The following is a 57,671-nucleotide window of genomic DNA, read 5'->3' as shown; positions in this document are numbered from 1 at the left end:
TCGGATAGGGCGCACGCCAGATTTCTGCCGTGCAGGGGCCGAAGCGGGCCTTGTACGCTACCATCTCGCGGCCAGTCGGCGCGTAATCATAATGCGCCTATCCCGATGGCATTCTCAGTCGTCTGGGGGACGAGTGATCACGAGCTTGAAGCGCTTCGGCCATCTTCCGGCGCGAGCGCATTGCACTCTCCTGCCATTTCGACCGTAGCCTAAAAGGGCACCGATGAACTCGGGTGTCGTGCCGGAATTCGCTGCAGGCACAAGCCAGCGGCGGTTGGCTGTCGGAGGGAGCCTGACGCCATCCGGATTTCGCGCTGCCGACCGCCGATGCGGTCGCCCAAAAGTAGCGTCAGAAAGAAATCTCTATCGAGACGAGCGGAGCGTGCCCGATTTCGTCGGGCGCGTTGTCTTCGAAATCTTGCTGGCGCAGATAGATCAGGCCAAGCGAGAGATTGTCGCTGACGTCGTAAGACACGCCGACCTGATTACGCAACCCGGTGATGCCCTCGTCGCTGCCAAGGTTGTTCCCGCGCAAGGTCCAGAACAGTTCTGCATCCGCCTTGACCGACCAGCGACCGGCGGCGTCTAGCGGAACCGATACTCCGAGTCTGGGGCGCAACCTCAATCCCATGCGATCGGCGTTGTCGACGAAACGCTGTTCCAATCTCAGGCGTGTACGAAGAATGCCATGGCTGCCGGACAATTGCTGCATCACGCGCAGTTCGTCGTTTCCGCCATCGTTGATCCGGCGTTCGACGGCCCCGGCAAGCGTGACCTCGTCGGAGATTGCCTGCTTGAGCCACAGGCGCGCGAAATAGGCATCGACCCGACCGTCGTCGCTGCTGCGAAAGCGCTGCGCGGTTTCGAGCTCGATGCCGGTATCCCCGTCGAGATCGGTCGAGATCGAAGGGTTGAGCCAGAACTCGAAGGCCTCGTCCTGGGCAGCCACCGGCGAGGCGATTGCCGAGGCACACGTGAAGAGAGCGATTCCCCAAAGCAGTCTCACGTCCAGCTGTTCCTTCTCGATCAAGAATGGTGGTCGATCCCGCGCATAGCCGGGCAATGTTCAAGAAATAAATCGGCGGCCACGAAGGCAAACGTCGTGGCCGCCGATCCTTGGGTGCACGGATCAGGAAGAAAAGGGCATCGAGCTGTGATGGACGTTAATGCGCAGATCGCCATCCTCGTCGCGAACATAGCCGAAGGTGTATTCGACCTTGGTCACCGAACCGTCGGGACCGGTGAAGTAATAGTTGCCCATGGCCATGGCATTGTCGTCATCGGTAACAATGCCTTCATTCTCGAAGCGCACGTCGGTCCAGCCCTTGATCGCGAAACCGCTGTCTTCTGCACGCATACCGGTGACGAAGTAGCTCAACGCCTCGTCATAGGTACCGCGAAACTGGTCCTCGGCAGCCAGCGTCGGCTTGAAGAGCACCGTGCCATGGTCGTAATTGTAGAGATCGTCGAGATGTTCGCGGGCGCGGGCGGTGTAATCGCCGCCGTCGGCATGCACGCGGCTGATGGCGATGATGCCGTCACCCCATTCCTTCTGTGCCGCCTCGACCTCTTCGGTCGTGATCGGCGCGCCAGCCTCACCGGCCGAGGCGGGTACGGCGAAGGCCACGGTGGCTGCTGCGGCGGCTGCAAGAAGATTCGTTTTCATATTTGCTCTCCTGGATTAGTGCCCGCGCACCTCATGTGGCGGGCCGATAGGCAGAAAGGTCAGAAGCGGAAGGCGAGCCCGGCACTTACGACCCACGGGTCGAGATCGTGTTCGGTCTGCAGCGCCACGGTATTGCCGGCCGAAAACGTCGCGGTCGTTCCGACGAAATAGCGCTTGGCATCGAGCGAGAGCCCAAGCCCCCGGTCGTTGAGCGGGACATCGAAACCGGCCTGGACGACGAAGCCGAGCTCGTCGGAAAGGTCGGTGTCGGTTACGCCGAGCGCCGCCGCGTCGGCACCCACGTCCTCGCTGAAGATCAGGAAATAGGTCGGGCCGGCGCCGACATATGGCTTCAGTCCGCCACCGAGGTCGAAATGATACTTCGCCGTGAGAGACGCAGGCAGGATGATCGCATCGTCGATCAGCTCGGCACCGGCAAGCCCGCCAGTGCCGCGCACGTCATGCGGCGTGACGCAGCAGATCGTCTCGAACGAGAAGTTCGGCGAGACGAAATACTCTATCGCGACCGTCGGGACGTAGGAATCCGTCGCACGGGTCTGCGATCCGGCGGGCAGGCCGATCAGGTCCGTCTCCACTTCCGTGATCTCGCCATCGGGGAGGACGCCGGTGACGAAGCCCTTGATTTGGACCGAACCCGCTTCCTGCGCCGCAGCGGGGGCTGCAATCGGCAAGGCGAGTATGGCGGCGGCGACTAATAAACTGTTCCTAGACATGCTCGGTGTCCCTGAAAGGCCGCCCTTTCGGAGCCGCCCGTTGAATTGATCGCGATGGCTCGTCCATCGACACCGGCCGAGATAGGTCGACGCCTCCCTACCCAAATCCGCCGGATGGCTGGCCTCCCGGCCTAGGCCGGATGGCCTATGCCTTTTGTGTGCGAACCCTTAGAGTGCCGTCGATGCAGCACGACCTCCCTGCCCTCGCCAGCGACGTCGAGACGATCGCGGAACTGCGCGAGCTTTACCGTGCCGCAGAAGCGCGCGCGGCGCGGCTACGCCTGCTGTCGACGAGCGGGCGGGAACTGGTGGAAGCCAAATCCGGCCAACTCGAAACGGCATTGAAAGAATGCGCGACGAGGCTCGCCCTGTTTCTCGGCAGCCGCTCGGGCAGGATCGTCCGCCAAGAAGCGGGCAACGGGTTCCGCATCAGCGCCCCCGGCAAGGAGCATCTCGTCCTGGGCACGGTACTCGTCGAGGGTTTCGACACGCTCGACGACATTGCCGATCAAGAGGACCGGGACGCGTGCAGGATGCTGCTAGACATGATGGGCAATGCGATCGACCGGGTGGAGCGCGAAACAAAGATGGCGCGCCTTCTTGCGGCCCTCAGGGAACGCGAACACCGCCTCGAGCATCTCGTCGGACGCATATTCTCTGCCCAGGAAGAAGAACGTCGGAGGGTGGCCTACGAGCTTCACGATGGTGTCGCGCAGACGGCGACGGCCCTGGTCCGCATGCTGGAGGGCGCCGGCGATGCGTCTGCTAATGGCATCGCCGAAGGGCAGCGGGGCGAGCTCACGCATATTGCCAGAGGGCTGGTAAGGGAGTTGCGCGCAGTCATTTCGGGATTGCGGCCAACCATTCTCGACGATCTCGGCTTCGTTGCGGCGCTCAATGCACTTGCGGATGGCATGGAGCAGGATGGCTATACCGTCGAGCGCAGGATCGATGCCGATGCGGGTCGTCTTCCGGCCCATGTCGAAACCGCATTGTATCGCGTCGCGCAGGAAGCGATTTCGAATATCCGCAAGCACGCCGGAGGCGCTTGCCGGGTTTCCATCTCGGCAAAAGTGGCAAGCGGCATCGCGCGCCCTTCGCTACGCATCGAGGATCGCGGCTGCGGCCCGAAGAACTTCAAAGACGGTTCGCCGATGATCGAGGAGGGTTACCATGTCGGCATCGAGGGTATGAAGGAACGCATGTCGACAATCGGTGGAACGCTCGACTGGAGCGTTGTCGAAACCGGCGGCGTCATTGTCGAAGCAAAGCTGCCACGGGGGCTGTGATCGATGGGCAAGGTTCGTATTCTGATCGTGGATGACCATCAGCTCGCGCGTGAAGGGCTCGCGGCGGTACTGGCCGGCGACGGTATCGAAATTGCCGGGATGGCGTCGACCGGGGAGGAAGCGATCGGGCTGACCCGCTCGCTCTCACCCGATATCGTCTTGATGGATGTCCGGCTGGGCGAAGGTATCGACGGACTGGAGGCGACGCGGCAAATCGCCGCACTGGGCCTGCCGGCCAAGGTCATCATGCTCACCCTCCACGAAATGCCCGCCTATGTCCGCGAAGCGCTTGCCGCAGGGGCTGCAGGCTACGTGCTGAAGGATACCGCCATCGGCGATCTGCGAGCCGCAATAGACCAGGTCATGGCGGGACAGTCTGCGCTGCCGCTCGATCTGGTGGGCGCCGCCATGCGGGAGACCGCGATGCCGCATGGCGCGAGCGACCCCGCCCGTGTCCTGACGCCGCGCGAGCAGGACGTCCTGGCGCATGTTGCGGAGGGCCTCACCAACAAGGAGATCGCGCGCGAGCTCGAGATCAGCCCGGCGACGGTCAAGGTTCACGTCGAACGCATCATTGGCAAGCTCGGTGTGGCGGACCGGACCCAGGCGGCCGTCCTGGCCGTCAAAATGGCCTCTGCGGTGGCCTGACGGCATGCGCGCGGGCACCGCCCCAATCCCCGCCCTGGCCCGGTTCTGGGCCGACCGTCCGCTGGCCGTAAAGGGCCTGGTCGTCATCGTCCTGCCCCTCGCCGTGCTGCTTGGATCGCTGGTGTCGCTTTACCTGGCCAGCAATGCCGAAACGCGCGCTGAGGACGATGTGCGCCGCGCCTTCGCGATCCAACGCGATACATACCAGGTCCACGCGCTGCTCGCCGAAGCGGCGGCTGGCGTGCGCGGGTATGTGTTGACCGGTGAAGACCGGTTCCTCGAACCTTACCGCAAGGCGCAGGAAGATGTGCCGGTGACGATCGCTCGGCTCGATTCCGCTATCGAGGACACCATCGTCCGCAGCCATTTCGAAGACCTGCGCCTGATCGAGCGAGACAAGCGCGAAGGCCTGCGGGAGATCGTCGAGCTGGCCGAGGGCGGCATGGACACCTCGGGCGAGGTCGAACCGGCGCTGACCGACAACAAGCTGGCGCTCGACGAATTGCGGCGCTCGATCGACGACATCCAGCAACGCGAGGCGGTCGTGCTCGACGAGCGCCGCGCGAGGGTGGACGACGTGCGCCGCGGTTTCCTAATCTTAACTGCGGTGAGCGCGCTCGTCGGTCTCCTGGGGAGCTTGTCTGCGGTCTATCTGTTTTCGACCGGCATCGTGCGCCGGGTCCGCAGACTGGAGGGCGACGCGCAAGCGCTGGCGAAAGGCGAACGGCTCACCGAAATGCCCGAAGAAGCCGACGAAGTCGGGCGCCTCGCCCAGCGCCTGGTGCGGGCAAGCGCACTGCTTCGTGCACGCGAGGACGATCTGCGGGCCAGCGAGGAACGCTTCCGCCTCGTTATCGAGAGAGTGCGCGACTACGGCATCTTCGCACTCGATCCAAAGGGTATCGTGACCAGCTGGAATCTGGGTGCGGAACGGATCAAGGGATGGCGAGCGGAGGATATTCTGGGCCGCCATTTCAGCAGTTTTTATCCGCCGGAAACTCGCGAGTACCTGCCCGCGCAAATGCTCGAACGCGCGCGGAAAAGCGGCTCGGCCGAGGACGAGGGCTGGCGGATCCGCAAGGACGGATCGCGCTTCTGGGCCAATGTCGTCATCACCGCCCTGCGCAACGAGGACGGCGAACTGCAGGGCTTCGCCAAGGTCACCCGCGACATGACCGAACGGCGACGCTCGGAGAACGCGCTTCGCACGGCACGCGAGGAAGCCGAGGCGGCAAGCCGCGCGAAGAGCGAATTCCTGTCGCGCACCAGCCATGAATTGCGTACGCCGCTCAATGCCATTCTCGGCTTCGGGCAATTGCTCGAGATCGACGAGGAGAAATTCGGCAAGAGCCATCGCGAGGCCATCGGCCAGATCACCAAAGCGGGTCGCCATCTTCTCGCGCTCATCAACGATTTGCTCGACATCTCCAGCATCGAGGCCGGAGGAACCGACCTCAAGATCGAAGAGATCGACCTCAACGAACTGTTCGACGAGATTCGTGCGCTTGCCTCGCCCATCGTTGCGAGCGCGGGCCTGTCCTTCGAACTTTCCCAGCCGGAACCTTCGGTAGCCGTGCTGGCGGACAGGAGAAGGGTGATGCAGGTCCTGCTCAACCTCGTCGGCAATGCGGCAAAATACAACCGCGAGGGCACGTTCGTACGCCTGGCCTGCCGCCTGCGCGACACCGATGTAGAGGTGCGTGTCGAAGACGATGGCCCGGGAATCCCCGTGGATGTCGCGGAGCGGCTCTTCACCCCCTTCGACCGCCTCGGGCAGCAGGACCGCGCGAGGGTGGAGGGCACGGGCCTTGGCCTTGCGCTATCCAAGAGCCTCGTCGAATCGATGGGCGGGAGGATCGGCTTCGAGCCCCTAGATCAAGGATCGCGGTTCTGGTTCAGCCTCCTGCGTCCCGATCAAGCGCGAGATACGCCCGCCGAAGAGCAACCCTCCGCCTTCGAGGACACGCCATGACGGCGCAATTGATCGACCCGAGCGAAATCACTTCGCGCCGCATCCTGGCAATCGACGATGAGCAGGCCAACGTCCTCCTCCTGCGTAATCTGCTTGAGCGCGAGGGCTATAGCGACATTGAATGCCTGACCGATCCGGGATCCGCTCTCCAGACCTACATAGATTTCGAACCCGACCTGGTGCTGCTCGATCTGATGATGCCGGAAGTCGATGGATTCCAATTGCTCGAGGCCTTCGGGCGCTACGACCGGGCCGAGGAATTCCGGCCCGTCCTTGTGCTTACCGCAGACACCACGCTGCAGGCCCGCCGCCGGGCGCTGGCGCTGGGCGCGAAGGATTTCGTGGCGAAGCCCTTCGACGTCATCGAGGTCGCGTTGCGTATCTCCAATCTGCTGGAAACGCGCATCCTGTACGAACGGCTGCGAAAGGCCTGAGCAGCCAGCGACCGGCTCGATCGTTAGCCCTGGATGACCGCCGCGAACAGGAACAAGCCGTAGCCGGCCACCAGTGTTCCACCCAACAAGCGCCCCACTCCCTTGGCCAGCCAGACGGCACCGAAAACCGCAATGGCCGAGAAAGCCATGATGCCCAGATCGACAGGTAGCAAGGTCCTGGGGATTGCCTCGGGCGCGACCAGCATGGTGACGCCCCCGATACCCAGCAGGTTGTAGATGTTCGAGCCGATGACATTGCCGAATGCAACTTCGGTTTCGCCCTTGCGCGCCGCGACAAGCGAGGTCACGAGTTCCGGCAGAGAGGTGCCGATCGCCACGATGGTCAGGCCGATCAGCGTCTCGCTTAGACCGGCCAGACGCGCAAGATCGATGGCTCCGGTGACGAGGAAGCGCCCTCCGATCACAAGGATGGCCAGCCCGGCAAGCGTAATGCCGACGGGCTTGAACCAGTTTGCCGTTGGTGCATGCAGTCGACTATCGCTCATTTCGAGCGCGGCGGCGCGATCATAGGGCGCATTGTGCAGGATTTCGGGGGCGGCTTGGCGTTCCTCGCGGTAGCAATAGGCGATGTAGCATGCGAGCAGGACCAGCATCGCCAGGCCGAGCCAGGCAGCATGCAGGCCCGCGACGGCGATCGACACGAGCATCACCGTCGCCAGCAACGCCACCCCGGTGTCGCGCAGGGCCGCGCCCTGCCTGATCGCGATGGGAGCCATCAGGGCGACCGCACCGAGGATCAGCAGCGTATTGGCGAGATTCGATCCGACGATATTGCCCCAGGCGATTGCCGGGGACCCGGCCAGAGCCGCTTCCACGCTGGTCACGAGTTCCGGCATAGAGGTCCCGAAACCCACGATTACCAGGCCGATGACGAGCGGAGTAACGCCGGCTCTTTCCGCAAGTCCCACCGCGCCGCGGACGAGCAGTTCTCCGCCGACAAGAAGCGCAATGAGTCCCCCGACGAGGGACGCCAGGATAATCGTCATGCGGGCGATGCTTTCGGGAGTGAGGCGCGTAATAGGAAGTATCCCGCCAGGGCCGCCACTAGCGATCCCGACAGCACACCGAGCTTCACCGCATCGACCTGCGAAGGATCGGCGAAAGCCAGATTGCCGATGAACAGGCTCATAGTGAAGCCGATCGCCGCCAGCAGCGAGACCGCGTGGACCTGCCTCCAGCCGACATTCTCGGGAAGGCTCGCGAGTTTGAGCTTTACCGCGGCATAGGCGAAACCGAATATGCCGATCTGCTTTCCGATAAGGAGCCCCAGCGCGATGCCGAGCGGCAGCGGGGCGAGGAGGTCGGCAGGCTCGAGGCCGGTGAGGCTGACGCCGGCATTGGCAAAGCCGAAGATCGGAATGACGAGGAACGCGACCCATGGATGCAGGGCATGCTCCATGCGTTCGAGCGGATCGGATCCGTCGCGTCCGACCATGGGAATGGTCATGGCCGCCGCCACACCCGCCAGCGTCGCATGCACGCCGGATTTGAGCACGAAGACCCACAGCACCAGCGTCAGGATCACATAGGGTATGCTCGACCCGACACGAAAACGATTGAGGACCACCAGGCCGGCAAGGGCAAGCACGCCGCCGGCAAGCATTCCGGTATCGATCGTACCCGAATAGAACAGGGCGATGATGGTGATGGCGCCAATATCGTCGATGACCGCGATGGCCAGCAGCAGCGCCTTCAGCGCGACCGGCACGCGCGGGCCGAGCAGCGAGAGGATGCCGAGCGCGAAGGCGATATCGGTGGCGGCGGGGATGGCCCAGCCGGCGACATTCTCGGGCGAACCTGCGTTCAATGCAAGGAAGACCAGCGCCGGGGCTGCCATGCCACCGATCGCCGCGAAAAGCGGGAGCGACGCCTTGTTCCAGTTGGACAGTTGTCCCTCGACGACCTCGCGTTTCACTTCGAGCCCAACGAGGAAGAAGAACACGGCCATCAACCCGTCGTTGATCCAAAGGAGCAGCGGCTTGTCGATCGCGAAGCCCCCGACGGACAAGACCACCGGAACCTGCAAACCGTTGAAATAGGCACCTGCCGCGATGCTGTTGGCTGCAACGAGCGCCAATGCGGCCGCTGCAATCAGGACGATACCGCCTGCGCTCTCCTGTTTGAGGAAATCGCGCAGGGCTTCCGCTGCCGAAGTGAACATAGGTCAGGCAACCACGCGGCGCAGTGGGGCTGGATAACGGGTGTGTAGCTTCGGTGTCGAAACGCGGGCCTTCATCTCAAGTCTCCGTAGTCGGCGGCTTCGTCGATCGGACGACCGATAAAAAGCCCGGGCGATGGGGAGAAGACCCCAGTCGAGCGAGGCGGCGGTCCGATGCGGTCCGACATCACAAGCGCTTGCACACGCTTGCCAGAGGGGCCCGGTCCGCATGAAGACAATGTCGGACCGCCCAAAGAGTTTCAAACGAATGGGGATTATTGGACCATGGCCTCCTACTCGTTCCGATATTCGGCCACCGCCGACAGGAATTTGCCGATACCTTTGAAGCCGTACAGTAGGTCCTCCGCGCCATCAGGGCCAGATCATCCATTCGATCGCCAAGCATGTAGCGATACCCACAACGATGTTCATCGGCGCGCCGATTTTGAGGAAGTCGCTGAAGCGGTAATTGCCCGCCGCATAGACGATGGTGTTGGTCTGGTAGCCGACCGGCGTAGCAAAGCTCGCCGAGGCGGCGAACATGACTGCGAACAGCAGCGGTCGCGGGTCGACCCCCAGATCCTTGGCCAGCGCGAGGACGATGGGAGTCATGATGACGGCCACCGCATTGTTCGTCACCGCCTCGGTCAGGATCGAGGTCAGCAGGTAGATCGCCAGCAGCAGCAGCAGCGGCGACAGCGTTGCCAGATAGGGAAGCGCCGCGTCGACGATCAGATCGACCGTTCCGGCGCCTTCCAGCCCGACCCCCACGGCGAGCATGCCGAAGATCAGCACGATGACGTTACCGTCGATACTGCGCCACGCCTCCTCCGGATCGATGCAGCGCGTCAGCAAGACGATGGCCACGCCCGTAATGGCCAGCAGTTCGATGGTCCAAACGCCGATCGACGCGAGCGCGATGATGCCCAGCATCGTGGCGATGGCGACAGGCGCGCGAAACCGTCGAAATGGGCGGCTTTCGGGCTGCGAGATATTGATCAGATTGACGTTATTCTCGATCGCCGCGACGCAGGTTGGGGAGCCTTCGATCAGCAGATGGTCGGCTGCACGCAAGCGAACACTGGACAGGTTCGGGCCGGGCAGGTGCCGAGCCCGCGAAAGGCCGAGTATCCGCGCATTGGTCTTTGCAAGAAAGGGAATTTCCGAGAGTTTCCGACCGAGCGCCGGGTGGCTGGGCGAGATGGATGCTTCCACAATCCGGGTGTCACCCTCCCTCGAATGTCCGCGAAGGGAAAGGCCGATCGTGTCGTCGTTCAGGTCGGCTAGGGAAAGGAGTTCGACCTGATTTGCGGCAAGCAACAGGACGTCGCCGATCTGGACGATCTGGCTATCGAGATCCTTGCGGATGATCCGGCCGGACCGTTCGATCCCTACGAGCCTGACCCCCGACCGCCTGGCGATCCCAATCTCCGCGCCCGATTTTCCGAGGTCCGAGAATGCCTCGGTTACCAGCAGTTCGGTGAGGTAACGCTCCTCGAGCGGGCGACCGCCGGTACCTTCGGTTTCTTCGCGGTCGGGAAGGAGGAAACGTCCGGCGATAAGGAGGAAGACCGTCCCGGTGATCGCGGCGATGATCCCGACCCCGGTCAGTTCGAAAATGCCGAATGCAGGTTCGCCCGCGCGCTGGGCCACGCCGTCTACCAGCAGATTCGTCGAAGTGCCGATGAGTGTTAGCGTGCCCCCCAGAATGGAGAGATAGGACAGCGGGATGAGCAGGCGGCTTGGGGTTGTGCCCGCGATGCTGGCGATCTTCTTCACGACCGGCACAAGAATGATCACGACGGGCGTGTTGTTGACCAGCGAGGAAGAAACGAAGGTGCCGCCGAGCAATTCGGCGATGGACAGGCGGGGCCGACCCGCCGTGCGCCGCGCGGCGATGCTGGCAAGCGCTTCGACGACGCCGGTACGGATCAGCGCGCCGGTCAGGATGAACATGGCCGCAATGGTGATGGGCGCCGGATTGGCGAACACCAGCTCCATCTCGCTGCGCGGAAGATAACCCAGCACGAGCATGACGGCCGCCCCGACCACCGCAATTGTTACCGGTGCAAATCTCTCTGTCGCGAAGAGAACAAACAGCCCGATCAATACTGCAAGGCCCACCCATGCAGACCACGCATCGATCAGTGTAACGACGAATTCAGCCATCGGATTCAAGGCCATCCCAGTTCGGAGTACGCAGTTCTTGTGGCAAAGCGGGCAGGCGATCAATCGAATCCATCGATGGCACCGACATAGCAAGGGACGATACGGGTGCGTGCAGCCGTGCGCCGGTCGACTGGCAAGGTCCGATCGCTCCGCTGCCGGTCCGATCTTGCCCGATTTCTTCCGAGAGCGGGAAATTCGGAACGCGACCCTACAATAGGTTAGTCAGCACGTCCCTGTCGCAGGTTCGAGCCTATCGCAGGTTCGAGGCGCAGCGCATCAAGTCGCTGTCTGACGAAGTGGGCACACACGATTTTCGGAAGGTGGTTCGAGATCAGACGGTCGCGCCCTGGCTTATCGAACGGCGCGAGTCAGATAGCAGTCGGGTCAAGCAAAAACCCTGGCCAGCGGGGAGAACCCGGTGGGGTGCGCCACCCCAAGCGCTGCCGATTCGAAGTGGCGCGCGCGGATCTATCTCGTCCGGGCTTGCGGCCTGCTGAACTTCTGCTAAATGCATCGCTATTGCGAATCAGTTGCATTAGCAAATGTAGGTACTCGGGGGTCGATTGCATGATCGTACGGTTCTTCACCATGGCGTCGTACGGCGCGCTCGGCATTGGGTTGTTGGCTCCGAGCCCGTCCTTCGCCACCGAAGCCGAGCTTGCGGAAGCACAGGGCGATGGTGCCGCCATCGTCGTCACCGCGACCCGAACTCCACTCGAAGTCGAAGCGGCGCCGGCCACCGTGACCGTGATCGATTCCGAGCAGATCGCGGACGAGCTGGTAACCGACATCAAGGACCTGGTTCGTTATGAACCCGGCGTCTCGGTGCGCCGGGCGCCTGCGCGGTTTGGCGCAGCGTTCGGTTCTACTGGCCGCGCCCGCAATGAAGATTTCGTCGTTCGCGGTATCGGCGGAAACCGCGTGCTGATTCAGGTCGATGGTATCCGTAGTCCACAGGGCTTCTCCTTCGGTGCGCAGGACGCGGGACGGGGCGGCTACACCGATGTCTCTCTGGTCAAGTCTGTCGAAATTCTCCGCGGTCCGGCCTCGGCGTTGTACGGTAGCGACGGCCTTGCGGGTGCGATCAGCTTTACGACACGCGATCCAGTCGACCTTATCGATGCGGGCAACAATTTTGGCGGCTTCGTCAGGGCGTCCTATTCCAGCGCCGATGAGGAATTCGCCGAGACCGTCGCCCTGGCGCACCGCTTTGGCGATATTGCGGCGATGGTCTCCTACACGCGTCGCGATTTCCAGGAGCTCGACAACAAGGGCGGCGTCGGCGGTGTCGGCATCGGTCGTACACTTCCAAATCCGCAGGACGGCGAATCCAACGCCGTTCTCGGAAAGCTGGTTTGGGACGATGGCACGCACCGCGTGCGTCTAGCGGGCGAATATGTCGAGACGGAACTGTTTACCGATGTGCTATCGGGGCAGGGGCCGGCCTTTGTCTTCGGACCTTTCCCGAGCTGGATCGTCGACGACCTGACGGCGCTCGATAATACCGAGCGCGGTCGCGCCTCGCTCGACTGGACCTATACGGGGGAAGGCGCGATCGATTACGCGCATGTCAGCGTCTACTATCAAGACGGCGAAGATGTGCAGTTCACAGATGAGGACCGTTCGCCTTTGGGCGCGGCGCCACGTCCCGACCGCGAGCGCCTGAATACCTTCGAAAACGAAGTCTACGGCATTGCCGCCGAGGTGCGAAGCGTGTTCGGCGATGACAGCTTCCGTGCGACTTTGGCATTGGGGGGGGACCTCAGCTTCACGCGGCAAGAAGGCCTGCGCGACGGGACCGAGCCGTCTTTCGGGGAAGTGTTTCCCACGCGCGCATTTCCCGCGACCGATTTCACACTGGGTGGCGTTTTCCTCGCCAGCGAGTTCGCCCTGTTCGGTGGCAGGCTGACGATCTTCCCTGCCCTGCGTTACGACTTCTACGATCTCGACCCGACCGACGATCCCTTGCTGCCGACCTTTGCTGGAGCCGCTCAGAAGGACAGCCGCCTGTCGCCCAAAATCGGCGTTACCGCAAAGATGACCGAAGAGGTCAGTCTGTTCGGCAACTATGCGCAAGGGTTCCGCGCGCCGACACCTTATCAGGTCAACAATTTCTTCGAGAATCTCGCCTTCGGCTATACATCGCTTCCCAATCCGGACCTCGGACCCGAACGAAGCGAGAGTTGGGAAGGCGGTATCCGTTTCTCCTCGGACCGAATCTCGCTCCAGATTGCAGCCTTCAAGGCGGACTATCAGGGCTTCATCAGCCAGCAGGTCGTCGGCGGCTCATTCACCCCCAGGGATCCGGCGCAGTTCCAGTTCGTCAATTTTAATGCGGCCGAAATCGACGGCATCGAAGCGAAAGCAAACTTCCGTTTCGATAGCGGCGTCTTTGCCCGTTTCGCGATCGCCCATGCCGATGGGGATATCTTGACGCCCGGGCAAGCGCCGCGCCCGCTCGACACGATCGATCCGCTCAACCTGGTCGCCGGCATCGGCTACCGCGATCCGGCAAGGCGGTTCGGCGGCGAGCTGATCGTGACGCATCATGCGCGCAAGGAATTGGAAGAAACGACCGGTGCCTGTGCAAGCGATTGCTTCCGCCCGGACGCCTTCATGAAGCTGGATGCGACCGCCTTCTTCGCCATCACCGACGCGCTCAGACTGCGCGCCGGCATCTTCAATATCTCGAACGAGAAATATGCCTACTGGCAGGATGTCAGGGGATTGTCCGCAACGGCTGCGATCATCGATCCGGCCACCGCCAGCGCGCAGGCCGATGCCTACACCCGCCCCGGCCGCAATGCGAGCATATCGCTCAGTTTCCAGTTTTAAGGGAGGACTCTCATGAACATTGCAAAATCACTTCTTCGGTCCGCACTTCTCGCCACTGCGCTTATTGCCACACCGGCCGTTGCCGACGGCCCGATCAAGGATCGTGGCGAAGCAGTCGAGCGCGCGCATTTCGAACGCGATCGCGAGACCATCCTCGGTATGGCGGGCGACTACAAGGTGCGCTTCGACATGCAGGAATCGACGCCATGGTTGGAAGGCTACGAGCCGCTCGATCGCAAGATTTCCGGCGGGTATGAATCGGTCCGCGTGATCGAGGATACCGGCACCAAGATCGTACTCCAGCACCTGCTGGTCGTCGGCGCGGAAGGTGAGGAATTCGTCGTTAAGCACTGGCGGCAGGATTGGGAATACGAGCCCGAGAAGATCCTCGCCTATGCCGGCCCCGATAGGTGGAAATGGATGGAGATGCCCGAGCGCCTGCGCAACGGGCGCTGGTCGCAGACGGTCTATCAGGTCGATGACAGTCCACGTTACGCTGGCTGGGGTGAATGGCAGGACAGCCAGGGAATTCGTCGATGGCGCTCCAATTGGACCTGGCGCCCGCTTGCGCGCCGCGATGCGGTACGCGATCCCGTTTACGATCGCTATGCCGCGATCAATCGCCACCAGCTGACACCCACAGGTTGGATCCACTGGCAGGACAATACCAAGATGATGCCCGATCCCGACGGTGAAGATGACCTCAAGCCGGTAGTTCAGGAATACGTCCTCAACACATACGACAGGTTCGGAGACTACAACGTCGAAGCCGCCGACGAATACTGGGCTGCCACCGAGGGCTACTGGCGCGCCGTTCGCGCCAAGTGGGGCGAGGTGGCGGAATCAAATGGCGGCATCGTGATCGCCGAGGAGGCGCAGACCGGAACCGTCATCAGCGGCCGTCTGCTGACCATCGCCAACGAAATCAAGAGCGGCGATTTGACCGAGGCAGATGGAATCGCCGAAGCGCAAGATCTCATTGCGAAAGCGACCGCCGCGGATCCCGTTGCCGCGGCCGCGAGTACCCGTAGAGGCACCGCGTACTGACAAGCGAATGACATGGGCCCCACTGATCCTGCTCGGCGATGAACCGTGTGGAGCCGGGAGAATATTCAAGTCACGACTCGATGAATTGAAATCGTTCTCGATCCCTCCCCCATCAGTACGTCAGCAATCCCCACAAACGACGGCATCATCGCAACGGCGGGAAGGTGCCGGGGGCGCCCTGCACGCCAGATCGGCGGTTTACCGAAGCTCGAACTGGCCCTCGCCAGCCGAATTACGATCTGCCTGGCGAGGGCTATCGCAGAAGCACACGGAAATCAGGCAACCCACTTTTCCCGAACACGACGCTGCATGAGCATACGCGCTGCTGCCGCCAGGTCCTCCGAACAGTTGACGTTGAAGAACGGATCAGGCGCGTTGCCCCATCTGGCGGTGGCGAAACCCACATGCTCGGCGAAGCCATGCAACGAGCGATCGGACCTTTCGCAAAAGCCGGGGAGCGCTTCGCAAGCGCTTGTATGCCAGAGCGCGCAGACCGGATGGGTCCTCCACCCGCTGGCGGCCAATGCCACAGCCTGGCCATCGAGTGCGTTTGCCAGCTTCACAAGCAGATCTGCGGGAAGGAAGGGCATGTCGCAGGGAATGGTGAGCAGCCATTCACGCTCCCCTCTGCGCGCGAAATCGAGTCCTGTCGCGAGGCCCGCCAAGGGGCCGGCCATGTCGGGCGGGTCCAGGATGACAGGAATATCGCCGAGGTCTAGCGTGTCGCGCATGGCAACTGCCACAAGGTTGGAGAAACTCGCCGCCTGGCGCAGCGCGCGCGCCAGCAGGGTCTTGCCGGCGAACAGCCGGAACGGCTTATTCCCACCCATCCGCCGCCCCTCTCCGCCGGCAATGACCACGCAGGCCGTCGCGCGGTCCGCTTTCGCGAGATCGGGAGGGCGAAGCGTTGCCATTCAAACGGGCCTGATGCGCACGGCAGTGACCTTGTATTCGGGCGCGCCGACCATGCGGTCGCGATGCGGGCCGGTCACCCGATTGATGGCGCGTTCGGTGTCATGAAAGGTCGCAAAGGCGCGGCCCTCGACCACCCGCTCGTCGATCGCGACCGGCAGGATCGCACTACCATAGCGGCTCTCTACCTGCGCGAGTTCGCCATCTGTCAGCGCAAGCCGCGCGGCGTCCGCAGGCGCGAGGTCAAGTGTGTCGGTCGGACGCATGAGCGCATTGGCAGAGCGCCCCGACATGGTCGCGACATTGAACTGGTAGAGATTGCGCCCGGTGCTCATCAGGAACGGATAATCGGCATCGGTGCGCTCGGTCGTGGGATGGTAGTGGATCGGGCGCAACCGCGCACGCGGGCCATGGCCGAACTCGCTTGCATGGAGGACTTCGGTCCCGGGATCGCTCTCGCCGCGGCACGGCCACTGGATACCGCCTGCCTCGAGACGCGAATAGGTGATCCCGCCCGCTGCCGGCCAGACCGCGCGGATTTCGTCCCAGATCGCTTGCGGATCGGGAAAATCGAAGCCGGTTTCGCAGCCCATCCGGCGAGCAAGAGCGCAGAGAATGTCCCAATCGGCACGCGCTGCCCCCGGCGCTTGTGTCGCCTTGCGCACGCGCTGGATGCGTCGCTCGGCATTCATGAAGGTCCCCTCCTTCTCGAAGCTTGAGGCGGCGGGCAGCAGAACATGACCGTACTCATGTGCCGTCCGGGTCATGAACAGGTCGATCACGATCACGCAGTCGAGCTTTGCCAGCGCCTTTGCGGTCTCGTGCTCATCGGCGAGGCTTGCAAGGATGTCGTAACCGATGACGACCAGCGCCTTGAGCTCGCCGGCAGCAGCCGCATCGATCATCTTCATCAGGTGACGCCCGGGCGTTTTCGGCAGCTCGGCGCCCCAGGCGCGCTCGAAATCGCCTCTCGCTTCCTCGAGCGCGACCGCGCCGGTAAGGATACCCGGATCGCAGCCCATATGCGCCGTGCCCTGGACGTTGTTCTGCCCGCGCAGCGGGTTCACGCCCCGGCCCGGCCCGCCGACATTGCCGGTGACGAGCGCGAGGTTGACCAGCGCCATCACCGCCTCGGTTCCCTGGACATGTTCGGTGAGGCCAAGCCCGTGGGCTGCGTAGGCCGGTCCGCCGCCGGCATAGATTTCGGCTGCACGCCGAATATCGGCGGCGTCGAGCTCGCAGATGTCGGCAACGCGATCGGGCGGAAACTGGGCGACATGCGCGGCGAAGGCGTCGAATTCGTCGAGCCTCGCGGCGATGAAATCCTTGTCCGCGAGGTCCGAGGCGATGATGTGGTGGGCCATCGCATTGATCAGCGGGATGTCGGTCCCGGGCTTCAAGGCGAGATGGACACTGGCAATCTCGGAAAGCGCCTGCGCCCGCGGATCGAGCACGATCAGCTTTGCCCCGTTTGCGACCACATGGCGGCGGATCCGCGCGCCCACCACCGGGTGGCACTCGCTCGGGTTGGCACCTGCCACGAGGATGGTCGAGGCGCGCTCGATATCGTCGAAGCTGTTGGTCGCAGCGCCAGCGCCCAGGATCGCCTTCATCGCAGCTGCCGTCGGCGTGTGGCACACGCGCGCGCAGCAATCGATATTGTTGGTCCCGATCGCGAGGCGGGCGAATTTCTGCGCGACGTAGCTGTCCTCATTGGTCGAGCGCGAGGAGGCGAGTACGCCAATTGCATCCGGTCCATGCCTTCCGATGACCTCCGCCAACTGCGCGGCGCAATGATCGAGCGCCTCGTCCCAGCTGGCGGGCTCCCATGCGCGGCCTTTGCGCACAAGCGGCTGGGTCTGGCGGTCGCCGCTATGCGTAAAGCCGAAAGCATAGCGGCCCTTGGAGCAAGCATGCCCCTTGTTCACCGGCGCATCGCGGGCAGGCCTCGCTGCCACGATACGGTCGCCTGCAACACCGATATCGAGCTCACACCCGACCCCGCAATAAGGGCACGTGGTGCGCGTCCAGCTGTCGGCCGGCATGGCTCCGGCATCGGTCAGTGCAGTGGTGGGACAAGTGTCGGTGCACGCGCCACAGGCGACACAGGCGCCTTCGCTCAGCAAGTCGCCATGTTTGGGCACGATCCGGGATTCGTCGCCGCGCCCGACCTCGTGCCAGACCGAGGCGCCCTGGACCTCCTCGCAGATCTGCACGCAGCGCAGGCAATCGATGCATTTGGCCATGTCGACACGGATCTGCGGCATCGAAGCATCGATCGCCTTGGCAGGACTCGCGCATCCAGCCGACTCGATGCCGAAGCGCGCCATCAGGCGGTGGAGCTCCTTGTCGGGATGCGCGATGAGGTCTTCGGCTGATGCGTGTTCGGCATACCAGCCAAGCTCGGTGCGGCGATACGCGTCGAGCTCGGCATTGTGCGTCGTCACCCACATGCCCTCTTTGGCCTCGGTCTGGCAGGCGGTGACGAGCTCGTCATAGCCTTGGATTTCGACCAGGCACAGCCGGCACGAGCCGATCGGTTCGATGCGCGGGTCCCAGCAGATCGTCGGGACCGCAATGCCCGCAGCCCGCGCAGCCTCGAGTATCGAGGTGCCAGTAGGTGCGGTAACGCTCTCGCCATCGATCTTGAGCGTCACCATGGGTGCGTATGGGTCATTTCCCGGCATGATCGACCAGCCACTGCGTTGCCCCGCCGATGGTGACGAATTGCCCGGCATCGGCTTCCGGGATCTCAACATCGAGGCGCTGGTGAAGTGCGACGATGAGGTTGAAGATGTCCATCGAATCGAGGTCGAGCGCCTCGCGCAGGTCCTCCTCGTCGCCGATCGCGACCGGTGCCACGTCGGGCGCAATGGTCTCGATCTCGACGATCACGATCTGGCGCAGCTCTTCGGACGTCATAGCGCCTCCGGCTGCGAGAGGAGCTCCTCGATGCGGCGCAGCAGCAGTGCGCCGCGATGCCCGTCATTGGCGCGATGGTCACCGGCAAGGCTGGCAGTGATGACCGGCCGGACCGCCAGCGCTTCGTGCTCGGCCCAGGGGCGTTGCTGGACGCTGCCGAAGCCGATGATCGCGACTTGCGGCGGGTAGATCACCGGCCACAGACTCTCGACCCCGCGCTCGCCGAGACTCGAGACGGTGACGGTCGGATCGCCGATCTCGGAGCTGCGGAACTGCCCACGCCGGGTGCGTGCGACCAAGTCGCGCAGCCGTTCCATCAGCTCGGGGAGAACCAGGCGGTTTGTGTGGCGGATCGCAGGTGCTGCCAGCCCTCCGCCGCGAATGGAGATCGCATTGCCGACATGGATCGCCTCGATCGGTCGAAAGCCGTCCTCGCCATAGTGCCCGTTGAACTCTGGAAAATCGGTAAGTGCCACCGCGACGGCTTTCACCAGCAAGGCGCCGAGCAGCAGCCGCTCGGGAGGCATGCGCTCGGCATTGTAGTTCTCCAGCCAGGCCAGGGCTGCGCTGAGATCGAAGCTGTGCGAGAGGTAGTAATGCGGGATCTCGCGCTTCGAGCGCGCCATGGCAGCGGCAATCGCTCGACGCATGGCGGCAAGGTCGACCCCTTCCGCGGGCGCGGGCTTGGCGGGCTTTACCGGCTTTGCCGCCTCGACATCGGAGAACTGGATCGCACCACCAGGCCCGCTGCCAGCGATAGTTGCCAAGTCGAACCCGCGCTCGCTTGCCAGCCGGCGTGCTGCGGGCGAGGCGCGCAGCGCACCGTCGACAGCGACGGGACGGCCAGCTGGCGGAGGAACTGCGGGTCTGGGTTCGGGAGGCGCTTCTGTAGGCGCTTCGGCGACCGCGGGTGATGGCGGCGGAGCTCGCGCAGGGGCGGCTTCGGGAGCTTTGGCAGGCTCATCCTCGTCGTCTATTCGCGCCAGCGCCGTGCCGACCGGAACCTTGCTCCCCGCATCGACCAGCAGCTCCTCGATCTCGCCTTCTTCGAACACTTCCACCTCGATCGCGCCCTTGTCGGTCTCGACCACCGCGATGATGTCGCCATGCGCGACGTGGTCACCGGGTCCCTTGAACCATTCGACGAGGACGCCTGCTTCCATGTCTGCTCCGAGCGATGGCATGGCAAAGATGCCCATCGTTCAGTGCCCCATGACCGCACGGCCCGCGGCCACGATCTTCTCGACGCTCGGCAGCGCTGCATCCTCGAGATGCTTGGCGTAGGGGATGGGCACCTCCTCGCTGCATACGCGGGCAAGCGGCGCGTCGAGGTTCCAGAAGCCCTGCTCGACTAGGCGCGCCATGATCTCGGCCGAGATGCTGCCAGAACGCCAGCCTTCGTCCACGATCAGACAGCGCCGCGTCTTGACAACGCTTGCAAGGACCGTGTCTTCGTCGAGCGGGCGCAGAACCCGCAGGTCGATTACCTCGGCCGAAATGCCATGGCCTGCCAGCTCTTCAGCCGCCGCGAGCGACTTGCCGAGCGAGCCGCCATAGGTGACCAGGCTCAGATCGCTGCCTTCACGCCGGATCGCGGCATGATCGATATCGACGGACACCGCTTCGCTCACCTCGCCCGTGTCATTGTAAAGCAGCGCATTTTCGAAGATCAGCACCGGATCGGGGTCTTCAAGTGCCGGTCCAAGCATGCCGGCAGCATCCTCGACCGTTGCAGGCGCCAGCACCCGGATGCCGGGAATATGGGCGTACCATCCCTCAAGGCTGTGCGAGTGCTGGGCTGCCAGTTGCCGCCCGCCGCCGGTCGCCATGCGGATGACCACCGGCACATGGAACTGCCCGCCCGACATGTGCCGGATAGTGGCGGCATTGTTCATGATCTGATCGAGCGACAGCAGCGAGAAATTGCAGGTCATGACCTCCACGATCGGGAGCATCCCGCCCATCGCGGCGCCAATGCCGGCACCTGTAAAGGCGCTTTCGGATAGCGGGGTGTCGCGGATGCGGTCGGGTCCGAACTCCTCGAGCAGCCCCTTGGAGACCGCGTAGCAGCCGCCATAGCTCCCGACGTCCTCGCCCATCAGGAAGACGCGCTCATCCGCCTGCATCGCGTTGCGGATCGCGCCGCGTACGGCTTCGCGATAGGTGAGCTCGGTCATGGGCGGCGCTCCGCCCCTACATCGCGCAGCAGGTCCTCGACCGGTTCCCAGGTGCCCGCTTCGGCGAAGGCGACCGCATCGGCCACTTCGCGCGCTACCTCCTCTTCGATCTCGGCGACGTCGTCTTCGCGTAGCTCGCCTGCTTCGAGCGCCCATTTCTGAAAGCGCAGAATCGGCCCGCGGCCGCGCCACTGCTCGACCTCTTCCTTGGCGCGGTAGAGTTGGGGATCGTACATCGAATGCGCGCGAAACCGGTAGGTGCGGCATTCGAGAAAGAACGGTCCGCCGGTCTCGCGAATGGTCGCAACCGCGCGGCGGGCGGCGACCTCGACGGCAACCACGTCCATCCCATCGACCCATTCGGACGGCATCTTGTAGCAGGCTGCCTTGGCACTGATGTCGGTTTCGGATTCCGAGCGGTCGAGCGCCGTGCCCATCGCGTAAAGGTTGTTCTCGCACACGAAGAGCACCGGCAATTGCCAGAGCGCTGCGAGGTTGAGCGTCTCGTGAAACTCGCCCTCGGCCGCTGCCCCTTCGCCGAAAAAGCACGCCGAGATCCGCTTGCGCCCGGCCATCTTGTCGGCAAGCGCAAGTCCTGCAGCCACCGGTAGGCCGCCGGCGACGATCGCGTTACCACCGTAAAAGCGCGTCGCAGCGTCGAACAGGTGCATCGATCCGCCCCTGCCGCGGCTGCAGCCTTCCTGCTTGCCGAACATCTCCGCCATGATCGCGCCTGGATCGACGCCCTTGAGCAATGCATGGCCGTGCTCGCGATAGGTCGCGACGACGGCGTCTTCGGGCGAAAGCGGCTGCATGACGCCGACGGCCACTGCCTCTTCGCCGATATAGAGGTGCAGAAAGCCGCGGATTTTCTCCTGCGTATAGAGCTCGGCGCATTTCTCCTCGAAACGGCGGATGCGCAACATCTGGTGGAGCAGCGTACGGCAATGCTCGCGATTCAGCCGTACCTTCGTAGCAGTCGCGCTCATGCGCTCGGTTCCAGCGTCGAGGTATCGCCTTCGGGGAGGCCCAGCTCGCGTGCTTTCAGCAGCCTGCGCATGATCTTGCCCGAGCGCGTCCGGGGCAGATCGTCGCTGATCTCGATCTGGCGGGGTGCAATCGCGGCCCCAAGCTTCTTGCGCGCATGGGCGATGAGCTGTTTGCGCAATTCCTCGGACGGCTCGTGCCCGTGATGGAGCGTGACATAGGCCTTCACTACCTCGCCGACGCGCTCATCGGGCATGCCGATGACGGCTGCCTCTGCGACGGCCGGGTGTTCGACGAGTGCGCTTTCGACCTCGAACGGGCCGATCAGGTGGCCGGCCGACTTTATGACATCGTCGGCGCGTCCGACGAACCAGAAATACCCGTCGGCATCGCGCATCGCGAGGTCACCGGTAAGATACCAGCCGTCCTGGAAGGTCTTCTCGTAGCGCTCCTGCTCGCCGAGATAAGTGCGGAACATCGACGGCCAACCGGCGCGCAGTGCAAGGTGGCCGGGCTGCATCACGCCTTCGACAGGGGCGAGGGCGTCCTCGCCCACCTCCATGATCTCGGCCTCGACACCGGGCAGCGGCTTGCCCATGGAGCCGGGCTTCACATCCATCGATGCGTAATTGGCAATCATGATCCCGCCGGTTTCGGTCTGCCACCAATTGTCGTGGAACGGCTTGCCGAAAACACGCGCACTCCACTGGACGGCCTCGGCGTTAAGCGGCTCACCGACGCTGGCAAGGAAGCCCAGTCTGGAAAGGTCGTGTTCCTTTGCAAGTTCGGCGCCAGCGCGCATCAGCAGGCGGATCGCCGTGGGCGCCGTGTACCAGACGGTCACCTGCTCGCGCTCGAGCAGTCCGTACCAGCGCTCGGCATCGAATTCGGCTTCCTCGATCACCATGGTCGCGCCCGCGCACAGCGGCGCGATAATCCCGTAGGAGGTGCCAGTGATCCAGCCGGGATCGGCGGTGCACCAGTAGATATCCTCGGGATGCAGATCGAGCGCAATGCGGCCCGTCGCATTGTGTGCAATCACCGCCTCGTGGACGTGGACCGCGCCCTTGGGCTTACCGGTGGTGCCGCTGGTGAAATGAAGGAGCGCCATGTCCTGCGGATCGGTCGCGACGCATTCGAACTCGGCCGCTGTTTCGCCGAGGGCTTGGGCGAGATCGACCGTGCCTTCGGGCGCCTGATCGGCACATGGGGTCAGCAGCACGAGTTGCAAATGCGGCAGCTTTTTGCGCGCCGGTGCCACCTTCTTGGTATAGGTGCGCGGGCTCACCAGCAGCACCTCGCCTTCGCCGATCTCGAGCCGCGAGCGCACCGGTTCGGGCCCGAAGGCCGAATAGAGCGGGCAGAACACGCCGCCTGCCTTCAGCGTGCCGAGCGCCGCAATGTAAAGCTCCGGTACCCGGCCGAGCAGTGAATAAACCCGCGTACCCTTGCCAAACCCGCGATCGGCCAGCATCCGCGCGAAGCGGTCGGTTTCGCGCTTGAGCTCGGCAAAGGTGAAGCTGCGGCGATCCCCGTTCTTGCTCAGCCAGCGCAAGGCCTCTCGCTCGCCATGGCCGTGGACGACATGCCGATCAACCGCTTCGTAAGCGATGTTGAGACGGCCGCCGGGTAAGTAATCGAGCCATGATCGAAAGGCATCCCAGCCCAATTCCTCGCGCGCGATCGCCAGATCGGGCATATTCGCCGCTTCGCGCTCCGCTTGCGACTTGCGGATGAAATCGTCGGGCAATGGCCTCTCCCCATACAGGTTTGCTGCACCGGTGCGAATGATGTGCGCTCCCAGCTGATGAGTAATTACGGGATGTTCCGGGGCGCCAGGCGCTGGAGGTGGCCGATTGCCCGCCACACCCGGTCATTTGCGTACTGTCGGGCAGGTAGGCGCGTCCTAGAGTTTGACGCTTGAACGATTGGCTTGCGCGAGGATTGTGCCAGCTTTGTCAAAGAGTCGAAGTACCATGGTCGACCAACGGCCGCCCGCCGATGTAGTCGTTTGCAGGGCGCAGGAGCAGAAACGCCCGGACGCATTGTCGCATATCGTCGCACGCGCCGAGATCGCTGGCGGCCTGGCCGCAGCCCACCTTGCAGAAGTGGTCGACTTGCTCGCAAACCCGCAGACCTACGATCCCGGCCTGGCCCAGGTCGAGATCAAGGAAACGCACATGTCGCTGGTCTTCCTCGCCGGGCAAGAGGTCTACAAGCTCAAACGGCCGGTGAAGCTGAGCGGGCTCGATTTCCGGCCGCTCGAGGAGCGTCGGAGGAGTTGCGAGGCGGAACTCAGGATCAACCAGATTCTCGCGCCGGGCGTCTATCTTAGGGTCACCCCGGTCGCGCGCAGCGACAACGGCACGCTCAACCTGGGTGGTCCGGGGACGCCTGTCGATTGGCTTGTAGTGCTGCGACGGCTTGATGAAGATCAGGCGCTCGATCGCCTGATCGCCCGCGATGCGGTGCATCCTTCCGATCTCGAGCCGGTATGCAAGGCCCTTGGCCGCTTCTACCGCGAGCAGCGCCGGCCCGCGATCTCGTGCGACCAGATGATCGACAGGTGGAACCAACGGATCGGGCATGTCGCAGCAAGCTTGACCGACCCGATCTTCGACCTGCCCACGGAGTTGGTCGATCCACCGCTTGCGGCTCTCAAGCGGTTCATGGAATGCGATGAGGGCCTTATCGCATCTCGTGTGGGGGAAGGTCGGATCGTCGATGGTCATGGCGATCTGAAACCCGAACATGTCTATCCCGGGCCTCCGGTACTACTGATAGACCGGCTGGAATTCGACGAGCGGCTGAGGTGGTGCGATCCCTTCGACGAGATTGCCTTTCTCGGGATGGAATGCGCCATGCTGGGTGCGCCGTGGATTGCACCGGCACTCGTGGATCTGCTGTCGTGCGAACTCGATGACCGGCCACCGCAGCGCCTGCTGCGCTTCTACCGTTGCTACCGAGCATCGTTGCGCGCACGGCTTTCGATCGATCACCTGCGCGACGAGGCCCCGCGCACGCCCGAACGCTGGCCGCGCCGGGCGCGCAGCTATCTGCGCATGGCGGCAGCGAATCTGCCCGAGGCCAGCCACGCTTAAATCCGTCAGTCGTAAGGCAGCAATTCGCTCACCGGCTCGCCCGAGTGGAGCCGTTCGATCACGCTGGCCACCAGCGGGGCCGCCTCGAGCACTTCGATCTTGGCTCGCGCTTCGTCGGCAAGCTGGGAGGCGAGCGGGATAGTGTCGGTCACGATCACGGTGTCGGGGCCCTGCTCGTCGGAAAAGAGCGGCGAATCGAGGGTGAACATCCCATGCGCGGCAATCGCCAAGACATCGGCCGCGCCGGCCGCGCGGGCGGCCTTGCAAGCGCGCAGGATCGTGCCGCCGCTGCTGATGAGGTCATCGACGATGATTGCGACCGCTCCGGCAACGTCTCCTGCGAAATAGTGGCCCGAGACAACGCCTTTGCTGCGGTGCTTGTCCATGATCGCCTTCCCGATCGGCCGGCCAAGGGAAGCTTCGAGCTCGTGGCGCAATAATTCGGCTCGCTTGTTGCCGCCAGCATCGGGTGAGACGACGGCCACCGGACCGTCGCCAAGGCGGGTTACGAGATGGCGGGCAAACAGACGCGCGAGAGCAAGATGTTCGGGACGGCAGGTGCGAAAGGCGTTCTCGAAAGCGCTGATATTGTGCGCCTCTATCGTAAGGATGCGATCGGTGCCCAGGCTCTCGAACAATCCTGCGACGTAGCGCGAGCTGACCGGATCGCGCGGTTTGGTCCGGCGATCCTTCCGGCTATAGGCAAGATAGGGCACGATGGCGGTCACTCGGGCTGCGCCTGCATCCTTCAAGGCGCCTATGAAGAACAGTAGTCGGATGAGCTTGTCGTTGGCGCTCGCCCCCGGTTCGCCGTGCAGGCTGTGCACAATATAGACCTCGCGCCCGCCGACCTCGGCGAGGGGCCGCGCCTTGTGCTCGCCGCCCTCGAATTCGCGCTCCTCATGCGCTGCAAGCGGTATCCCAAGGCCCCGAGCGATGCCCTCGCCAAAGGCCTCGCTTGAGTTGAGTGCGAAGAGAATGGGGTCGTCTCGCATGGCTTTTTCATCGTTTGCATAGTGGGATGGGGTAGCTTGGTCCGACAACCGCGACGGCACCATCGGGAATAGTACGCAACCCTGGTCACAGGCTGACCGGCAGGCGGAGCGAGCAGATCAAATAGGCCCGGCACGACTCGCCTTGCGGTGCCCGGTAAGAGCACTTTCGAGCGCCATCTTCTCGAGCAGGTTGGGCCAGTTGACCAGCCCCAAGTAGCGCCCGGAGGAATCGACGACGGCCACCGCAGGCGCGCCGTTCTGCAGGTGCTCCACTGCGCTTTCGGCCCTGTCGTAAAGAACCAGTGTGGGAATGTCCCTTCGCATCACAGTGCCTATTGTCGCTGCCGGCCCCACCTTCGCAAGCGCGTCGATCAATTCGCGATGCAGGACCACCCCGAGAAGGCGAGTTTCGTCATCTACAACCGGGAATTCGGTCGAATCCGAATGCACAAGTGCTTCGGCGGCAGTGAGCACGGGATCGAATGCGCCAAGGCGGGGCTGATCGGTGATCATCACGGCCGCCACCGGCGTTCCGCCGATCGCGTGGCGAACCATATCGACTTTCGCCTCGGACCGGGCGGCGAAGAAGATGAATATTCCGATCGCCAGCAGGACGAAATTTGCGCTCATCAGTCCCAGCAGGGCTAGCGCAATGGCAACTCCCTGGCCGACCCATGCGGCGATTCTGGTCGCCTTGTGCCGCGCAATCACGAAAGTCAGCACAGCACGCAATATCCGTCCGCCATCCATCGGGAAAGCGGGCAGCAGATTGAAAAGTCCGACCACCAGATTGAACAGCGCCAGCTGCTCGACCAGGTTGAATTCGCCTTCGGCAAGCCCGGCCAATGCATCGAGTTCCGGCCACCGGCCGAGCACCAGCGAGAGAATGCCGAACAGCACGAAATTCACCGCCGGACCGGCCACCGCGATGGCGAGCTCTTGCTGCGGCTCATTCGGGATGCGCTGGAGCTTGGCAAGCCCCCCGATCGGCAGCAGCATAACTTCGGGCGTATGCACGCCAAAAAGCCGCGCCACTCGTATTTGGCCGAATTCGTGCAGCACGATACAGGAAAATATCAGGCACAAGAAAATCGCGGCCGTAAGTGCCGCCGTTGCGCCGCTCGCGAAGAACACCGCCAGGCAAAGAAGCGTGAAAAAGAGAATGAAGCTCCAGTGGAGCCGGATGGCTGTCTCCGCAATTGAACCGATGGCAAACGAATGGGGCACCTGAAACTCATCCCGTGAGCGATCGTGGTGATCGTAATATGCCGTCGCTGGCGAACGGTCGGGTGCCTATCCGTAAATGTCCGAGGCCTCCCGCCGCATGTTTCAGCAACTGGCGCTGCCTGAGGGAGTCTACCTAGTGAGCTAGGTAGCTGCCTGACCTATCGCTTGCGAGAGAATGGCCGAGTCGCGTTCAAACTCGCTCCAAATCGAGCATTTCGATCGAAATCCGGCAATCCGGGCCGACGCGGTAGATGCTGCGATCGGGAACGTCGCGCCAAACCTCGTGGCTGATCGGTTCAGAGGCAAGCACGATCGCGCGGTAGTCGGTACGCGGATCGTGGTGGATATGGGGGAAGCCGCAGATCTCGCAGTCATGGACTCCGTCGCGCTCAACGAATTGGAGCGGTCGGCCATATCGGGTACCGACCATCTCGCGTCCGTTGGTGAGCATGATGTTGAGGCCGATCCGGGCATCGGGATCGATTTCGACGCTCCGCGCGACGATCCAGCCGACGACGTCGCGAACGATCTCGAAAGTGGAACGCTCGGGCTCCGCGACCTGCCACGCTCGGATCAGGTGGAAGACATGCTCGCTGTCGGTCTCGCCGGCGATCAGCGCATGGCGCGACTTGGGAAGCCGATCGATCAGCAACGGACGAAGCTTCGTAAAATTGGGCACCGTGCCGTTATGCGCAAACGCCCAGCCGTCGTCCGCGAAGGGATGGGTGTTGGCAACATCCGGCTCGCCGACCGTCGCACGCCGGACATGGGCAAGCACCTGTTTCGAGTATATCCGCGCCGCCATGCGCTGGAAGTGTTCGCCATGATAGGCTGCCCAGGCCTGCTTTTCGATCTGGGGGTGCCCATTCTCGAAGGTCGCGACGCCCCAGCCATTGGCATGGCTCTTGCCCGATCTGTCAGCCCGGCTCTGAACCATCAGCGCGTTTTGCGCATGCACCAGGGTGCATTCGACCTTGGTCGGTTCGGTGGCATGAAATCCGTAGAGGCGGCACATGATCTGCCTCCTCTGCGAAGGTCTGCATCCCCGCCATCCGCAATATCCCGGAGATACACGCCATGACCGATCCGGTGCGCGAACTGTTCGACGATTTTCGCCACGACCACGAAGTGCTCGGGCATGGTTTGCACGATATTGCGACCGCGCTGCGCAGCGCGCGGGATGAAGATGCGGCGGATGCTGCCCGGCGGCTCGATCTGGCCGCAGGCGCGCATATCGCCTTTGAGCAAAGTCACTTCTATCCCGAGCTACGCAAGCTCATCGGCGCCCAGGAAGTGGACCGCTTCGAGGACGAGCACGCACGCGGGCTCGCGGCCATCGTCAGACTGGGAGGCATCGGCCCGGGCCAGGAATTGAGCGCGGCGGAACGCGCCGAACTTTTGGCGCAGATCGAAACCATGCAGGTTCACACTGACGAATGCGGGGAGCATTTCGGCGCGCTTGGCCGAATACCTCGCGAGCGCCAGGCAGAACTCCTCGCTGCGCTCAGGGACCTGCGCGAACAGGCCCCACGCTGGACGGCGCTGGTGCCCGACCGGACGGCGGGATGAATGCCGCCGACATATCCCAAAATCCGCCGGCGGGCGCAGCCGGACTGACCTTTCGCAGCGATTATGAGCCGAAAATCGACTCGAACGAGAAGGCGCGCATCGCAGATGTCGCCCACCATATCCTGCTCGAGCGACCCCGCCTTGACCGGCTGCCGCCGTTCGGCCCGCACTGCCGCCAGGGTCTCGTCGACGCGCCGTCGTTGCTGATCGAGGATCATAGCGGCATCCAGCTGGCGCATGAGCACGGTGCGGACCAGCACTTGAGCTATCGCGCGGCACTGCTGGCAGGCGATGGCGATCTGCTCGCGGTCTATGGCGAGCGGGAGCCCGCTTTCGAAGCCTATTGCCGCGACGTATTGGGACTTGGCAGTTTCAGAGTTATCGCCCCTCCGATTGCCGATCCAATCCAGTCGCTCGCGCGAGCCTGTATCGCCGACGGGACGCTTCTCGAGGCCGCGGCAGCATCGGCCAGCAGGGCGGGTGCGCTCAATCTCGTGCCGTATATGACGACCGGCGCGATCTGGCTGCTCGCAGCCGAAATCGGCTACCGCGCGGGCGTTCCGGTGTTCGTCGCCGGGCCCAACCCACAGCTGGTTCGCGCGGTAAATGACAAGCTGTGGTTCGCGCGCTGGGCCGCGCGGTTGCTAGGCAAGGCAGCCGTTCCGGAAAATCGCTCCGTCTATGGAATGGCGGCGCTTGTCGGCCATATGCGACGTTTCATGATGCAGCATCGCGCTATCGGTCTAAAGCTATCCCATAGCGCCGCGTCGCTGGGAAATATGGTGTTGGCGAGCGAGGACTATGCCGGCCTTTCCCCGAGCGTCGTCGCCGGGCGTCTGCGGGATCTCATGGCGCAACGAGGATGGCGCAACCCGTTCCCGCTACAATTGACGGCATGGGAAGGACCACTGCTCGGCAGTCCTTCGGTGCAATCGTGGATTCCGCACGTCGCCGATGGCCCGCCCATCGTCGAAGCGGTTTTCGATCAGGCGACCAGCGGCAGCGCAGCGCGTTTCATCGGCGGAATGCCAAGCGAGTTCGGCTATGCGCTGCAGACAAAACTCGCCCACGAGGCGGCGTGTCTTGCCACTCTGTTCCAAAGTCTTGGGTTTTTTGGACGCTGCAGCTTCGATGCAGTGGTGATTGGAGAAGACGAGACGACCGCGAAGCTGCATTGGGTCGAATGCAATGGCCGATGGGGAGGAATGTCGTTACCGATGACGCTGGCAAACCGTCTCATGGGAGACTGGCGGGGGCGCGGATTTCTCGTCTTCAGCCATCGCGACGAAGGCTTGATCGGTCTCAATCTGGCCGAGGTTCTCTCTCGCTGCGATAGACTGCTCTTCCGCACCGGCCAGAAGGAGGGCCTGGTCATCTTAACGCCCGGTCAGTTCGCGATTGGCCGTCTGGATTGCCTGGTTCTCGCATCCGATCAGGCAGCAGCACGGGAGATCGCGGAGCGCACGGCCCACCAGCTTGCCGAGTAAGAGCCACCCGAAATCCGCGCGGCCAAAATGTGAGTCCCGAGAATGGCTAGCCAGCGCCAGGTCTCAGATGAAGTAGACGTCGCCCACGGCGGACCCGAATCCTGCTTGGGAAAGTCCCGCGTCTGATCAGCAGGGCGGCCAGCCAGAGGCTATCCCGCTGATTGAGCCGAGCAAAAGCATAAAGACTGTGTCGGTGCAGAGCGTGAGCCATCAAGGGCGCACGGCGCTTACCCACGGAGACCACATGCCATCTGCGGCACCGCTCAATACCAAAACGGGCAGCTCGATCGCGCCAAAATCTGTGCTGTGCTGCTAATAGAGTTGTTCGCTTCCCATATTGAGAGAACGACGCCTGAAACGTCGTAAGCGGGGGGTGCCTGTGTCTGTTCGGCGATACGTGAAGCGTCATCGGCAACCGGAGAGGCCTCTCCACCCAGCGTCCACGCAGCGTTTTCCCACTGCGCTGGAGGCCGAGTGCAAGAGCATACTGCAAATGCGCCTGCTGCCCGTCGGAACTCCTGGTTCGACAGAAACATGGGGGCCGTTCGCAGGCATTTCGCCTTCGATATGCGCCCTCACCGAAAGGGCCATTGGGGTGCCGATCCGACTAGAGACATTCTTGACCCGGGTATCCGCGCCGCGCAGCCGCACAAATTGGAGCGCCGAGGTTCGGGTGAGGGGCGAACTGGGTTCACTTCCGAGCCATCGGCTATCGAAAGCGAATGTCCCGATCCGCTACGGATGCTCGTATTGCTTCAGGGCGATTGTGCGATCGTAGGGTGTGAGTTCATCTATCCGACGCTCCTCGATTTTCTCCAGCCAGTCGGGGTCGGCAAGAAGGACCCGACCTAGCGCGACAAGGTCGAAATCGCCCCTTTCGAACATTTTCATCAGGTCGAGCAGGCGATTCAGCATTGGCGAGGAAGTACCCTCGACGAAATCCTCCATGAGGTCTCGGTTCATGCCGATCGATCCCACTGTAATGACCGGTTTCCCAGTCACTTCCTTGATCCATCCGCCGAAGTTACGGTCGTCGCCGGTAAACTCGGGTTCCCAGAACCGTCGTTGCGACGCGTGGAAAATGTCGACTCCGGCACTGGCCAGGGGATCGAGCCAGCGATACATTTCATCCGGATCGTTCGCCAGCTTCACTTCGTAGTCGTAGGTTTTCCACTGGGAGACGCGTAGGATGATCGCAAATTCATCACCCACCGCCTCACGGCAAGCCGCAACGACCTCGGCTGCGAAGGTCGTCCTGTCCGAGATGTCGGGGCCGCCGTACCGGTCCTTGCGAAAGTTGGTCTTGTCCCAGAAGAACTGGTCGAAGAGGTAGCCATGTGCGCCGTGAAGCTCGATCGCGTCACAACCCATGTCCTTGGCATGACGCGCCGATTTGGCGAATGCCGCCACGGTGTCGGCGATATCCTCGTCGCTCATTTCGCGGCCACCGGCAACGTCCGGCCCGGCGAAACCGGACGGACTTACCAGCGGTGCGTGCGGCGAATCCGGGAAATTGAAATCGATGCATCCGCCAACGTGCCACAACTGAGGCACGAACATGCCGCCTTCGGCATGCACGGCTTCGACCGCGCGCTCCCAGCCGGCGAGAGCTTTGTCGCCGTCAAATATCGGCACGGTATCGGCCGCAACGCAGTGGTCGATGGCAACGCCCGTCCCTTCCGTGATGACGGTACCGATGCCCGCTGCGGCGCGCCGGCGATAATACTCCGCACCCTCTTCGGTCAGCACGCCTCCCGGTGCAAAGTAGCGCGACATCGGTGCCATGCAGTACCGATTGCCTGCCTTGAGGGACTTACATTCGAACGGCGTGCGCAGAGGGGCGAGCAGCGCGGCAAGGTCGTCGATCGTTGAAGATGTCACGCTATCTTCCTCATAAATTCGAGCAGGGCGTCATTGTACAAGGTTGGAGCTTCGAGCTGGGGCGAATGGCCGGTGTCGAGTGTCAGCAGCGTACCCTTACTGGCGCATTTGGCCGCGAAACCGGCGATGGCCGGATCGGCAATCGTATCCTTCGCTCCGCCTATGCACAGGATCGGGAAGGGGAAAGACGACAGCAATTCACGCTGATCGAGCGTAGCGAGGCCGGCAAGCGTCTCACTCGCTCTGGGCCCGGAACCGAGAAACCCTCGCTCGACCCAGGCGATCAGCGCTTCGCTCGCCCCTTCGCCACACGCGCCTTCGGCAAGGGTACGGAAGAAGTTGGGCCTGTCGGAAGTAATGGCGGCACCGATACCGAGGACATCCTCGGCCGTCCCGCCATGCGGGAAGTCCTCCCCTTGAACATAGCGGGGAGACGCGCCGCAGGTGAGGATGATGCCCGCAACCTGTTCGCGCAGCAGATCGGCAGCAGCAACGGCAACCGCAGCACCCAGTGACCACCCGTTGAGTACTATGCGGCTGACTCCGCATTGCCGGACAATCGCCGCGACATCTGCGGCTATCGCATCGATCGACATATCGGGAAAGTCGCGGTCCGAGCGTCCGCAACCGCGATGATCCACGACGATGGCACCGAAGCCTTCGGCTTGAACCGCCTCGACGGCGGATGCCCAATACTCGCCGGACATGCCCCAGCCGTGGATCAGCACGACGGGTATCTTTTCCCCGCGGTGGTGCTCGAAGTAGACGTGGCCGCCGTCATCGGTCTCGAAGAAGGCCATAAGTGCTCCTAAGCAGGTGGAGATAGGGTTACGCCGGGCAGCGGATCGAAGTGATGCATCTTCACCTTCCGGTGCGCGATTTTCCAGATGCCGCCGCGCCGTTCGAACCGGTCGAAATAGCTCGCACTAACGGTCTGCGCCTGGCCGTCCGACGTAGTGCCGATGCAGTCCACGTCGCACATCCCGCGGGCCATGTCCGCCCCATCGAAGGTAATGACGAGATTGGTGGTGAAGTGGCTCGACGCGAGCCAGGCATCCCACAGGACGTCCTCGGTGACATGCGCTATGCCCTCGATCCCCTCGAAGCTTCCGAACGGAGGGCCGATGTCCCAGATCGCATCGGGCCACCAGATCGCCGCAAAGCGATCCCAGCTGCGCTTGTCGAAGCCATGGCAGTAATCGCTCACCAGATCATGCATTGCGAACCTGCTCTCTATCCGGTCGAGCCGGCTCTCGCGGTCGGTTGAATCTGGCATGCGCTGCTCCCGGAGAACGAATTAGCTAGTCGATGTAGGCGGCGAACTTCCTGCGTGCCGCTTCCAGCCGCGCCGGCACATGATAGCTGGGGAATGGACCGTCCGATGGCTGCGTATTGCGCAGGATGTCTTTAGCCACGGCGATCTTGTGCACCTCGGTGGGCCCATCGACGATCCCCATTTCGGGCACGTATTGCCACATATCCATGAGCGGGGTTTCGTTCGACATTCCGAGCGATCCGTGAAGGTGGAGCGCGCGATAGACGACATCCTTGAGCACGCCCGGCATGGCGGCCTTGATGGCACTGATCTCGCGTCGCACGGGGCGCGTGTAAGCCTGGTCGCGATCCAGCAGCCAGGCTGCATAGAGCACGTGCAGCCGGAACTGGAGAATTTGCGTGTAGCTATCGGCGATCTTTTCCTGGACCATCTGCTTGTCGGCCAGACGTTCGCCCTTCGTCACACGGCTGACCACGCGCTCCTTCATGTATTCCATCGCCTTGTTGAGCATGCCGACCGTGCGCATGGCGTGATGGATCCTTCCGCCACCGAGCCGCGACTGCGCGACCTTGAAACCCTCGCCCACCGGGCCGAGTCTGCTCGCCTCGGGTACCCGACAATCCGTGAAACGCAGATAGCCATGCACCCCGCTGTCGATATCGTCTTTCGGTCCGACAGCGGTGTTGCGCACAAATTCCAATCCCGGCGTGTCGCGGGGAACGATCAACATTGTCGAGCCCTGGTGCACGGCGACCGAAGGGTCGGTGATGACCATCACGATCAGGAATTCGGCGATGCAGGCGTGGCTCGCGAACCACTTCTCACCGTTGATCACCCAATCGACGCCGTCGAGACGCGCCTGGCATGTGAACTCGCCCGGATCGGAGCCTGCCTGTGGCTCGGTCATGGAATAGCAGGAGACGATTTCGCCATCGAGGAGAGGCTGAAGGTATTTGGCCTTCTGCTCAGGCGTCCCGAAGCGTGCGAGGATTTCGGCATTGCCGGTGTCCGGGGCCTGCGTCCCAAAAACAGTCGGAGCGAAGCGGCTTCGCCCGAGGACTTCGTTCATGAGACCAAGCTTGAGCTGGCCGAAACCCTTTCCGCCAAGTTCGGGACCGAGATGGCAGGCCCACAAGCCGCGCCGTTTCACCTCTTCCTTGAGCGGAGCCATGGCGCGCGCAGCCGGAGAGTTCGGGTCGACATGAGCGCCGGGATCGCGAAACACGAGGTCCAGCGGCTCGATCTCATCCGCGACGAAACCGCGCATCCATTCGAGTTGCTCCTCGAACTCGGGATCGGTCGAAAAGTCCCAGCCCATCAGCAGTTCCGTCCCGTGTTACCAAGGTATGTTGCCACCGTCATTGTCCCGCATACCAGGCGCCATCGACCCAGATCTCCGCGCCCGACACATATTTTGCCTCGTCCGATGCGAGGTAAAGGCTGGCGTAGGCCACATCGATCGGCTCGCCCGCATCGCCCATCGGGATAGCCGCCTTGATAGCCTTGTCCTGTTCGGGAGAGATGTCGCCAAGGATCGGTGTCTTGATCTGGCCGGGAAAGATCGTGTTCACCCGGATGCCTTTCTTGGCAAATTCGAGAGCACCGGCCTTGCCCATGAGCCGAACGGCGGCTTTCGAGGCGTGGTATGAGATCGCGTTCGGGCTGCCCATCAGGCCGAAAAGCGAGCTGATGTTGACGATCGCGCCGTTCCCCGATGCGAGCAATGCCTCGCTCGCGGCCTTCATTCCCAGGAACACTCCGGTCTGGTTGATCGCAATCATGCGATCCCAGCCTTCCTTGGTTTCCTCGACGATGCCGCCCGGGTGAAAGATCCCGGCGTTGTTGACCAGCGTCGTGAGCTTGCCGAAGCGCGAGACTGCCTCTCCAACGGCCGAGGTCCAGCTGTTCATATCAGTCACATCGAGATGCACGAATGCCGCATCGCCGCCCTCGCCTTTGATGCTCTCCACCACGGCATCGCCCTTGTCGGTCTGCAAATCCCCAATGAGGACGCTGGCACCTTCCCTGGCGAACAACATTGCCTGCGCTTCTCCCAGGCCGCTTGCACCGCCCGAAATGAGCGCCGCCTTTCCGCTAAGCCGACCCGCCATTCACTCTCTCCCACTCGCCATTCTTGCGTTGCAAACCTTCTCGCATACTTATTAGCTTGGAACAAGCAACAATGATAAGTCAGGTCGGAAATCCCGAACTTATCTTCTTTATCAGTGGCTTGTATAGGTTTGCCTTTGGCGCGGAATCGCCGTGAATAAAATTTGCTTGTCGAGAGCAAACAAGTGAGGCATGTTTCGATTGGAGCGTAAATCGCGAGAACCGCAAAAGCGTTCGCGAGCAGAGATTACGCCCCTGGTAGGGAGAGAGAATCATGATCGATCGCGTGAAACACGTGAGCCTGCTCGCGGTTGCGGCCGCCACCGTCTGGCCCACCACCGCCGTCCATGCCCAGGATAACGGCGACGCAGTGCAGGAGGACACGCCCGGGGGGCTCAATGTCATCGTCGTCACCGCGCGCAAACGCGAAGAGAGCATGCAGGACGTCCCCGCCTCGATCAGTGCGCTTTCTGCCGAGGAACTCGACAAGCGCTTCGACTCCGACGTACGCGACTTCGCCGACTCCTCACCCAACATCGTCATCGACGACACGCAGCAGGGGCCGGGAGGCGTGGCCGCAGTCTACATCCGCGGCATCGGCGTCGCCGACGTCGAAAAGTCGGTCGACCCCGCAGTCGGCGTGGTGTTCGACGACATCTACATCGGTCAGAGCTCGGGAAGTCTCCTGCGAGCAATCGATATCGACCGGGTCGAGGTTCTGCGCGGCCCGCAGGGGACGCTCTTCGGTCGCAATGCAACCGGCGGCGTCATCAACATCGCGCGATCACGCCCGACCTACGATCTTTCCGGCAAGGCCCGCCTGACCTATGGCAGGTTCGACAGCTGGAAGATCGAGGGCGTCGCGAGTACCGGATTGACCGACAATCTGGCGATCAAACTGAGCGCCGCCTACGAAAAGTCCGACGGCTATATCTACAACGCATTCTACGACCAGCCGGGCCAGAGATCTGAGTTCTATGCCCTGTCCGGCACCCTGTTGTTCGAGCCGGTCGACAATCTCGCGATCCAACTGAGCTACGACCATCAGAAGACCGAACAGGATCCGCCGCAACTGCTAGCGATCAACCGGTCAACCGACCTGTTCTGCGTTGTCTACAACCAGTGCTCGCCAGCGCCCGGCGTGCCGACTTCGGGCGATCGTTATGTCAGCATCTCGGATGGCAGGCTGGAGAAGAACGCCACTTTCAAACTCGACATGGCGATCGGCAAGGCAACCTACGAAATCGGATCCGACATGCAGGTCGATTACATCTTCGGCTGGCTCAAGACCGACGAGGAAATCAACCAGGACTTCGATGCGGCACCCCTGACCCTCTACCATACTGATCGCCCGGCACGCTGGCGGCAGACAACCAACGAATTAAGGCTGACCAAGGGCGGCGCCGGCCCACTGACCTTCGTTCTGGGGGGATATCATTGGGATTCGCGCTATACGATCAACCTCAAGAATTACATCGGCTTCGCCGGTCCGCCACTGCTGACCAGCGCGCAGGACGTTACCCAGACCAACAAATCCTGGGCGATTTACGGCGAAGCTGATTACGAGATTGTCGATCGCCTGACCCTGACGCTCGGCGCCCGATATACCAAGGACAAGAAGTCGAGCATCGTCAACGACTTGCCGATCTTCATCTACGGCACTTCGGTCGAACAGAACCCGATCGCGACCCTTCCCGGAGCGATCTCCATGGCGACTCCGGTCAGGGAGAGCTGGTCGAAATTCACGCCACGGGTTTCGCTGCGCTACGAGTTTACGGACGACGTCATGGCCTATGCGCTGTGGTCGCGCGGCTATCGCGGTGGCGGGTTCAATGGGCGGCCATCGACGATTGGCGCGGCGACCATACCTTACGATCCCGAAACGCTCGACAATTACGAGGCGGGCTTCAAGGCCGAACTCGCGAACGGACTGGTGCGGCTCAACGGCGCCGTATTCCTGATGAAGTACGACGACATGCAGCAGGATCTGGACGTTCCGGCGCCCGGCACCTCCACGGGACGCGAAAACCGAACGATCAATGCGTCTTCGGCCGAACTCAAGGGCTTCGAGCTCGATTTGACCGCCCTACCGTTCGACGGCTTCACGCTCCGCGGCAACCTTGGCTATCTCGACGCCGAGTATAAGGATTTCGTGGGCGACATCTTCAGTACCGGCACCCCTGTCGATGCCACCTTCCTCGACATCCGCCGTGCGCCGAAATGGACCTGGAGCCTCGGCGGGACCTACGAAACCGATATCGGCGAGAACGCCACGGCCTGGGTAACCGGCGACATCCATTATATCGGCGCGCACGAGATTACCTTCCTCAACAACCCGAATTTGCGCAATGACGGTCAATACCTGATCGATGCATCGATCAATGTCCGTTTCGATCGCACGACCGTCAGCCTCTTCGGCAAGAATTTGGCCGACGAGGACGGCTGGACGATCGGCTATGACGTTCAGGGTATCTGGAGCTATGGCGCCCCACGTCCCCGGCGCACTTGGGGCGTCGCCCTGACGCAGACCTTCTAAGACGATCCTCGAAATGGCGGTTGAACCGAAGGCCGAAAAGCGAAGATGGGTCGTCACGGGGGCATCGCGTGGGCTTGGGCTCGCGATTGCCCGCCTGGCGGCGAGCAAGGGCGACCGGGTCGCCCTCTTATCGCGAGGCAAGGAAATCGAGGATTGCGCGAAGGCGATCGATGGCGATGCCATGGGTTTGGCGGCCGATGTGGCGGAACCGCAGGCCGCAATCGATGCATGTTCGACAATTGCCGAGCGGTGGGGCGGCATCGACATCCTCGTCAACAACGCGGGCCTGCATCGCGGGGGGCGGGTGGATGCGTTGTCAGACGAAGACTGGCAAGCGGTACTCGATACGAACCTGTCCGGGCCCTTCAATTTCGTACGCTCCGCGCTACCGCATATGGGCGCTGGCGGCTCGATCGTGAACATCGGAGCGGTCGTGGGCCTGCGCGGCTTTACCGGGGATGCCGCCTATGGCGCATCCAAGGCCGGGCTGGCGGGTCTCACGCGAGTGCTGGCTATCGAGCTCGCGCGGCAGGCGATCCGGGTCAACCTCGTCATCCCCGGAATGATCGCGACCGAAATGACCGCGAATATATCGGCTCGCGCCAAGGCGAAGTTGGTCGAAGGTATTCCCCTGGGGCGCGAAGGCACGGCCGAGGAACTCGCCGAAGTCGTTTGGTGGGTGGCGGGATCGCCATATATGACCGGCTCGATCATTTCGAACGACGGCGGTTTGCTGTGCAAGCTGTAATCGATTTACCGGAACGGCTCTTGCGATGGCTCGAGACCGAGGCGGGGATTGGCGATGCACGCCTTGTCCGCCGCCTCGAAGGAGGAAACGCCAATGTCACCTGCTTGCTCGAGACCGATGGCGGCCCGATGGTTCTGCGCCACCCACCGTCCGACACAATATCCGAATTCGCAGGAGCCGGCATAGAGCGCGAATTCCGCTTCACCTCTGCCATCGCGCAATCCGCACCGGTCCCCGAGCCGGTGTTGTTCTGCAACGACCGAACCGTACTCGGTGTCCCCTTCTCGATAACCCTTTTCGTTGACGGGACGGCAATCACGGACACCTTGCCGCCGGCCTATCCGGACAGCATCGCAACCCGCAACGTGATCGGCGGGGCACTGATCGATGCATTGGCCAGCGTCCATGCCATAGAACCGCTGCCCGCCGGTTTGGGCGATGCCGCCAAAGGTCGAGACTTCGTGTCCCGTCAGGTCCGCCGGTGGAGGCAGGTACGACGCGCAGAGGCTGTGCGCGACCTGCCGCAGATCGAAACGCTCGGCGCATGGCTGGTCGAAAATGTCCCGACGCCCGAGAGCGTGCGGATCGTGCATTGCGACTACCATCTGGACAACGTGCTCATGGACGCGAACGAACCTCAGGTGAATGCCATCCTCGATTGGGAAATGGCGACCCTGGCAGATCCGCTCGTCGATGTCGGGCTGGTCACGGCAATGTGGAATCGCGACGAACGCAAGCCTCTCGGCTTCGCTTTCGTTCAGCGCATATCCAACCATGCGGGTGTGATCTCCGGAAGCGGTCTCGCGGATCGCTGGAGCCATGCCACCGGTCTTTCGATCGACCGCCTCGCTTACTACCAGGCCTTCGCGCTCTGGCGGCTCGCAGCGATCGTCGAAGGTGCCTACGTTCTGTTTCGGAACGGCCAAGTGGACGGGGACTACGAGCGGGGGCTCGAGCGCGACGTTCCGGCATTGCTCGAGGCAGCAGAAGGCTTCGCGCGAGACGAGGGCTTCGCGTGATGGAAGCGACGATGATGCACGAGCCGTTGGGGACGCCGACGATCCTCGCCCATGGAGAGCGCATCCACGCATCGAGCCGAATCGGCTGCTTCGACGGCGAAGCGGTCACGTGGCGGACTTTCGCCGAAACGGCAGACAGGGCGCGTCGCCTTGCCGCTGCGCTCGCATCGGCGGGGGTGAAACCGAATGGTCGCGTCGCGACGTTGAGCTGGAACGACTTCGCGCATTTCGAAGCCTATCTCGCCGTACCGGCGATGGGTGCGGTTCTGCACACGCTCAACCTCCGGCTGCACCCCGATCAGATCGCATTCGTAATGGCCGACGCGGAGGATGCAGTTCTGATCGCCGATGGCGATCTGCTCGCCGACCTGCTCCCACAGATCAATTCCTTGCCGTGCCTGACTTTCATACTCGTCACGGGCAACACGGAGAATCTCGCAGGGCTTGAAAAGCTATGGATGCCCTACGAGGATTTCATTGCCGACCGGGCGCCAATGGCCGATTTCCCGGTTGCCCAGGAAACCGCGGCTGCAGCAGTCTGCTATACCTCCGGCACAACGGGCAATCCCAAGGGGGTAGTCTATTCGCACAGGACCATATTTCTGCACAGCCTGGCTTCCATGGCGGCGAACGCCTTCGGCCTGAGCGACCGTGACACGATCCTCCTGCTACCGCCCATGTTCCACGCCAATGCCTGGGGGCTTCCCTTTTCAGGCTGGTTCGCGGGAGCCGATTTCGTCCTGCCGTCGCGGCATCTGCAACCCGATGCGATACGCCGGATGATCCGCACCGTTGCGCCGACCTTTACCGCAACCGTGCCCACGATCCTCAACGACCTGCTGCGCGGCCATGCGACCGATCCGATCGACATGTCGAGCTTCCGGGCCATCGTTGCCGGGGGATCGGCCGTTTCGGAAGGGTTGATCGCCGATGTCGAGCGCAATTGGGACATTCCGCTTATCCAGGGCTGGGGCATGACGGAAACCAGCCCGCTTTGCGTCCTGTCGCATCCTGCCGCGGACACTAGCGGAGCCGGCGCGCGCGTTCTCAGGGCCAAGAGCGGCAGGCCGGTGCCCGGAGTCCAGGTGCGGTTGGTCGATGACGAGGGATCACCGGTCGCCGAAGACGGAGAGACAGTCGGCCGGCTTCAGTTGCGTGGTGCCTGGATTGCCCGCGGCTATCACCGGGGAGTCGGTGCCGAGGTACTTACCGAAGACGGTTGGCTCGATACCGGAGATGCGGGGACAATCGATGGCCGCGGCTATGTCCAGGTTACCGACCGTTTGAAGGATCTGATCAAATCGGGCGGCGAATGGATTCCTTCGGCCGAACTGGAAAACCATGTCGCCAGCTTGCCGGGAATCGATCTGGCCGCCGTCATCGCGGTTCCCGATCCGCGTTGGGAGGAGCGGCCACTGGCCATTGTCACGACCCTTGACGGACAGCGCCCCGATTTCGCAAAACTGCGTGGAACACTACGCGACCGGATCGCGCATTTCTGGGTACCCGAGTATTGGGCTCGTATGGACTCCCTTCCGTTGACCGGCGTCGGCAAGATAGACAAGCAGGCCTTGCGTGAAGCGGTCGATAATGGCGACACGCAATTTGAAAGGATCGACGACGTCCGATGAGTGCACCCTCACCCATGAAAGGTAAGGCCTCACTGCGCGAGGTGACCAAGGTCCATGGCGCGGAGCCGATCCAGCAGCCGAAAAAGCCGCGTGCGCGTCGCCGTACCCAGGCTGAACGCACCGCCCTTTCCGACGCCCGGATGTTCGATGCTGCGATGCAACTGATCGTCGAGCAGGGAACGCATGCCACCACGCTGAAATCGGTCGGTGAAAGGGCAGGCTATTCACGGGGATTGGCTTCAAGCCGTTTCGGCTCGAAAGACGCACTGTTCGGTCAACTGGTTCTGCACTTCAACACGAGCTGGACGCGGGAACTCGCCAACAAGGTTGGCGAGCAGACCGGCGCCCAGGCGTGCCTCGCGGCGCTGCGGGCGGTGGAAGGCTTTCTGGCAAGCCACACAGGATACATGAAGGCGATGTATGTCCTGTGGTTCGAGTCGATCAGCTCGCACAACGACGTGCGGACCCATCTTGCCGCCTATCACCAGATCTACCGAAGCGACGTCGCGCATTGGGTCGAGGAAGGCATTGCCAGCGGTGAGATCGCGGAAACTGTCGATGCGCAGTCCTATGCATTCGGCTTCTGCAGCTTCATCTTCGGAACGATCTACCAGTGGCTCGTAGCTCCCGAGAGCGTCGATCTGGCAAGGGAATTCGAGGCCTTCCGTCGATCCACGAGGGAAACCTTCGGGATCGCCCCCTGAGCGATTGCCGCTCGCTTGATCCAAGCCAGCATGAGCCCGCACCGCACGGGCATTCACACTTGATCTGCAATTTGTTAGACGCTAACAAATAACATCAGATCGTCGGCGTCGACCGATGGTCATGGGAGAGATGTCGTGGCCAAGGTCTTGGAGCCCCCGCACTTGCCGTACCTTTCTTTCACCTTGGCCTCCAAGCGGGGCTCAAGGGATGAAAAGTCCTGCCCGACTTCTCTATTTCGGTCTGGAAAGCGGAGAAGATGAGCCGGGGCGACCGCGAGTATCGGGAATTGATGCGGCCGGTGCTCGAGGGCGTGCGCGTCATCGAACTTGCCGGCATTGGCCCGACCCCGTTTTGCGGCATGATGCTGGCCGATCATGGCGCCGAAGTCATTCGCATCGATCGTCCGGGCGGCAGCGACCCCCTATCGCAGGATCAGGAGCGCGATGTCCTGCTCCGTTCACGCCGGACCATCACGCTCGACTTGAAGGATCCGGAATCGGTCGAAATCGTCGCGCGGCTCGTCGAAACCGCCGATGGTTTGATCGAAGGCTTCCGGCCAGGCGTTGTCGAGCGGCTCGGGCTCGGGCCCGACGCCATGATGCAGCGCAATCCCACACTCGTTTACGGCCGCATGACCGGGTGGGGACAAAGCGGGCCGCTCTCGGCCCTGGCCGGACATGACCTCAATTACATCTCGATGACCGGTTGTCTTGCAGCCCTCGGCCCCGAGGATCGACCGCCCGCGCCTCCCTTGAACCTCATCGGCGACTATGGCGGCGGTGGCATGCTGCTCGCATTCGGTTTCGTATCCGCCCTGCTCGCCGCACGGACCGATGGGCGCGGGCGCGTCATCGACTGCGCGATGGCCGACGGTTCCGCTGCACTTATGGCGGGCATGTGGTCTCTCAAGCACAATAGCATGTGGGATGGTGGGCGCGGCGAAAACCTGCTCGACGGCGGGGCTCCATTCTATGCGTGTTACGAATGTGCGGATGGCCAGTTCGTCGCCATCGGAGCAATAGAAGCCAAGTTCTATTCGAGGTTCCTCGAAGCGGTCGGTTTGAGCGGGGACCCCCTGTTTTCGGCACAGCACGACCGGTCGAAATGGCCGGCCATGAAGGAACGCCTGTCAGCACTTTTTGCCTCCGCGGCCCGTTCGAAATGGGTCGAGGAACTGAAGCCGATCGACTGCTGCTTTACCGAAGTCCTAACGATGGACGATGCGATAGGGCACGAACACAATCGGGTGCGCGAGAGCTATTGCGAGGCCGACGGCTTTGTCCAGCCCAGGCCCGCGCCTCGGTACGAACGGACGACACCAGTCCGGCCGAGAATGTGGCGGCGAGATGCAGATCGGGAAGACCTTCTGGCTGAAATCGGAGCCGCCGATCCCCTTCGAGCGATCAGCGACAGGGAGTCGAGCGGGGCAGGTCATTGAAGGCGCGAACTACAAGCTGCTGGAATTGTGGAGAGAAAGAACGATGACGACTGAGGAAACCGGCACCGGTGTGGCCACGGCCACGCGCGAATCCAAACCCGCTCCGGACTTCGACGCGATCGGAATCGGTGCCGGGTTCGCGGGCCTGGCATTGATCCACTATCTTCGCAAAGAGGGACTTTCGATCCGCGTATTCGACCGCGCCCTGGACATAGGCGGTACGTGGAGCTGGAATTGTTATCCGGGAGCGGCGACCGACAGCGAAAGCTATTACTATTGCCTGACCTTTTCGAAGGACTTGCTGCAGAAGTGGTCCTGGACAAAGCGCTATCCGGGCTTCGAAGAGACGCAGGCCTATATGCGCTTCGTGGCCGACGAGTGCGACATGTGGCCGCACATCCAGCTGGATACCGAGATCGTCAAAGCGGAATATTTGGGCGAACTGGGATATTGGCGGGTCACAACGGATGCCGACGAGACCTACACCTGCAGGTTTCTCATCAGCGGGATGGGAATGATCTCGGAGCCGATGATCCCGAAAATCGAAGGTCTGGACCGGTTCGAGGGACCGATTTTCCACTCGTCGCGCTGGCCCAGGGGGCTCGATTACGCGGGGAAGAAGATCGCCGTGATCGGCTCGGGGTCCACTACCGTCCAGTTGGTGCCCGTCCTCGCCGAAAAGGCGGCCAGCGTCACGGTGTTCCAGCGCACGCCCAACTACATTCTGCCGGCCATGCAAAGGCCGATGACCTCCGAGTGGGAAAGGGAGATCAAGGAAAATTACGACGAGATCGTCGAGAAATGCCGTAACCACGCATTCGGCATGGCATTCGACAGCCCCACGGGCAGGACAGTTGCCGACACTCCGGCGGACGAGGTGCAGCGCGTTTTCGAGGAGAACTGGACGGGCAGCTTCCGGTGGGTTTTCGAGACCTTCGACGACCTGCTCACCAATCCCGAAGCCAATCGCCTGGCCTCCGAGTTCATCACCCGCAAAATGAAGGAACAGGTCGAAGATCCCGAGATCGCGGATCTGGTCGCTCCGAATGTCGACGACTATCCGCTCTTTGCCAAGCGCCCGCCGCTGGATCATGGTTACCTGTCGTCGCTCAATCGCGACAATGTGACCCTTGTGGACATCAAGGAGCGCGAGCCGCTGGAGGAAATCACCGAAACCGGATTGCGAACCACGCGCAAGGACTATGAATGCGACATCATCGTCCTTGCTACGGGCTTCAAGGCCTATACGGGCGCGCTCGAGGCGTTCCCGATCTACGGGTCCGATGGGCAGACTCTGCGCGAGAAATGGGAGCGGTCGTCGGACTCGATAATGGGCGTCTGCGTGGCCGGATTTCCGAACCTGTTCATCGTGACCGGGCCGCAGGCGCCCTTCGCGAACCTGCCGACGTCCATCGAACAGAATGTGATCTGGATTACCCGGTGCCTGCAAAAGATGCAGCACGAGGGATACGACGTGTTCAAGCCGCGCATAGAGGCAGAGCGCGAATGGACCGCGCACACGGCAGAGATCCACAACCAGACGCTGATGGCCCATGGCGATGAAGTGAATTCCTGGATGATGGGCGCAAACCGGGACGACAAGGCGCCGCGCGTCCTGATCTATTTCGGCGGCGCGAATGCTTATTATGACAAGCTCGACCAATCTGCTGATGAGGGGTTTCCCGAACTGGAATTCGTGAAACTTAACGCATAATCAAAACCTTGCCGCCGTGTCCAAGGGGCGCGAGAACCCCGTGGCGGCCTTTGGTTAATTCGTCAGGCGTCGCACTGGCTTGCGACCTTTCGACCTCCCGGAGACTTGGCTGCGAGGGCCATCGACGATCGCGCTGGGAGGGTTCGCCCCATCCGTGATCGTGTCGCTCCATCGCCAGGCGAGTTGGGACGGCGCGGCCTATCGACTGCCCGATGGAGCGCACCTCACTTGCGCTCATTCCGTAGGCGTATGCGCCAGCATCGGGTCCATGATCGTCCGATCGCCAAGCAGGCGCACATCCGGGACAAGGCCCGCTCGCCAAACCCGTGCATGATCGTCTAGAAGATTGATTGAAGAAAGTTCTGGACCGTCCTGAAAAGGCCGGTAGCGGTGCTGTCAGTCTAACCATAACTTTTCTCAGGTCCAAAGTCGGAATTGCGAGCAGTATAAGACACTCTACCGCGTCGACCCGTTCCATTTTACCAGCGGGCTATCGCGCTGATCTGGGCCATCCAGGTCAAGTCCCGCTGACTGGTCTTGGTGCTCGACGAGTTGGCCAAGCTTGAGCCGTAATGGAAATCGCCCGCGTCAAATTTGCTTAAATGACATTAACGAGAGTTGATTATGGTGAGAGGTGGCGTTGCCTCAGCGTGAGTATCTCGGCAGCGGCTCTTTCACCCACCACTTCGGCATATTTCGCCTGCAGGTCGAACAGGTTGGCCTCGTGCGGCCCTTCGTGGCGGTCGGCGCAGGCGTCGCGCACGACGAACGGGGCGAAGCCGTATTGCAAAGCGTCGAGCGCCGAGGCGCGGACGCAGCCCGAGGTCGAGAAACCGGCCACGATCAACGTATCGACCCCGGCATCGTGGAGCCGCTCTGCCAGGCCGGTGGCGAAGAAGGCGGAGGGGTATTGCTTGGTCACCACCCATTCGCCGTCGCGCGGCTGCAAGGCGTCCGGGAATTCTCCGAGCGGCGATCCGCGTTCGAACACGCGCAGCACCGGCGTCTTGCGGTAGAACAGGCCGCCATCGGCCCCGCCCGGCTCATAGGCGACATTGGTAAAGACGACCTGCCGTCCGGCCGCGCGGGCAGTTTCGAGCAGCCCGGCGGCGTGCTCCACCGCAGCGGCAGCGGTCTCGCAAAAAAGCGGCGAATCCTCGCGCAGATAGGCGTCGACCATGTCGACCAGCAGCAGCGCGGGTGTGTTCCCCGGCTCGAGATGGCCGGCAAAGGCCTTGGCGTAATTCTCCGTCAGGTCGGAGGAGGACATCAGATCACGTCCTGCGCCGCCAGCCGCTCCAACTCCTCGCCGCCGATCCCGAGCAGCGTGCCGTAGATTTCCGCATTGTGCTGGCCCGGCGTCACCGGCGCGGGCCGGCGGATGCCCGACGGGGTCTTCGAAAAGCGCGGAAACGCGTTCTGCATCCTGAGCTTGCCGCGGCCATCGGTCTCGACCTCGACGATAGCCTCGCGCGCCTGGAAATGCGGGTCGGCCAGCATGTCCTTCGCGGTATAGACCCGGCCTGCCGGGATCGAGTGCTCGATCATCAGCGCATCGACCTCGTCGATCGTGTGCTGCGCGGTCCATGCATTGATGATTGCATCGAGCTCGGCCTGCTTCCGGCCGCGCCCGACATGGGTTGCATAGTCCTGGTCCTCGGCGAGGTCGGGCCGCCCCATCGCCTGCGTGAGTCGTTTGAAGATCGCATCGTTATTGGCCCCGATCATGAACGGGCCGTCCTTGCACTGGTAGACGTTGGAGGGCGCAATCCCCGGCAGGATCGAGCCCGAGCGCTCGCGGATCACCCCGCCATGATCGTATTCGGGAACGAGCCCCTCCATTACCTGCAGCACCGCTTCGTAGAGTGCGGTGTCGATCACCTGGCCCTCGCCGGTCTTCTCGCGGTGATGGAGCGCGGCGAGCACGCCCATGCAGCCATAGGTCGCGCATAAAGTGTCGCCGATCGAGATGCCCATGCGCGCCGGCGGCCGGTCGGGTTCGCCGACGATGTAGCGCCAGCCGCCCATCGCCTCGCCGATCCCGCCGAAACCGGCGCGATCCGAATAGGGGCCATCCTGGCCGTAGCCCGACATCCGCGCGATAATCAGGCCCGGCTGCTCTTTCAGCAGATCCTCGGGCGCCAGCCCCCACCGTTCGAGCGTACCGGGCTTGAAGTTCTCGATCACGATATCGGCGGTCGCGATCAGCCTGCGCGCGAGGTCCTGGCCCTCGGGCACGCGCAGATTGCAGGTGGCGGACTTCTTGTTGCGCGCGATCACTTCCCACTGGACCTTTTCCTCGCCCAGCCCCCAGTCGCGCATCGGGTCGCCGCGCCCGGGCGGTTCGAGCTTGATGATCTCGGCCCCCATATCGCCCAGCAGCTGGCCGCAGAACGGGCCGGCGAGCAGCTGGCCCATCTCGACCACGCGCAGGCCCTTGAGGGCGCCGGTATTGGGCGGCTGGCTCATTCGGCCGCCTCGGCGGTCTGGTGATCGTGCCATTCGGGCTGGATCGGCGCGGGAAGCCCGGTTTCGTCCTCGCACGAGGCGCGCAATTGCTCGATGCCGGGGCCGAAATTGAACACTTCGCCTTCCTTGCGGCTCCCACGCATTTCCGCGCGCAGGCGTTCGGTCGCCTGCTGGTCGACCACGCCATCGTCATCGGCGACGACGCCGTAATCGCGCGCGCCTTCGGCTGTCACCAGCCCCTCGCGGATTTCGCGAGCCACCGCTTGCGGATCGCGTTCGAGCGGATCGCCCCAGCCGCCCCCGCCCCAGGTGATGAAATGGAGCTGGTCGCCCGCGCGCACTTCGACGTCGTCGACCTTGTTGCCGACGATCTCGGTGGTGCCGTCGGCGCGCTCGATCAGCTTGCGCGCGCGCTTGCCGGGCTGGCCGCCATTGACACCCCAGGGCGGCACGAACCAGCGGTCGTCGTGGATTGCGATCTGCCCGTCGGCGAGGAAGCGGTAGGTCATGTGGATGCCATTACCGCCGCGATGGAGCCCCGCCCCGCCGCTGTCGGGCTCGGTCTCGTAGCGCTCGATCCGCAAGGGGAAATAGCGCTCGAGGAATTCGTTGGGGACATTGGTAAAGCCCGGCCACAGCGAGTGCCCGTCGGGACCGTCGCCGAGCGGGCGGCCGGGAATGCCGCCGAAGCCGATCTGGAACAGCTGGAACCACTCGCCCTCGCGGCTGTCGCGGTTGTCCCAGCCCGAATAGAACAGGTGCGGCGAGGAACTGAAACCGGCCGCGTTCAGGAATTCCGGCGTCTTCTGGCCGAGCAGCCCGCCGAGGATATCGAAAATGCGCCCGAGCGCATGGGTGCGGCCCGACAATGCGGCGGGGAATTGCGGCTTGAGCAGCGAGCCTTCGGGGATCCGCACGTCGATTAGGTCGTAGAACCCGTCGTTGAACAGGATCTGCGGGTCGAAGACCATGATCATGTAGATGCCGAAGAACATCTTGAACATGTTCTCGTTGAGATAGAAGTTGATCGAGGCGGCGGATTGCGGATCTGTGCCGTCGAAATCGAGGATCACCTTGTCGCCCTCGCGCCACATGGTGCACTTGATCTTGTAGGGGCCGTAGCCGAGCCCGTCGTCGCAGACATAGTCCTCGAAGCCGACCGGTTCCTCGGCCACCGCCTGCGCGATCAGCGCCTTCATCGCGCGGTGGTTGCGCGCGAGCAGTTCTTGCGTCGCCGAGACATAGACATCGTCGCCGAAGCGTTCGGCCATCTCGATCACCCGGCGCGCGGCCACCCGGCACGAGGCGATCAGCGCGTTGAGGTCCGCCTGGCACCAGTCGGGCTTTCTCGTCTGGTGCATGACGAGCTTCATCAGGTCTTCGTTGTATTCGCCCTTCTTCCAGATCTTGACTGGCGGAATGCGCACGCCCTCTTCGAAGATCGACTTGGCGTCGATCGGCATCGAGCCGACCACCTTGCCGCCGATATCCGACTGGTGGCCGAACATCGCGGTCCAGGCGAGCAGGCGCCCGTCCTTGTAGACCGGCAGCAGCACCAGCCAGTCGTTCGAATGGCTGATCGCGCCCTCGCAGGAATAGGGATCGGACAGGAAGATCATGTCGCCATCCTCGATCGTCCCGTCGAACTGGCGGAGGAAGCCGTCGATGAAACTGCCGAACTGGCCGACGATCATCTTGCCCGCCGGATCGGCGATCAGCGGGAAGGCATCGCCCTGTTCGCGGATGCCCGGCGACATGGCGGTGCGCACCAGTGTCGCGTCCATCTCGATCCGCGCGTTCCTGAGCGCGTTCTCGATGATGTCGAGCGTGACCGGGTCGATTGCGACCTGGTCGAAAGCGGCGGTGTTTTCCTGGATGATCTCTGCAGGCATGGCGGGTGACCTCAGGCGGGGTTGATCAGGATGTTGCCGACCGCGTCGATCGTCGCGACGCAGCCGGTTTCGATGAGCGTGGTGGAATCCATCTCGGTGATGATGGCGGGGCCGGGGATGGTGTCGCCCTGCTTGAGCTCGGCGCGGTGGTAGATGCCGGCGTCCTGCTGCTTGCCGTCCATCCACACCGTGTGATCGCCGATTTTCGCAGCGTCCGCATTGCCGTCGCCCCTGGCGAGCTCGGCGGCGGGCAATTGCGGCGCTTCGCCGAGCGCAACCGCGCGCAGGTTCACGATCTCGTGCGGGGTATCCATGTTGAAAGTGAACAGCCGGCGATGCTCGGCGTCGAAGCGCGCCAGGATGCCGTCGATGCCCTCGGAGCGGAGCGTTTCGGGATCGATCGTCAGCGGCACTTCGAAGGCCTGGCCGGCATAGCGGACATCGACTTCGAATTCGCTGGTGATGTGGCTTTCGGGGATGCCGTCCTCGGTCAGCTCGGCATGGGTTTGCGCGGCCATCTCGTCGAGCACCGCGACCAGTTCCTCGACGCGAGTCTCGGTTGCGAGCCGGCTGAAGCTGCGCGCGGTTTCGGTCCGCATCCGCGTCGTCGCATCGCCGAGCGCGCACAGCACGCCGGGCGAGACCGGCGAAATCGCCGGCCAGCTGCCCATCAGCTTGGCGACGGCATTGACATGCAGCGGCCCCGCCCCGCCAAAGCCCATCAGCGCGAAATGGCGCGGATCGTAGCCCTGCTGGACGCTGATCATGCGCAAAGCGCCGAACATGTTCTCGTTGACGATGTCGATGATGCCGCGCGCGGCGTCCATCAGTCCGATGTCGAGCGCGTCGGCAATCGTCTGCACCGCTCTACGGGCGCCGTCCCGGTCGAGCTTGAACGATCCGCCGAGGAGGTCTTCCGGCAGGTAGCCGAGCACGACATTGGCATCGGTCACGGTGGGCTGTTCGCCGCCCTTTCCATACGCGACCGGTCCCGGGACGGCGCCCGCGCTTTCCGGGCCGACCCGAAGGGCCCCGGTAAGCTCCGGCACATAGGCGATCGAACCCCCGCCCGCGCCAACCGTCTTCACGTCGAGCGAGGAGGCGCGCACCGACAGGTGCCCGACTTCGGTGGTGCGCACGCGGCGCGGTTCGAGATTCTCGATCAGCGCGACATCGGTCGAGGTGCCGCCGACATCGAGCGTGAGGATGTTCTTGAAGCCGGCATTCTTCGCTACCCATAGCGCGCCGGTGACCCCGCCGGCCGGGCCCGACATCAGGATATTGACCGGATGCTCCTCGGCCGCCTGCGAACTCATCAACCCGCCGTCGGAGCGCAGCAGCGAGAGCTTGCCGGTCACGCCCGAGGCATGCAGCTTGTCGCGCAGATTGGAAACATATTTGCCCACCACCGGCCGCACCGAGGCGTTGGCGACGGTCGACAGCGTGCGCTCGTATTCCTGCATTTCGGGCAGGACTTCGTGGCTGAGCGAGACCGGGATGTCCTGCATCGTCTCGTGCGCGATGGCACCGACGCGCTTCTCGTGCGCGCCGTTGACGTAGGAATTGATCAGGCTGACGGTGATCGCCTCGACGCCGGCGTCCTTCAGCGCTCGCAGCTGCGCGCGGACCTGGTCCTCGTCCAGCGGACGGACCTCGTTGCCGTCGGCGTCCATCCGGCCGGCAATGGTGACCGTATCCTCGAGCGCGGCGAGCGGTTCGGGCTTGGGCCACACGATCCACGCCGCGAGGCCGCCGGGCACGAAGCTGCGCGCGATCTGCATGATGTCGCGATAGCCCTCGGTCACGATCAGCCCGACGCGCGCGCCCTTCCCTTCGAGCACGGCATTGGTCGCGACCGTCGTGCCGTGGAGGAAGAACTCGATCTCGGCCGGATCGACGCCCGCTTCCTGCGTGATCGAAGCGACCCCGGTGAGGATCCCTTCCGAGCTGTCTGCGGGAGTCGACGGTGTCTTCTCGCGCCAGAATTCGCCCGTTTCGTTGTCGAACAGCAGGAGGTCGGTGAACGTGCCCCCCACATCGACGCCCAGCCTATAGCGCATCAGGCAGCGGTCCTTTCGGTTGTTGAGTTCTCGGGCTTGGGAAAGCCGCCGGCCTTGCCGACCATGGCGGGCAGGTCCTTGTCCATCACGCCGGCGAGCCAGCGATTGGTGTCGATGAGCCGGTCGAGGTCGAGTCCGGTCGCGATACCGGCGCGTTCGAGCATGTAGGCGACGTCCTCGGTCGCGACATTGCCGGCGGCCCCGGGGGCAAAGGGGCAGCCCCCGAGACCGCCGATCGAGGCGTCGACGACACTCGCCCCCGCGCCGATGGCGGCCCAGACATTGGCCAAGCCGGTGCCGCGCGTGTTGTGGAAATGGACCCGCACCGGAAGCGGATGGATTGCCGCGCCCACGCGGGTCACGAGCCGCTCGACATGCGCCGGATTGCCGACCCCGATCGTGTCGGCGAGCGCGATTTCGACCGGCCCGGCCTCGGCGATCGCGGTCGCCATGGCAAGCACGCGGTCCTCGCCGACTTCGCCCTCGAACGGGCAGCCGAAGCTGGCGGCGATGGTCGCCTGTGCGGTCAGTCCCTCTGCGCGGGCGCGGGCAATGATTTCGCGGCATGCTTCGACGGAGCCGTCGCTGGTTTGGCCCTGGTTCGCCATCGCGAACTGGTCGGTGCTGACCGCGACAGCGCCCAGCTGGTCGATCCGCCCCGTGGCGATCGCGCGCTCCGCCCCGCGCATGTTCATCACGAGGCCGATATAGGTCACGTCCTCACGATCGGGCAGGCCGTCGCAAACCGCCTCGGCATCGGCCATCTGCGGGACCGCGCGCGGGTTCACGAAGCTGGTGACTTCGATCCGCCGCGATCCGGCCGCGATCGCGCGTTCGATCAGCGCCAGCTTGTCTTCGGTCGACACTTCGCGGCGCTCGTTCTGCAAACCGTCGCGTGGGCTGACTTCGACCATTTCCACTGCATCTGTATACATTTTTGCGCTCATGCCTGCTTCTTCCCGCCTGCGCTATGGATCGCGGTCAGCCCGCGATGGGCATCGGCATAGGCGTGAAAGGCACGCCGGATATGGCCCGCCATGATCGATTCGGCCCACGCCCCGTCGCCGCGTGCGAAAGCCGCGAGCAGCTCGTCATGCTCCTGGTGCGAACGGCGCAATTCGTCCTTCCCGTAGTGATGCGCGGTGCGCCACACGACCGGTTGCTCGATCAGCGCTGTGAGCAAGCCGGTGAGACGCCGGGATTCGGCGGTTTCGAGAATCAACGCATGGAATTCGCGGTTGAGTTCGAGAAAGCCGTCGACATCGGGCGGAGAGGCGATCACCGCCTTGCCGATGCGGGCATTGCACTCGCGCAGCGCCTGCAGCGTCGCATCGTCGATTCGCTTCGCCGCGCGCCGGGCGGCATGCCCCTCGAGCATCGCGCGCAGTTCGAAGGCGTCGCCGATATCGTCGAGCGACCAGTCGGCGACATAGCTGCGCTGCGACTCGGTCTTATGGATCAGCATGTCCGCCTCGAGTCGCCGCAGCGCCTCGCGCACGGGAGTACGCGAAACGTCGCAGATTTCCGCGAGCGCCTCCTCGCGCAGCGAATCGCCCGGCGCGAGCTCGCCCGAGACGATCATCTCGCGAATCGTGCTGTAGGCTCTGTCGGACGCACGCGACATTTGTTCTCCTCGGACCTTGACTGCGCAATTTTGTATACAATAAGAAGCGCAGGTCGCAAGGTTCAATTGCCGCCGGCGCTGACTGGCGGACGATAACGGGGAGAATTCGATTATGCGATCGTTCAAAGGGCTCCTGCTTACCTCCGCCCTGACGGCACCGGCCTTCACGGGCATCGCCCATGCCCAGGACGGCGACGACCAGGCCGCGGCGGAAACCTCGGAGGCCAATCCCCCGATCATCGTCACAGCGCGGCGTCAGGACGAAGCGCTGATCGATGTGCCCGCATCGGTCACGGTCCTCTCCGCCGAGACGCTCGAGAAAACCGGAATCGAGCGCGCCGACGAATTCGTTCAGCTTACCCCCGGCGTCACCATCGTCACCGGCACCGCAGAGGCGGGCGACACGCAGATCAATATTCGCGGCATCAACGGCGCGCGCGATGCCGAAAGCTCGGTCGCGCTGGTGGTCGACGGCATCCTCAAGACCAACACCGCGCAGCTCAACCAGGATCAGGGGACGCTGCGCCAGATCGAGATCCTCAAAGGTCCGCAGGGCGCGCTTTACGGCCGCAACGCGGCTGCGGGCGCGATCGTGATCCAAACGTTCAAGCCCGACGATTTTCTCGAAGGCGGAGTCCGCGTCAGCGCGGCGGAAGACGACACCTATTCGGCCACCGCCTATATCGCGACTCCGGTCGGCGAGGGTGCCGGCATCGTGCTGTCGGGCAACTATTTCACCACCGACGGCTTCTACCGCAATGGCTTCCTCGGCTCGAACACGGTCGACGACCAGGAAATCTGGTCGATCGACGGGCGCTTCGTCGCCCAGCTGAGCGACGCGACCGAGCTCGACATCAAGGCCCGCTATGCCGACCTGTCAGGGGCTTCGATCAATTTCAACGCGGCCTTCCACCTGCCCAATTTCGCCGGTGTCAACCCGGCTTTCTTTGAGGATGTGAACGAGCACCCGTTCAATTTCTATTCCAATATCCGGCCCTTCAACGAGCAGCAGACCTTCGAGGTCTCGGCCAAGGTCGAGCACGAATTCGACGCCGTCACGCTGACCGCCTGGCTGCTCTACAGCGATGTCGAGCAGGAACTCGGCGCGGACGGGACGTCGGCGGACTTCGCGCGCTTCACCTTCCCCGGCGCGACGCCGGATTCGGTCGCTGCCTCCAATCTGTGCTTTGCGACCACTGCCAATCTGACCGGCTTCCCAGTCAACCAGCCCGGCTTTATCGGCAGCAACCCGGTGCCATTCATCTTCGATCCGATCGGCGGCTCGACCTTCGGGCCCTACAGCCCGACCAGCTGCGACGGGACGCAATACCAGATCCGCGACCAAAGCGATTTCAGCGCCGAGATCCGGCTCGCATCGAACAATGGCGGGCCGGTCGACTGGCAGGTCGGCGCCTATTACCTCCATATCGACCGGCAGGTCGGGGTCAGCCTCGGCGCAGATCTCGGCAACGGTATTACGCGCCAGCTGTTCAACCCGGCTGGATCGGCCAATCCGACCACGCAGCTCTATCACGACGATTTCTCGACCAACGTCTACGCGGTGTTTGGTTCGGCCGATTTCGAGGCCACCGACCGGCTCGATATCGGCATCGCGCTGCGTTACGATATCGAGGACCGTTCGGTCACCAACCTGGTGCCGGTCGCGACCGATCCCTTCACCGGCGGGCCGATCAATCCGGGACAGGCGTTCGGCCCGATCCCCGACCAGTCGCAGACTTTCAAGCAGCTCCAGCCCAAGATCTCGCTGCGCTATGCGATTACCGACGATGTCAATTTCTACGCCAATTGGGGCATCGGCTTCAAATCGGGCGGCTTCAACAACCAGGGTTCGGCGGCGATCGTCGACCAGGCGTTCAACCAGTTCATCGGCACCAACATCCTGATCGAGGATGTCTTCCGCAAGGAGAAGTCGAGCGCGTTCGAAGCCGGCGTCAAGGGCACGCTGCTCGACGGCCGGGTGAATTTCGATCTCGCCGGCTACTACACCGAGATCGACGACATGCAGTTCTTCGAGTTCTTCGTCGGGGCGTTCGGGCTGCTGCGCGTGGTCTCGAACATCGACGAGGTCGAAGTCTACGGGGCAGAGTTCAATCTCAATGCCGAGCTGCTGCCCGGCTGGGACGTGTTCGGCTCGGTCAACCTGACCGAGAGCGAGATCAAGGCCAACGCCTCGCGCCCGATCACGGTCGGCAACGAATCGCCCTACACTGCCGATTACACGATCAATCTCGGGACCCAGCTCGACCTTCCGCTGACCGACACGCTCGATTTCGTCGCGCGCGCCGATTACCGGATCACCGGGCCGACCTGGTTCCACACGGTGCAGGATGACATGTCGCCAACCTTGTTCAGCGGGTTGCTGCCATTGCCTGCCGATCCGGTCACATCGCCGAACAAGCTGGTGCTGCCCGGCGTCGTTGGCGATGCCGACTATTCGATCACCCGGCGCGACACGTTCGAAGTGCTCGATGTCCGCGTCGGGGTCGAGACCGACCGCTGGTCGCTGACGGTGTTCGCCGACAACCTCACCAACGAGAAATATCTCAACGAGGTGATCCCCGCGATCGAGTTCGGCGGCTCGTTCATCTCGCCCGGCGCACTGCGGCGCTTCGGGGTCGAAGCCGGCGTCAAGTTTTGACCGATCCCATCGCGTGAGGAGAATGCAGCGTGGCTGAGACCAAGCGCATCAAGGTGATCGTACCGATCCCGATGGACGAAGCGGGCGTTGCCGCGCGCGCCGAGCAATTGCCGGGCAGCTTCGTCGCGCCCGGCTTCGCGCCCGAATTCGCCGCCGTGCCCTGGGGCGCGGCGCTCGGCGACAGCTATCACGACATGCTGCTGATGGACTGGACCGTGTTCCAGGCCGGGATCGATGCCGAGGAAGACGGCTATGCCGGCGTGCTGATCGATACCGTCTCCGACAGCGGGCTGCGCGCACTCCGCTCGCGGCTGTCGATCCCCGTGGTCGGCCCGGGCGAGGCGAGTTTTTGCACCGCGATGATGCTGGGCAAGAAATTCACCGTCCTCACCATGTGGCCCGAATGGTTCCCGCTCTACGAGAAGACGCTGACCGAATACGGCTTGTGGAACCGGGTCGCTTCGCTGCGGTCGATCGACACCCGACCCGACGTCACCGAGCTGCTCGCGGGCAAGGAAGAGGTTATCTTCGACAAGCTGAAGCGCGAGGCAACGCGCGCGATCGAGGAAGACGGCGCCGACGTGATCGTGCTCGGCTCGACCACCATGCACCAGTCGGCCGCTTTCCTCGCAGGCGAGCTGCCGATCCCGGTGCTGAACCCGGGCCAGGTCGCCTACAAGCATCTCGAAATGCTGATCGGGCTCGGGCTCACGCATTCGAAAAAAGCGTTTCCCGCGCCCGAAGTCGGCAAAGACGAAGATATCAGGAGAGGATGGCAATGAGCTGGAGCGAGGGCGGTGAGGGGCAGCAGGCGCTGCCCTATCCCTATTACGTCGATATCGTCACCAAGCGCTATTTCGACGGGGTCGACAACAAGCAGCTCGACAAGGTGCTCGACTGCTTCACCGAGGACGCGGTGCTGACCGAGGCGACCTCGAAGACGGTGCATGACGGGATCGGCGCAATCCGCGCGATGTTCGACAAGCTGTTCTCCGATTTTTCCTCGATCTGGCACGGCAATTTCGTCCACACCGCGGACCCCGACACCAACACGATCTGCTCGCAATTCACCGTCCTCATCACGCCGGAAGGCGGCGAAGAGCTGCGCTACGAGAACTGCAACCGCTTCTACCTCAAGGGCGACAAGTTCCACCGCGTCTATGTCTATATGAGCGGCGACAACCTGCTCAAGGAAGGGGACGCCTGATGCAGTACGAACCCGTCCTCTCGCGCGCCGAGCTGATCGAACTGGCGACGCGGACCTATTTCGGAAACGTCGATGCCAAGAACATGGCTGCGACGCTCGACTGCTTCCACGACGAGGCATTGTTCTGCGTCCAGACCGCTTGGACCCGTCATGCGGGCAAGGCCGAAATCCGCCGCATGTTCGAGGATTTCTTCGCCGCTTACGAAACCATCGTACACAAGGATTTCACCTGCACGGTGGACGAGAAGAACGGCCGCATCGCCGCCAGCTTCGAAGCCGTGCTGACCGCCGAGGATGGCTCGGTGACACGGCTGTTCAACACCAATTTCTGGCGCGTGCGACCGGGTCCGGAC

At 63.0% G+C, this 57,671-nt stretch carries 47 protein-coding genes (1 of these 47 cut by a window edge); 20 read left to right on the top strand and 27 right to left on the bottom strand.

The window, feature by feature from the left end; genetic code table 11:
* Positions 1–349: 349 nt before the first annotated feature.
* The 3 genes from ASS64_RS09690 to ASS64_RS09680 form a co-directional block, all read right to left on the bottom strand.
* Positions 350–1,006 carry a DUF2490 domain-containing protein gene (locus tag ASS64_RS09690; protein WP_234002371.1) on the bottom strand — a complete coding sequence of 219 codons (657 nt, stop codon included), beginning with the start codon at positions 1,004–1,006 and terminating at the stop codon, positions 350–352.
* 123 nt (positions 1,007–1,129) lie between these two features.
* On the bottom strand, positions 1,130–1,666 hold the full coding sequence (locus ASS64_RS09685; protein ID WP_067693443.1) for a phosphoribosyl-AMP cyclohydrolase: 537 nt from the start codon (positions 1,664–1,666) through the stop codon (positions 1,130–1,132).
* Positions 1,667–1,725: 59 nt separating this feature from the next.
* Positions 1,726–2,400 (bottom strand): OmpW family protein, encoded by a 675-nt coding sequence (locus tag ASS64_RS09680; protein ID WP_067693441.1) that lies wholly within the window; start codon positions 2,398–2,400, stop codon positions 1,726–1,728.
* 182 nt (positions 2,401–2,582) lie between these two features.
* On the opposite strand from ASS64_RS09680, the gene ASS64_RS09675 reads away from it, so the two are divergent.
* The 4 genes from ASS64_RS09675 to ASS64_RS09660 are packed head-to-tail and all read left to right on the top strand — an operon-like array spanning position 2,583 to position 6,743.
* Positions 2,583–3,689, top strand: coding sequence for a sensor histidine kinase (locus tag ASS64_RS09675; protein WP_067693438.1), 1,107 nt, complete (start codon positions 2,583–2,585; stop codon positions 3,687–3,689).
* 3 nt (positions 3,690–3,692) lie between these two features.
* Positions 3,693–4,337 (top strand): response regulator transcription factor, encoded by a 645-nt coding sequence (locus ASS64_RS09670; RefSeq protein ID WP_067693435.1) that lies wholly within the window; start codon positions 3,693–3,695, stop codon positions 4,335–4,337.
* Positions 4,338–4,341: 4 nt separating this feature from the next.
* Positions 4,342–6,309: an ATP-binding protein gene (locus tag ASS64_RS09665; protein ID WP_083508282.1), complete on the top strand. Its 1,968-nt coding sequence runs from the start codon at positions 4,342–4,344 to the stop codon at positions 6,307–6,309.
* Positions 6,306–6,743 carry a response regulator gene (locus ASS64_RS09660; RefSeq protein WP_067693432.1) on the top strand — a complete coding sequence of 146 codons (438 nt, stop codon included), beginning with the start codon at positions 6,306–6,308 and terminating at the stop codon, positions 6,741–6,743. The genes ASS64_RS09665 and ASS64_RS09660 overlap by 4 nt, the downstream gene beginning before the upstream one ends.
* Before the next feature lie 23 nt (positions 6,744–6,766).
* Here ASS64_RS09660 and ASS64_RS09655 read toward each other — a convergent pair whose 3' ends face one another.
* The 3 genes from ASS64_RS09655 to ASS64_RS09645 all read right to left on the bottom strand — a co-directional run bounded on the left by ASS64_RS09655 (position 6,767) and on the right by ASS64_RS09645 (position 11,091).
* Positions 6,767–7,750 (bottom strand): calcium/sodium antiporter, encoded by a 984-nt coding sequence (locus ASS64_RS09655; RefSeq protein WP_067693429.1) that lies wholly within the window; start codon positions 7,748–7,750, stop codon positions 6,767–6,769.
* The gene (nhaA, locus tag ASS64_RS09650; protein ID WP_067693426.1) at positions 7,747–8,925 is read right to left on the bottom strand and encodes a Na+/H+ antiporter NhaA; all 1,179 of its coding nucleotides are present in this window, start codon (positions 8,923–8,925) and stop codon (positions 7,747–7,749) included. Before nhaA ends, ASS64_RS09655 begins: the two co-directional genes overlap by 4 nt.
* 369 nt (positions 8,926–9,294) lie before the next feature.
* Positions 9,295–11,091, bottom strand: a complete 1,797-nt coding sequence (locus ASS64_RS09645; RefSeq protein WP_067693610.1) for an SLC13 family permease — start codon at positions 11,089–11,091, stop codon at positions 9,295–9,297.
* A gap of 567 nt (positions 11,092–11,658) precedes the next feature.
* Here ASS64_RS09645 and ASS64_RS09640 point away from each other — a divergent pair.
* Together ASS64_RS09640 and ASS64_RS09635 are read left to right on the top strand one after the other, a co-directional pair.
* Positions 11,659–13,926 (top strand): TonB-dependent hemoglobin/transferrin/lactoferrin family receptor, encoded by a 2,268-nt coding sequence (locus ASS64_RS09640; RefSeq protein WP_067693423.1) that lies wholly within the window; start codon positions 11,659–11,661, stop codon positions 13,924–13,926.
* A 12-nt stretch (positions 13,927–13,938) separates the two neighbouring features.
* The gene (locus tag ASS64_RS09635) at positions 13,939–14,973 is read left to right on the top strand and encodes a DUF6607 family protein (protein WP_067693420.1); all 1,035 of its coding nucleotides are present in this window, start codon (positions 13,939–13,941) and stop codon (positions 14,971–14,973) included.
* Between the two features lie 275 nt (positions 14,974–15,248).
* On the opposite strand, the gene ASS64_RS09630 is transcribed toward ASS64_RS09635, so the two are convergent.
* Genes ASS64_RS09630 through acsA form a run of 7 tightly spaced genes read right to left on the bottom strand, consistent with a single transcriptional unit; the run spans position 15,249 to position 23,721 of the window.
* Positions 15,249–15,887, bottom strand: a complete 639-nt coding sequence (locus ASS64_RS09630) for a molybdenum cofactor guanylyltransferase (protein ID WP_067693417.1) — start codon at positions 15,885–15,887, stop codon at positions 15,249–15,251.
* Positions 15,888–18,545, bottom strand: coding sequence for a formate dehydrogenase subunit alpha (gene fdhF, locus ASS64_RS09625; RefSeq protein ID WP_067693415.1), 2,658 nt, complete (start codon positions 18,543–18,545; stop codon positions 15,888–15,890). It abuts the gene before it with no gap.
* Between the two features lie 13 nt (positions 18,546–18,558).
* A complete protein-coding gene (locus ASS64_RS09620; RefSeq protein WP_067693413.1) occupies positions 18,559–18,807 on the bottom strand; it encodes an acyl carrier protein in 249 nt (82 codons plus the stop codon).
* The gene (locus ASS64_RS09615; RefSeq protein WP_255356029.1) at positions 18,804–19,991 is read right to left on the bottom strand and encodes a dihydrolipoamide acetyltransferase family protein; all 1,188 of its coding nucleotides are present in this window, start codon (positions 19,989–19,991) and stop codon (positions 18,804–18,806) included. The genes ASS64_RS09620 and ASS64_RS09615 overlap by 4 nt, the downstream gene beginning before the upstream one ends.
* Before the next feature lie 18 nt (positions 19,992–20,009).
* Positions 20,010–20,984, bottom strand: coding sequence for an alpha-ketoacid dehydrogenase subunit beta (locus ASS64_RS09610; RefSeq protein ID WP_067693407.1), 975 nt, complete (start codon positions 20,982–20,984; stop codon positions 20,010–20,012).
* Positions 20,981–21,973: a pyruvate dehydrogenase (acetyl-transferring) E1 component subunit alpha gene (gene pdhA, locus ASS64_RS09605; RefSeq protein ID WP_067693404.1), complete on the bottom strand. Its 993-nt coding sequence runs from the start codon at positions 21,971–21,973 to the stop codon at positions 20,981–20,983. Before pdhA ends, ASS64_RS09610 begins: the two co-directional genes overlap by 4 nt.
* A complete protein-coding gene (gene acsA / locus ASS64_RS09600; RefSeq protein WP_157075145.1) occupies positions 21,970–23,721 on the bottom strand; it encodes an acetate--CoA ligase in 1,752 nt (583 codons plus the stop codon). The genes pdhA and acsA overlap by 4 nt, the downstream gene beginning before the upstream one ends.
* A gap of 226 nt (positions 23,722–23,947) precedes the next feature.
* Between acsA and ASS64_RS09595 the strand changes: the two genes are divergently transcribed.
* Positions 23,948–25,072 (top strand): hypothetical protein, encoded by a 1,125-nt coding sequence (locus tag ASS64_RS09595; RefSeq protein ID WP_067693401.1) that lies wholly within the window; start codon positions 23,948–23,950, stop codon positions 25,070–25,072.
* A 5-nt stretch (positions 25,073–25,077) separates the two neighbouring features.
* Here ASS64_RS09595 and ASS64_RS09590 read toward each other — a convergent pair whose 3' ends face one another.
* The 3 genes from ASS64_RS09590 to ASS64_RS09580 form a co-directional block, all read right to left on the bottom strand.
* Positions 25,078–26,067 carry a ribose-phosphate pyrophosphokinase gene (locus ASS64_RS09590; protein WP_067693398.1) on the bottom strand — a complete coding sequence of 330 codons (990 nt, stop codon included), beginning with the start codon at positions 26,065–26,067 and terminating at the stop codon, positions 25,078–25,080.
* 117 nt (positions 26,068–26,184) lie between these two features.
* A complete protein-coding gene (locus ASS64_RS09585; protein WP_067693395.1) occupies positions 26,185–27,294 on the bottom strand; it encodes a site-2 protease family protein in 1,110 nt (369 codons plus the stop codon).
* Positions 27,295–27,484: 190 nt separating this feature from the next.
* A complete protein-coding gene (locus ASS64_RS09580) occupies positions 27,485–28,309 on the bottom strand; it encodes a class II glutamine amidotransferase (protein ID WP_067693392.1) in 825 nt (274 codons plus the stop codon).
* Between the two features lie 62 nt (positions 28,310–28,371).
* Between ASS64_RS09580 and ASS64_RS09575 the strand changes: the two genes are divergently transcribed.
* Positions 28,372–28,863, top strand: coding sequence for a hemerythrin domain-containing protein (locus tag ASS64_RS09575; RefSeq protein ID WP_067693389.1), 492 nt, complete (start codon positions 28,372–28,374; stop codon positions 28,861–28,863).
* Positions 28,860–30,350 carry a hypothetical protein gene (locus ASS64_RS09570; RefSeq protein ID WP_067693386.1) on the top strand — a complete coding sequence of 497 codons (1,491 nt, stop codon included), beginning with the start codon at positions 28,860–28,862 and terminating at the stop codon, positions 30,348–30,350. The genes ASS64_RS09575 and ASS64_RS09570 overlap by 4 nt, the downstream gene beginning before the upstream one ends.
* Before the next feature lie 735 nt (positions 30,351–31,085).
* On the opposite strand, the gene ASS64_RS09565 is transcribed toward ASS64_RS09570, so the two are convergent.
* From ASS64_RS09565 to ASS64_RS09545, 5 genes are read right to left on the bottom strand one after another with little or no spacing between them, the layout of a single operon-like run.
* The gene (locus ASS64_RS09565) at positions 31,086–32,231 is read right to left on the bottom strand and encodes a 12-oxophytodienoate reductase (RefSeq protein ID WP_234002369.1); all 1,146 of its coding nucleotides are present in this window, start codon (positions 32,229–32,231) and stop codon (positions 31,086–31,088) included.
* Positions 32,228–33,031, bottom strand: coding sequence for an alpha/beta fold hydrolase (locus ASS64_RS09560; protein ID WP_067693383.1), 804 nt, complete (start codon positions 33,029–33,031; stop codon positions 32,228–32,230). Before ASS64_RS09560 ends, ASS64_RS09565 begins: the two co-directional genes overlap by 4 nt.
* 8 nt (positions 33,032–33,039) lie before the next feature.
* On the bottom strand, positions 33,040–33,507 hold the full coding sequence (locus tag ASS64_RS09555; RefSeq protein ID WP_067693380.1) for a nuclear transport factor 2 family protein: 468 nt from the start codon (positions 33,505–33,507) through the stop codon (positions 33,040–33,042).
* Between the two features lie 25 nt (positions 33,508–33,532).
* A complete protein-coding gene (locus ASS64_RS09550; protein ID WP_067693377.1) occupies positions 33,533–34,825 on the bottom strand; it encodes an acyl-CoA dehydrogenase family protein in 1,293 nt (430 codons plus the stop codon).
* 40 nt (positions 34,826–34,865) lie between these two features.
* On the bottom strand, positions 34,866–35,618 hold the full coding sequence (locus tag ASS64_RS09545; protein ID WP_083508281.1) for an SDR family NAD(P)-dependent oxidoreductase: 753 nt from the start codon (positions 35,616–35,618) through the stop codon (positions 34,866–34,868).
* 272 nt (positions 35,619–35,890) lie between these two features.
* Between ASS64_RS09545 and ASS64_RS09540 the strand changes: the two genes are divergently transcribed.
* The 7 genes from ASS64_RS09540 to ASS64_RS09510 all read left to right on the top strand — a co-directional run bounded on the left by ASS64_RS09540 (position 35,891) and on the right by ASS64_RS09510 (position 45,407).
* The gene (locus ASS64_RS09540; protein WP_067693374.1) at positions 35,891–38,152 is read left to right on the top strand and encodes a TonB-dependent receptor; all 2,262 of its coding nucleotides are present in this window, start codon (positions 35,891–35,893) and stop codon (positions 38,150–38,152) included.
* A gap of 13 nt (positions 38,153–38,165) precedes the next feature.
* Positions 38,166–38,900, top strand: a complete 735-nt coding sequence (locus ASS64_RS09535) for an SDR family NAD(P)-dependent oxidoreductase (RefSeq protein ID WP_067693372.1) — start codon at positions 38,166–38,168, stop codon at positions 38,898–38,900.
* Between the two features lie 20 nt (positions 38,901–38,920).
* Complete coding sequence (locus tag ASS64_RS09530; protein ID WP_067693370.1) at positions 38,921–39,919, top strand: phosphotransferase family protein; 999 nt, start codon at positions 38,921–38,923, stop codon at positions 39,917–39,919.
* Entirely contained in the window at positions 39,919–41,550 is a 1,632-nt protein-coding gene (locus ASS64_RS09525; RefSeq protein WP_067693367.1) for a long-chain-fatty-acid--CoA ligase, read from the top strand. Before ASS64_RS09530 ends, ASS64_RS09525 begins: the two co-directional genes overlap by 1 nt.
* 14 nt (positions 41,551–41,564) lie before the next feature.
* The gene (locus tag ASS64_RS09520) at positions 41,565–42,254 is read left to right on the top strand and encodes a TetR/AcrR family transcriptional regulator (protein ID WP_067693364.1); all 690 of its coding nucleotides are present in this window, start codon (positions 41,565–41,567) and stop codon (positions 42,252–42,254) included.
* Positions 42,255–42,511: 257 nt separating this feature from the next.
* Entirely contained in the window at positions 42,512–43,693 is a 1,182-nt protein-coding gene (locus ASS64_RS09515) for a CaiB/BaiF CoA-transferase family protein (protein ID WP_234002368.1), read from the top strand.
* Positions 43,694–43,736: 43 nt separating this feature from the next.
* A complete protein-coding gene (locus ASS64_RS09510) occupies positions 43,737–45,407 on the top strand; it encodes an NAD(P)/FAD-dependent oxidoreductase (protein ID WP_067693361.1) in 1,671 nt (556 codons plus the stop codon).
* A 622-nt stretch (positions 45,408–46,029) separates the two neighbouring features.
* Here the strand turns inward: ASS64_RS09510 and ASS64_RS09505 are convergent.
* Genes ASS64_RS09505 through ASS64_RS09480 form a run of 6 tightly spaced genes read right to left on the bottom strand, consistent with a single transcriptional unit; the run spans position 46,030 to position 53,452 of the window.
* Positions 46,030–46,677, bottom strand: coding sequence for an isochorismatase family protein (locus ASS64_RS09505; protein ID WP_067693358.1), 648 nt, complete (start codon positions 46,675–46,677; stop codon positions 46,030–46,032).
* A complete protein-coding gene (locus ASS64_RS09500; protein ID WP_067693356.1) occupies positions 46,677–47,876 on the bottom strand; it encodes a CaiB/BaiF CoA-transferase family protein in 1,200 nt (399 codons plus the stop codon). Before ASS64_RS09500 ends, ASS64_RS09505 begins: the two co-directional genes overlap by 1 nt.
* A complete protein-coding gene (locus tag ASS64_RS09495; RefSeq protein WP_067693354.1) occupies positions 47,873–49,768 on the bottom strand; it encodes a hydantoinase B/oxoprolinase family protein in 1,896 nt (631 codons plus the stop codon). Before ASS64_RS09495 ends, ASS64_RS09500 begins: the two co-directional genes overlap by 4 nt.
* A gap of 11 nt (positions 49,769–49,779) precedes the next feature.
* Positions 49,780–51,828: a hydantoinase/oxoprolinase family protein gene (locus ASS64_RS09490; protein ID WP_067693352.1), complete on the bottom strand. Its 2,049-nt coding sequence runs from the start codon at positions 51,826–51,828 to the stop codon at positions 49,780–49,782.
* Positions 51,828–52,763: a hydroxymethylglutaryl-CoA lyase gene (locus tag ASS64_RS09485; protein ID WP_157075142.1), complete on the bottom strand. Its 936-nt coding sequence runs from the start codon at positions 52,761–52,763 to the stop codon at positions 51,828–51,830. The genes ASS64_RS09490 and ASS64_RS09485 overlap by 1 nt, the downstream gene beginning before the upstream one ends.
* Positions 52,764–52,771: 8 nt before the next feature.
* A complete protein-coding gene (locus ASS64_RS09480) occupies positions 52,772–53,452 on the bottom strand; it encodes a GntR family transcriptional regulator (RefSeq protein ID WP_067693346.1) in 681 nt (226 codons plus the stop codon).
* 112 nt (positions 53,453–53,564) lie between these two features.
* Between ASS64_RS09480 and ASS64_RS09475 the strand changes: the two genes are divergently transcribed.
* The 4 genes in view from ASS64_RS09475 to ASS64_RS09460 are tightly spaced (at most 29 nt apart) and all read left to right on the top strand, a layout consistent with a single transcriptional unit that may run on beyond the window.
* Positions 53,565–56,111 (top strand): TonB-dependent receptor, encoded by a 2,547-nt coding sequence (locus tag ASS64_RS09475; protein WP_067693343.1) that lies wholly within the window; start codon positions 53,565–53,567, stop codon positions 56,109–56,111.
* 29 nt (positions 56,112–56,140) lie between these two features.
* Positions 56,141–56,893, top strand: coding sequence for an aspartate/glutamate racemase family protein (locus ASS64_RS09470; RefSeq protein ID WP_198147688.1), 753 nt, complete (start codon positions 56,141–56,143; stop codon positions 56,891–56,893).
* Positions 56,890–57,318, top strand: a complete 429-nt coding sequence (locus ASS64_RS09465; protein ID WP_067693340.1) for a nuclear transport factor 2 family protein — start codon at positions 56,890–56,892, stop codon at positions 57,316–57,318. The genes ASS64_RS09470 and ASS64_RS09465 overlap by 4 nt, the downstream gene beginning before the upstream one ends.
* Positions 57,318–57,671, top strand: partial view of a nuclear transport factor 2 family protein gene (locus ASS64_RS09460; RefSeq protein ID WP_067693337.1) — the 5' portion only. 57 nt of this gene lie beyond the right edge of the window; the window shows 354 of its 411 coding nt (coding positions 1–354); its start codon is at positions 57,318–57,320; its stop codon lies off the right edge, out of view. The genes ASS64_RS09465 and ASS64_RS09460 overlap by 1 nt, the downstream gene beginning before the upstream one ends.

This window comes from Erythrobacter sp. AP23 (genome assembly GCF_001542855.1).
Classification (GTDB): Bacteria; Pseudomonadota; Alphaproteobacteria; order Sphingomonadales; family Sphingomonadaceae; genus Qipengyuania.
This window is presented reverse-complemented; position numbering and strand designations above follow the sequence as displayed.

Coding starts and splice junctions, on each gene's coding strand:
- ASS64_RS09520 (WP_067693364.1), top strand. CDS start 41,565: ATGAAAGGTAAGGCCTCACTGCGCGAGGTGACCAAGGTCCATGGCGCG.
- ASS64_RS09480 (WP_067693346.1), bottom strand. CDS start 53,452: ATGTCGCGTGCGTCCGACAGAGCCTACAGCACGATTCGCGAGATGATC.
- ASS64_RS09545 (WP_083508281.1), bottom strand. CDS start 35,618: ATGGCGGGTCGGCTTAGCGGAAAGGCGGCGCTCATTTCGGGCGGTGCA.
- ASS64_RS09495 (WP_067693354.1), bottom strand. CDS start 49,768: ATGCCTGCAGAGATCATCCAGGAAAACACCGCCGCTTTCGACCAGGTC.
- pdhA (WP_067693404.1), bottom strand. CDS start 21,973: ATGAGCGCGACTGCTACGAAGGTACGGCTGAATCGCGAGCATTGCCGT.
- ASS64_RS09660 (WP_067693432.1), top strand. CDS start 6,306: ATGACGGCGCAATTGATCGACCCGAGCGAAATCACTTCGCGCCGCATC.
- ASS64_RS09675 (WP_067693438.1), top strand. CDS start 2,583: ATGCAGCACGACCTCCCTGCCCTCGCCAGCGACGTCGAGACGATCGCG.
- ASS64_RS09640 (WP_067693423.1), top strand. CDS start 11,659: ATGATCGTACGGTTCTTCACCATGGCGTCGTACGGCGCGCTCGGCATT.
- ASS64_RS09475 (WP_067693343.1), top strand. CDS start 53,565: ATGCGATCGTTCAAAGGGCTCCTGCTTACCTCCGCCCTGACGGCACCG.
- ASS64_RS09630 (WP_067693417.1), bottom strand. CDS start 15,887: ATGGCAACGCTTCGCCCTCCCGATCTCGCGAAAGCGGACCGCGCGACG.
- ASS64_RS09500 (WP_067693356.1), bottom strand. CDS start 47,876: ATGAGCCAGCCGCCCAATACCGGCGCCCTCAAGGGCCTGCGCGTGGTC.
- ASS64_RS09645 (WP_067693610.1), bottom strand. CDS start 11,091: ATGGCTGAATTCGTCGTTACACTGATCGATGCGTGGTCTGCATGGGTG.
- ASS64_RS09575 (WP_067693389.1), top strand. CDS start 28,372: ATGACCGATCCGGTGCGCGAACTGTTCGACGATTTTCGCCACGACCAC.
- ASS64_RS09620 (WP_067693413.1), bottom strand. CDS start 18,807: ATGACGTCCGAAGAGCTGCGCCAGATCGTGATCGTCGAGATCGAGACC.
- ASS64_RS09680 (WP_067693441.1), bottom strand. CDS start 2,400: ATGTCTAGGAACAGTTTATTAGTCGCCGCCGCCATACTCGCCTTGCCG.
- ASS64_RS09525 (WP_067693367.1), top strand. CDS start 39,919: ATGGAAGCGACGATGATGCACGAGCCGTTGGGGACGCCGACGATCCTC.
- nhaA (WP_067693426.1), bottom strand. CDS start 8,925: ATGTTCACTTCGGCAGCGGAAGCCCTGCGCGATTTCCTCAAACAGGAG.
- ASS64_RS09580 (WP_067693392.1), bottom strand. CDS start 28,309: ATGTGCCGCCTCTACGGATTTCATGCCACCGAACCGACCAAGGTCGAA.
- ASS64_RS09635 (WP_067693420.1), top strand. CDS start 13,939: ATGAACATTGCAAAATCACTTCTTCGGTCCGCACTTCTCGCCACTGCG.
- ASS64_RS09610 (WP_067693407.1), bottom strand. CDS start 20,984: ATGACCGAGCTCACCTATCGCGAAGCCGTACGCGGCGCGATCCGCAAC.
- ASS64_RS09540 (WP_067693374.1), top strand. CDS start 35,891: ATGATCGATCGCGTGAAACACGTGAGCCTGCTCGCGGTTGCGGCCGCC.
- ASS64_RS09570 (WP_067693386.1), top strand. CDS start 28,860: ATGAATGCCGCCGACATATCCCAAAATCCGCCGGCGGGCGCAGCCGGA.
- ASS64_RS09485 (WP_157075142.1), bottom strand. CDS start 52,763: ATGTATACAGATGCAGTGGAAATGGTCGAAGTCAGCCCACGCGACGGT.
- fdhF (WP_067693415.1), bottom strand. CDS start 18,545: ATGGTGACGCTCAAGATCGATGGCGAGAGCGTTACCGCACCTACTGGC.
- ASS64_RS09655 (WP_067693429.1), bottom strand. CDS start 7,750: ATGACGATTATCCTGGCGTCCCTCGTCGGGGGACTCATTGCGCTTCTT.
- ASS64_RS09535 (WP_067693372.1), top strand. CDS start 38,166: ATGGCGGTTGAACCGAAGGCCGAAAAGCGAAGATGGGTCGTCACGGGG.
- ASS64_RS09490 (WP_067693352.1), bottom strand. CDS start 51,828: ATGCGCTATAGGCTGGGCGTCGATGTGGGGGGCACGTTCACCGACCTC.
- ASS64_RS09515 (WP_234002368.1), top strand. CDS start 42,512: ATGAGCCGGGGCGACCGCGAGTATCGGGAATTGATGCGGCCGGTGCTC.
- ASS64_RS09685 (WP_067693443.1), bottom strand. CDS start 1,666: ATGAAAACGAATCTTCTTGCAGCCGCCGCAGCAGCCACCGTGGCCTTC.
- ASS64_RS09465 (WP_067693340.1), top strand. CDS start 56,890: ATGAGCTGGAGCGAGGGCGGTGAGGGGCAGCAGGCGCTGCCCTATCCC.
- ASS64_RS09670 (WP_067693435.1), top strand. CDS start 3,693: ATGGGCAAGGTTCGTATTCTGATCGTGGATGACCATCAGCTCGCGCGT.
- ASS64_RS09560 (WP_067693383.1), bottom strand. CDS start 33,031: ATGGCCTTCTTCGAGACCGATGACGGCGGCCACGTCTACTTCGAGCAC.
- ASS64_RS09665 (WP_083508282.1), top strand. CDS start 4,342: ATGCGCGCGGGCACCGCCCCAATCCCCGCCCTGGCCCGGTTCTGGGCC.
- ASS64_RS09595 (WP_067693401.1), top strand. CDS start 23,948: ATGGTCGACCAACGGCCGCCCGCCGATGTAGTCGTTTGCAGGGCGCAG.
- ASS64_RS09555 (WP_067693380.1), bottom strand. CDS start 33,507: ATGCCAGATTCAACCGACCGCGAGAGCCGGCTCGACCGGATAGAGAGC.
- ASS64_RS09505 (WP_067693358.1), bottom strand. CDS start 46,677: ATGTCCTCCTCCGACCTGACGGAGAATTACGCCAAGGCCTTTGCCGGC.
- ASS64_RS09615 (WP_255356029.1), bottom strand. CDS start 19,991: ATGCCATCGCTCGGAGCAGACATGGAAGCAGGCGTCCTCGTCGAATGG.
- ASS64_RS09550 (WP_067693377.1), bottom strand. CDS start 34,825: ATGGGCTGGGACTTTTCGACCGATCCCGAGTTCGAGGAGCAACTCGAA.
- ASS64_RS09590 (WP_067693398.1), bottom strand. CDS start 26,067: ATGCGAGACGACCCCATTCTCTTCGCACTCAACTCAAGCGAGGCCTTT.
- ASS64_RS09510 (WP_067693361.1), top strand. CDS start 43,737: ATGACGACTGAGGAAACCGGCACCGGTGTGGCCACGGCCACGCGCGAA.